A 57,671-nucleotide genomic window follows, 5' to 3' on the forward strand; every position below is an offset into this window, starting at 1 on the left:
ACAATGACACTATTCACATGATTGCTTGCATCCATATATTGTTGATATTGCGTGTTGAAATTCCTCATCATGAAGGCATAAACGATAAATGCAATCGGAACTGTCACAAGTGAGGCAAGGGCTAGACGATAGTCAATTGTAAGCATATAGATGAAGACACCAATTGGCAATAATAGGTTTGAAATACCTTCAGGGATAATATGAGCTAGTGGCAACTCCAATGTTTCAACCCGATCAATGATGACATTTTTAATCTTTCCAACTGGTTGGTTAAGAATATGACCGAGTGGTGCGCGTATTAATCTTTCAGCTAGCTGCAGACGTATTACCTCAAGGATATTATAAGCAGCTCGATGTGAGAAATAACTGGATATTGAATGAAATAATGTTTGAGCTAAGTAACCAATCATGGCAATCGCAATCCAAAAAATAATGTCTTGCATATTCTGTGTACCATCAACTAAATTAGTGATTATTTGATATATAGCTACATAGGGAACCATGCCACCAATCACACTAATAATGGCTAACAGCACGGATAAGGTAAGGGGCACTTTAGAGCTCCCTGCAAAGTGAATGATTGACTTGATCCAATGTTCTTTTTTTTCGATATGTTCCAAGGTTTCACATCCTTTATTCGTTAAATATTGTTAATTTTTTTATAGTACCTTGCGCTAATTCAATAGTTCCATCACAACAAAGCGATATCATCTCAGGATCATGGGTAATAATGAACACTTGCTTGTTTTGCTGGCGTAGAACATTCATGCAGTAAGCAAATTGCTTCATATGATGATAGTCAAGTCCGCTTGTCGGTTCATCCATAATAATCAGTTGTTTATCTGCGGCAATAGCTGAAAGTATGGCTACACGTTGCTTTTCACCACCAGATAACGACATAGGATGCGCATCTTTAAATTGAATGGCATCCAATAGAGAAAGCAGCTTAAGTGCTTCGTTTTCATTAGGTTCTGGCATGGAAAGAAGAATTTCTGATAAAACGCTTTCTGTAAATAATTGATGGTGTACATCCTGCATCACAATACTACTTGCTTTAAGGCACTGCTTTTTCTTAAACGTCACATTGTTTATGTGAAACGTAGGTGAAGATTTTTTGTTGAGACCTGTCAAGGATTTAGCAAACGTTGATTTACCTGCACCGTTGTGGCCAGTGATTGCGATTATTGCTGGAGAGGGGAGGTCAAACCCGTCTATTCTAAGTTGAAAATCATGCTTTACATAAGTGAGTGTATCAGCTTGAAAACGTGAACCCTGATCCACAAGAAAAGTTTGCATAGGTATTAATTCCTCTAGGTGAATCGCTCGAAGGCCTAACTGATAAAGTGCCTCATTAGGCATGTTGAGCATCTCTTTTTGTGTAAAAATATGACTGACTTTCCCCTGCTCCAACACAACAAACCGATCAGCAAGCGTTTGTAAGTAATGAAGCCGATGTTCTGAAATAATAATGGTTTTACCCTGACTTTTCCAAAGAGCAATCATCTCTGCTAGTTGTGCTGTTGCTTCCTGGTCCAAATTAGCAGATGGTTCATCAAGGATTATAATGGGCGGATCATGAATGGCAACAGAGGCACATGCGATCCTTTGTTTTTCACCACCTGAAAGATGAAACAAATTCCGTTTTAAAAGAGGGTGTAACCTAAGCTGTTTTACGATAGAAGCTTTTCTATTTAGTATTTCCACTGCAGGCAACCCCAAGTTTTCCACTGTAAAAACAAGCTCACTATCTGTATCAATGTTATAAAATTGAGTTTTAGGATTTTGAAAGACTGAACCAGTAAGCCGCGAAATTTCGTGTATCTCCAAAGATTGAATGTCCTGATTATCCAACCTAACTGAACCTTCCAGTTGTCCCTCAATATAGTGGGGGATAAGTCCATTCAATAATCTTGTAATCGTTGTTTTTCCGCAACCAGACTTACCACATAGGACGACTACCTCACCCTGTGAAATAGTTAAATTAATATTTTGTAAGGACATTTTTGTTTGATTGTTATATAGAAATGAAACATTTTCGAGTTGAATCATAAAAGTACCTCCCAAATAAATACTAACCATACCAAAATACTTATGAAGATCAACAAAAAATCCTGCGGGTAAAAACGAAGCTGACATACATTTGTTCTAATTACTGGAGCCGATAAACCACGTGTTAATGATGTCATCGTTAACTCATTGCCAATCGTTGAGGCTGATACAATGAGCGGAATAAGGCGATATTCCATTGCCTTGAAAGGATGTAACAGCATAGAGAATCCAGTGAGCCCACGGAATGCCATTGCCTGCTGAATATATAAATATTCATAGCTAAGTGTAGGGAAAAAGCGAAACATGACAGAGAGTGAAATAATGAGACCTTTTGGAAAATGTAATTTTTCCATCGCTGCAATGAGTTTGCTTATAGATGTAGTGGACACAAGAAAATAGCCCATCATGATACCAGGAAGTAATCGTAGGGAAATGGAGATTATTCCTAGTGATAGATAGAAAATAAAACCGTGTAAATAAGGAGCAACAGTAAACTGAAAGATAGAAAGAAACAACAACAACATCAAATAATAAGATGCTATCTTGTATTTTTGATAAATGAACAATAAAATGACTGGAATAAACCATAGAATGGGCAGTATGTATAGGAACCAACCGCTTTGAGGAACACTCACTGTGATGATATTTATAGTAAGTGTCAGCAATAGTTTGGTTCTTGGGTCTATCTGTATCTTTTGAGACTTGCTTAGTTTCATTTATACAATCCCCGATTTCACAAAATGCTTTGATAACAGTCTATTTCCAATCATACCTCCTATAAGACTTGCAACAAATGTCATGAAAATGAATAGAAAAAGTGTCCAATCAGGAATATAACTATTTAATGCATGGGCATAATCAGCCCCGTATAAAGCAGTAATATTAGAAAAATAAGATGTTCTATGGATGTAAATAGGAAGGTACATGCCAATTGTCCATAAACTAAACACAGCATATGATAGAGACATAGAGAATGAACTTGATTTAAGATTTATATAAAGAACGTCTGCAATCAAGCCACAGATCAGCCCAGCAAGAAGAGGATAAAAGCCACTTCCACCCATTAACGTCATAATCAAGCCACATATTATACCACTCAAGGTAATCATGCCGAACCTTTCGGATTTTACCAAAAACAAAATAAATGGAACTCCACCAAAAACGCCAATCAGAATAGGTAAGATTGCATTAAAAATAGGCATGTAACCTAACAATGAGATAGCAAATAGAACGGTGAAGTAAATACTCGTATAAATTCCCACTGTCATAAAATCTTCTGTACGTAATGCTCGTTTTTTTGCCATAATAATAGCTCCTTTCGAAATGAAGAAATAAACTTTAACAGGTTATTTTCTTTTTTTTTGGAATAATTAGGGTTATACTCATGTCGAGTATATTGATAATGATAATCATTGTCAATTGTTATTTGTGACAAAATAAAATTTTTAAAAATAACTAGTAATGACTATTGTATTTAATTTTAGAATATTTTAGAATTTAATAAAGTACATGATAATGATAATCATTATCAATTAAAAGATTATCTCAACAACATTTTTAAAAGGATTCTAAAATATCTTAGAAGGTTGGAATTTACTTGTTAAAAATCAGTCATATCCAATGTAGAGTAAACAATATTAAAAAGGCTGTTAGCGATTTTGAAAAAGCGGGATTTCATGTTGAGTGGGGAAGGAATCCAAAAAATTCTCTTAATGCGTTTATATGGTTTGAACAGGGTCCCTTTCTCGAATTATTTGAAATGAAACGGTTTATGTCAGCTATAAGTTTTCCATTAGGAATCATTTATGGAAAATCGATGCGAGAACGCTGGCAGAAATGGATGGTTCAACGTGAAGGCTTAATTGATTTTGCTTTAGAAGGTTATGAGGAAGACATTGCAAAGCAAGAAAATTTAAATTTAGTAAAAAGGAAAATAAATAATTTAGGAATAGGCACTTCTAAAGTACTGAATGGTCGCAGGAAGAAGCCGTCAGGAGAGGTTGTAACATACGGTTTTTTCTCTCTATCACCTAGTGAATTGCCTTTTGTTGTTTCCGCTTATAGTACACCCCAAAGGCCAAAGCATATTGAGCATTCAAACGGATCTAAATACATCCACTCGGTGTCCGTTAGCTGCACAAAAGAAACGAAGGGTATACTGAATACCATTTTGATAAATAAGGCAATGTTAGCTATCAATGAGTCTAATAAATTTCAAATAGACGGCATCACAATTGAGGGTTTATCAGACAAAATCGACGCTAATTTACTGCATGGAGCAAATTTGATGCGCAAAGAATACATATTACAAGAAAAAGGTGAGGATCGTATTGAACAAAACTTTGAAGCACTTTAAAAATGAAATATACAAATTAAAAGCACAAGGAATAGAACTATGGACTAGCGATGGTAAATTGAATTTTAAGGCTGGGAAGCATCAAATATCTGAAGAAATCATGACATTTCTTAAAACGTATAAAGATGAGCTAATGGATGTATTAGAACAGGAGGGACAAGACAATACATTCCCTTTAACTCCTATTCAATCTGCTTATTTATTAGGAAGTATGGATAGTTTCGAATACGGAGGAGTATCTAGTCATATTTATATGGAGCTCGAATACCTCCATCTAGATAAAGAAAAAGTTGAACATGTGTGGATGTCATTAATAGATCGACATGAGATGTTAAGAACAACAATTAATCATAATGGATACCAAGGTGAATTGGAACAAATGCCGAAATTGGAAATATATTATGAAGACTTGACAACTAATGGTGTCGATGACTGGAATCGCCTTGATGCCATTAGACAACAGTTGGGAAGTAAAAGATATTCACCGGATTGTTGGCCGTTGTTTGATATTGCATTGAGTAAAAGAATGCATGGGACAACAATGCATATTTCTTTTGATTTTTTAATAGTTGATTGGGCAAGTATTTGGATACTAATAAAAGAGTTCGAAGTACTGTATTTTAATGAAAATGCAACATTACCGAACAATGATTTTACCTTTAAAGAGTATGTAAAGTTGGAAGAAGAAAGGAGTTATCAAGAGAAATATAAAGAAGATAAAGCTTATTGGTATCACAGAGTATTGGATCTCCCGACTTCACCCACACTACCTAAATTGCCATTATCACAAGATGAAAAATCCTTTGAACGATATTTTATCCAATTAGAAAAAAACGATTGGGATAAATTAAAACTTGCTATCGCCAATAAAGGTATAACCGCTACAAGTGTTTTATTCACCTTATATAGTCAATGTCTAGCTAAATGGAGCGTAAATAAGCACTTTATCATCAATCTTATACTTTTGAATAGATTACCTGTTCATCCCGATGTTAACCATATAGTTGGTGATTTTACATCCATTAATTTAACAGAAGCTGACTTTAGAAATGCACAAGCACCCTTTATTAACAATGTGAATACGATTCAACAACAAATGTTTCGTGATTTAGATCATAGCAGTTTTTCGGGAGTAGAGGTGTTGAGGGAAATTACAAGACAAAAAGGCCAAACGCATGCTTTTATGCCATTTGTGTTCACGAGTGCCATTAACCTAATTGATTCACATGGTTTAATAGGAAAAATGAATGAATATGGTATTAGTCAAACACCACAAGTATTTATCGATTGCCAAGTCATGGATGATGATAATGGCTTGCGAGTGAACTGGGATGTAAGAAAAGGCGTTTTTCCTGCCAATTTAATACAAGATATGTTTTTGTCATTTGAAACAGCCTTAAAAAGGTTGGTGCATGATGATAAAGCGTGGGAATCAACGGCATTAGTTACACTGCCAAAACAACAAATAAAACAAAGAGAGAGTGTGAATTTCACTAAAAATACTAACGAACGAAAACGTTTGTTACACCAAGGATTTTTTGATCAAGCATGGAAGCAACCGAATAAAATAGCAATGATAGAGGGGAACCATCATCATTCATATCAAGATTTGCGTGTCATGGTATTTAAATTAGGGACCTTACTTCAGAAGCATCAGGTAAAAGAAGGCGATAAGGTAGCGATCATTTCCGACAAACCAGTATACCAGGTTACGAGTGTGTTAGCGATATTATCATTGGGAGCGGTTTATGTGCCAATTGACAAAGCACAGCCGATTAGTCGAATAAAAAAAATAATCGACCAAAGTCAAGTGACTGCTATTCTAATTGACGAGCGTAATTCCATGTATGACTGCTTAGATTGGCGATTAATTATATGTAGTCAATTAGAAGAAGTAAAAACAACATCAGCATACGACGTTTATAAAGGTGATCCCGATACGCTGGCATACATTATTTTTACGTCGGGTTCAACGGGAGAACCAAAAGGTGTAGCCATGTCCCATGCTGGAGCAATGAATACGATTCAAGATATCAACAGACGATTTTGTATGACGAGTAACGATCGAGTCCTGGCATTATCAAAACTTCATTTTGACCTCTCTGTCTATGACATCTTTGGTTTGTTAAGTGTTGGTGGGACGATTGTTTATCCTGAACAAGAACACCTATATGATGCTAGTTACTGGTTAGAATGTATTAGAACGAAGAACATAACACTGTGGAATACGGTGCCAGCACTTATGAAAATGCTGCTAAGTAGCGTGGACGAAATAGAACAAATAAATATTAAAACGATGAAAACGATTTTATTATCTGGAGATTGGATACCGCCTAAAATGGTGAAACATTGTTCAACGGTTTTCCCAGAAAGTTCGATTGTTGCCTTAGGTGGTGCCACAGAGGCAGGTATTTGGTCAAACTATCACCTATGCTGTGAAGAAGACTTTGTTAGAGAGACAATTCCATATGGATATCCTTTAGCAAACCAACGCTTTTATGTTTTGGATGAAAAAGATGAAGATTGTCCGAATTGGGTTCGTGGAGAATTATATATTGGTGGTGAAAGTCTTGCGCTAGGATACTATAACAATCCTCAACTAACGAAAGAGCGATTTATTACAAATATTAAACAAGAGAGAATATATAAAACGGGCGACTTTGTAAGGTATATGGATAATGGCGAAATCGAATTTATAGGGCGTCTCGATAATCAAGTGAAGTTAAGAGGGAATCTCGTAAATTTAGGAGAAATCGAATCATTATTAAACAAATATGAACGAATTGATACTTCATGTGTTGTCGTACTTGATGATACACATCTTTATGCAGTAGTTAAATTAGTGAACCACGATAGCCAAAGCATTATCCATAGTAACGATTTAATAGACTATCTTGCCAATTTATTACCTCAATATATGGTGCCAGTAAAAATATTTATTGTAGCAGAGCTGAAACTGAATGCTAATGATAAATTAGACCGTCAGTTTATAAAAAATCATGTACAACAGTTGGTTGCAGAATGTACAAAAGATGATGAAATAGGCGTTAAGCAGACAGGGATGGAAAATCAATTACAACAAACACTCATTCATTTTGCAACAGAAGTGCTGAATGTAGAACATATTCAAGTAAGTAAAAATCTATACGATTATGGCGCAGATTCCTTAACATTATCGCAATTAGCAGGAAAAATAAAAAAAACCATTGAGAATGATAATCAATATCAAGATATAACTTTTGATTTCATTCTTCGACAACTATTAAATGAGCCCATTATTGAATCGATTGCACAGAAATTAAATCAAAGTGCAGCTAGAGAAACAAACGGTTCAGAGCAAATTGGCGAACTAAACTCTTCCCAATCGATAGGCTTATTAAAAGAAGAATCATTTTCGTATGGGGATCCTCTACGTATTGTCGTACATGCAGGATTAGGGACGATGAATGCCTTTCAATATTTGAATAAACATTTAGCGAAACAAGGTGTTGGTACAGTTGTCAGTATCTCCGTTCAAGACATTAATAAATATTTAGCTATTGATTCTTCCGTATTAATTGACTGTTTAGCGGATGATTATGTCTTGCAAATAATGGATAGGGAACCAAGTCAAGTTCAATTGATTGGTTATTGTATGGGTGGGCTTATAGCTCTTGAAATAGCCAGAAGATTAATGGAAAGAGGAGTTGAAATCATAGATTTTACATTAATTGATAGTGCTCCCGTCTTGTATGAAATTGAAGATTCCATTCCATTAGAATTAATTTTTATTACTAATTTCTATATTACGGTTGAAGATGTATACGAAGGCGCTTCAAATAATGAATTAATGGATGCGATTATGTATGTTTTTTATCAAAACAATGAGAGTTTAAGTGCATCAAATCTTGAGGAATTAAAAAATGAACCAAAATACGAAACAATCTATCGATTCTTAAAGAAACTATCGCAATTAAGTAGAAAGCAACGATTTAAAGATTATAAAGCAGTAATTGAACAAAAAACGGGTCAGATCATTGCGGATGAAATGTTGGAAGGATACTACAACATTTATTTGCAAAGTTTTAAAGGTTCAAATATACGTCCAATGGCTTACTTTGGTGATATTCGTTATTTAGTGGCAAAAGAAGATATGGACTTCATCTTTACCAATAAACAGGATACGTTGAAGTTTTGGAAAGAACTATGTATTGGGGATTTTGAGGAAACATCAATCGAAGGAAATCATATAACCTGTATAGAAGATGACGAGAATGCATGCAAAGTTGCTGAAAAGCTACTAGAACCAATTAATAAACTAATGGGGAGTATCAATCGCCATGAATAAAAAATCGATAGGAATTGTTGGTGCAACAGGACAAGTAGGTACAGGAGTTGTCGAAACACTATTAAAAAACAATCAATATCAATTATTACTAGGAAGCAGAAAGATAGACAAGCTAATTGGGAAGTATGGTGAAGAATCGGAAACCATGCAATATAAAGTTGTCGATGTCTTTGATGAAGTTAACATTATTTCCTTTTGTGATAGCTGTGATGTAGTTATTAATGCCGTTGGTCCTTCTTCCATTGTCCTTGATCGAGTCGCCAAGGCTTGTATGTTTACGAACACACACTATATTGATGTATCTGGCGATAAAACGATGAAAGAGGCGATAGAAGAGGCTCTTGCGAAGCATGATAGTTCCATCTCTCTAGCAATTTCCGCTGGTGTCTACCCAGGTTTGACCGAAATGTTTCTATCTTTTTTGTTACAAAAAAACAAGGAATCCATTGATCATGTAAGCTGTTATTTTGCTGGTAAAGGTAATTTTTCTGAAGCAGGGGCATATGACATTGTATCTAGCTTGGAAAAGGATGAAGGACATGGGATGGCCTATTACTGTAACGGCGATATTAAGAAATTAACATCAGGAATAGGTAGCCAAATCATATTACCGTCACCGTTTAATCAAGTATACGCTTTACCAATTATCAGCAAAGAATTTATGCGGTGTTTAGAAGTTTTTGATATTACAAATGCCTATTTTTATAATACATTCGCTACGCAGAAAATGTTAACTGATTTCATTATGATTAAGGCAATGCAGCAATTCAAGACACATGAGGAAAAGAGAGCTTCTGCTAATCGTTTGATTGAAACCTATACTACTCAAGATGAAAGTCAAGGATTCATCATCTATGTAACATGGGGTGTAGACAGCAAGAAAAGAACGAGTTGGTTACAAAGTAACGCTAACTGGAATTATTGCTCTGGTGTCGTGGCTGCTTGCGTAGCCATGCAAATGCTAGAAATGGACTTAACACAAGAAAAAGGATGCTACTTTGCTCAATCAATCGTGGATATGGAAGAATTATTTAATCAACTACTAAGAACAGGATATATCTCCATTAGTGGATGATCTATCGGCAGGGGAGAATTCGTGTGGATGTAGAGAAAATAAAAATCATTAACATGATACAAGGTTATTCACAGTCGTATATCGTTTACAGCTCTGTGGAATTAGGAATATTCAATACATTATTCACACAAAGCATGACGAATCAGCAACTTGCAAAAGAACTACATCTCTCTGCTTCATTATTAGAACGTTTTATGAAGGTTCTCATGGCAATGGATTTAGTTCATAAAGAGGATGATTGCTATCAATTAACTTCTTTAGGGAAGAAATTATCGGGTAATAGCGAAGAAACAATGGAGCCAATCATTTTGTTTAATGGAAGAATATGCATGAAGGCGTGGGGTTTTTTTCATGAGGGTCTGTCAATGAACAAATCGCCAATTGAACTAATGGAGGGAGAAGCTTTCTTTGACAGTAACGTAGACAGCGACCATAGGCTAACTACGTTTAATCAAATGATGCGTCAATCGAGTATGCACCTGAATTTAGATATATTGTTCCAAACAAGAAATGTAGAGGAGATCAAGCAAATAGTGGATATAGGAGGTGGTGCGGGAGATGTTATTGTCCAACTTTTAACAGGTTTTCGTTTTGCTGAAGGAATCATCCTTGACAAGGACTATATAAGAGAAGAAGCTGAGCGAACAATTCGTACGCATGATTTAGAAAGTCGTTGTCGATTCGAGGAAGGAGACTTCTTTTTACCAATTGAACAAAAATCGGATGCTTATATATTATCTAGGATTCTTCATGACTGGGATGATGATCATGTACGGGCAATATTAAGGAACATTGCGGAAGTTATGACGGATAAAAACGTATTGTTTATTATTGAAAAATTATTACCTGAAAAAGTGACCAAACAAACACTTCCCGCTTTTTTAGGCGATATGCATATTTGGGCATTATGTAATGGCAAGGAGAGGACTGAAAGAGAATTTGAAGAACTACTCCAGCAAGAAAATTTATATATTGCCAGGAAGCATTTACTAGATACAGATACTGTCATACTGGAGGTTAGAAAAAATGTACAGCATACAGACAGAAGATATGATTACGAAGTTTGTGGAGCACTATGAAAATACGGGCTATCTCGAACCATTTTCTTTAGCGGATGCATTAAAAAATTGGGCAGATGAGTACAAAGGCAAAGTAGCACTAGTAGATCAAAATGGATCATTAACTTATGAGGCATTATATCGATCAGCCAACTTTTTGGCCCAAGGATTAAGCGTTAAGGGTATTCAAAAAGGAGACAATGTACTCGTTCAATTACCGAATAATATGTATTTTGTGAAGGTATGTTTTGCTTTATTTATTATGGGCGCGAGGCCAATTTTACTATTGCCAACACATCGAGAAAAAGATATTAGCAATATAGCTAAATTAACAGAGCCAGTAGCAATGATCGTTCCATCATCATTTCATGGTTATGATTATACATTAATGGCTTTAAAAGTAGCCAAAGAACAGCAGAGTATTAAGCTAATTTTGACAGATGAACACAATGATAACTTTATTTCTTTACAGGATATTGAATCTGAGTCGTGCACTCACAATGATCGTTTCATGAAACATCAGTCCTCTTATAAGGATGTAGCTCTATTTTTACTTTCAGGCGGCACTACAGGTATACCGAAAGTAATTCCCAAACTTCACACTGCGTACTTGTACAATGCTAAAGCTGCAGCTGACCATTGCCATGTGACTGAAGATAGTACGTATCTTGCAGTGTTATCGATTGCTCATGATTATCCTCTTTGTTCTCCTGGAGTAATGGGGACTTTAAGTAAAGGAGGGAAAGTTGTACTAAGTTCAACGAGTACATTTGATGAAGTACTTGAATGGATTGAAAAAGAGCGCGTCACTTTTACGTCTATCGTACCTGTTATTGCAAATTTGTGGGTAGAGTCATTAGCTTTGGAAGAACAAGCAGATATATCTTCCATTGACTATATTTTATTAGGGGCAGCCAAGTTAGAGAGGCAATTAGCACATCAATTGATGACACAATTTCAGTGTCAGTTAATTCAAGGTTATGGGCTTGGAGAAGGCATAACGTGTTTTACTTCGCCAAATGATGATATGGAGACGATTATCTCATGTCAAGGTCGGCCAATTTCACAGGGCGATCAATTCAAAATAGTTGATGAGGATGGCAATGAGGTACTTCCAGGTGAACCTGGTGAGCTTATCCAAAAAGGTCCTTATACGTTTCTAGGTTACTATAATTCACCTGACATCAATAGAAAGAGCTTTACAGAAGATGGCTTTTTCAAGACGGGAGATAAAGCACGCGTAACAAATGAAGGAAATATTCAAATACTTGGGCGAGTAAAGGAACAGATTAATCGGGCTGGAGAAAATATAATACCGAGTGAAGTTGAAACCTATATTCTTGAACATGATGAAATAAAGGATGTTTCTGTTGTCGGTGTTCCAGATGTAGAGCTAGGTGAACGAATATGTGCATTTGTTGTGAAAAAAGGTCATGAATTAGCCTTGACTGAACTATGTAAATTTTTGATAGAAATCGGTGTTGCACATTATAAACTCCCTAATCAGTTGGTTTATGTAGATGCCATACCCTATATCAATGTAGGGAAGTCGAACAAGAAAAAATTAGTTGAAGACTATATAGAGTAGGAGGAAAGGAAATGCATCAAGAAGATAGCTATCTACAATGGCAAGCATTTGAAGAAGCGGTATGTAATATGTTGAATCATGGAGAAATAATGGCAGAAGATGAAAATTTGCTCAATATGGGATTATCGTCCATTCAGATGATGAAGCTGATAAACATAAGTAAAAGACTAGGATCCCGCCTGACGTTTGAGGAAATAGTGAAAAATCCCTGTTTAAAAGATTGGAAACGATTATTTATAGAGAAATCAATAGCGGCAGAAACTATACATCGTAAAGTTGAAATAGATAATGTGGACATGTATCAACCTTTCTCATTAACAGAAGTTCAGCATGCTTATTGGGTAGGGCGTTATGATGGTCAGTACCTTGGTAATGTAGGCTGTCATGGGTACTTAGAGATTAATGTTCAACAGATAGATACAGCTAAACTAGATGCTTCTTGGAGGAAATTACAAGAGCATCATCCTATGCTAAGATCAATTTTCACAGTGGATGGGCAACAATGTATCTTGAAAAAATCGCAGGTAAGGCCGTTAATTATTCACGATTACCAAATGGCGGACGAGCATCAGATTAAACACCATTTACAGGAGATGCGAAATCAAACATCCCATAGACTACTAAAGATTGAAGAAGGTCAAGTAGCAGAATTACAAATCACGTTATTACCTGAAAATAAAGGCCGATTGTTTTTCGATATCGATCTGTTAGTAGCGGATGTTCAAAGTTATCAAATTATATTAAGAGATTTAGTGGCGTTATATAATAGAAATATGCAGCCTAATGCGCCTCTTGAATGGAATTTTGCTACATATTTGTCAGAAAAAAACGAAGAAAATAAAGAAGAAATACAAAAGGCCAAGGCTTATTGGACAAAAAGGTTAGAGACATTACCGACCAAGCCATTATTACCTGTTTCAAATAAGTCAGAAATAAATTCTAAATTTCATCGGCGTTCTTTCTTTTTAACTGCTGATTTATGGAAGAAATTACAGCGTATTTCTGCTAAATCTGGTGTAACACCGGCTATGGCCTTGTTAACTATTTATAGTTTAATTCTCAATAAGTGGAGTGAAAATAATCATTTTTTAATAAATATTCCGTTATTCAATCGACAACTATCTGATAAATATAATATCGAAGAAGTAGTAGCTGACTTTACAACTTTGCTGTTATTAGAAGTCGATTTAAAGGAGCAAAGGTCATTTTTACAGGACGTTCAAACGATTCAAGCACAATTTCATACAGATATGCAATATACCGCTTATTCGGGTGTTGATGTGCAAAGAGATTTTGTGCGGCAGCATGTTAGTGAACAACAAATTGCACCAGTCGTTTTTTCATGCAATATCGGTTCCCCTTTATTGAATGAAGAGTTTGTCGAAGTTTTTGGTGATATCCACTATATGATTTCACAAACGCCTCAAGTTTGGTTGGATTTCCAAGTGTTTGAGCAAGGTGGTGGCTTACTATTAATTTGGGATAGTATAGATGACGTATTTAGACCTCATGTATTGGATGAGATGTTTACAAGCTTCAAACAGACGGTAGAACGCGTAGCCAATACTGAGGATTGGTCAACACCTTTACTAATTCCAATATTAGAGCAACTAAACGTAAGAAAAAATGTGTTAACGGAAATGGAAATTGAACCGACTTGTCTGCATGCCCCATTTTTTGAACAAGCGCAGCGATTTCCTGATGTAATAGCATTAATTTCTCCTTCTACTAACAGGTCATTAACCTATGGTGCTTTAAAAGAAAAGGCACTCATTATCGCAAATTATTTAAAAAATAACGGTATTAAAAAAGGAGATACGGTTGGGATAGTAATGGAACGAGGCATCAATCAAATAGCTACTATCTTAGGCATTTTAGCAGCTGGGGCGGTATATGTTCCAATTGGTCTAAAGCAGCCGTTGTCTCGTAGAAACAAAATTTATCAAGCCGCGGATATACGTGTTGTTGTAACGGATCAACCTCAATTGGACGATAACGGTAGCATTTCGGTTTTATCTTTTGCAGATGCAGAAAAAGGTTGTCAAAGCGCTGAAATCATCTACGATGCATCATCCACCGCATACATCATTTTTACTTCAGGCTCAACTGGTGTGCCAAAAGGTGTAGAAATGACCCATGAAGCTGTATGGAATACAATTCATGCTGTAAATCAATTACAACAAATTGATTCTTCAGATAGCGTGTTAGCCGTTTCGGCGACTGAATTTGATTTATCTGTATATGATATGTTTGGATTACTTGCTGTCGGCGGTAAAGTCATTTTACTTAGTGAAGATGAGGTTCGGAGTGCAGATAAGTGGGGTGCCTACATTGAAAAATTTAATATAACATTGTGGAATTCTGTGCCGATTTTGTTTGAAATGTTATGCACCGAATTGGAAAATAAAGAGAAAATTATTTCATCAATTAGACTCGTTTACCTATCAGGTGATTGGATTAAACCGGATTTAGTAAAGCACATCCACGTGAAAATGCCGAATGTCACACTGATAGCGATGGGTGGAGCTACTGAAGGGGGGATATGGTCCAATTACTATAGAGTAACAACTGATGAATCGTGTGAGCTTTCTAGTATTCCGTATGGATATCCATTACCGAACCAGCAATATCGAGTTGTCAACGAAAGAGGCGAAGATTGCCCAAATCAAGTAGCAGGTGAATTATGGATTGCTGGCAAAAGTATTGCAACAGGCTATAAAGGGAATGAGCAGCAAACAAACAAGCATTTTATAAATATCGATGGCGAAAGATGGTATCGCACTGGAGACTATGGCAAGTACTTAGACAACGGTATTTTAGCGTTTTTAGGTCGTCAAGATGAACAAATCAAAGTGAATGGACATCGTATTGAATTAGGTGAGATAGAAAGAAGCTTGAAAAGTAACAAAAGTATTAAAGATGCAGTTGTCTTGGCAGCTAGACAAAATAATGGTAACAGCCTTCATGCTTTTATCACTGCTGAAGGTTATGGTGATATTTTTGATATCCATTCAACTTCATCAGATGTTCCAAAGCTTGTACGAAAGGCGTTAGAATCTGTCTCCGAAAGATTTAGTGCCAATGACATTCATCAGACGGAAGCAATGCAATCATTTAGTAAAGAGATGGATCAGCTAACCTGTTATGGGATCACGTTCATCTTACAACAAACAGGGTTTCCTATGAAAAAAGGCGATACTTATTATTTAAAACAAATAGTAGCACAACAAAATATCGATACTAAATATGAAGAGCTTATCAATCAATGGTTTAGGTTTCTACATAAATTCCATTTAGTATCTACAACTGACAATCTATTATATGAAAATATATGTGATTTATCTGATTGCATGATGCCATCTGTCATCAATTACCCAAATATTAAGAAATTCAGCACGTCTTTTATTGAGAGTGGTCAAGCCATTGTTCAAGGACAATTGGCACCAACAGCATTATTATTTTCAGAAGATACATTAACACCAATGGAAGTAATCTGTGAAGAACCAGGTGCTATGGAAAGTACTCAAGAAATAGCAACATTAATAAACATGATTAGCCTGGCTAAAACGAATTGGAAACGACCGTTGCGAATTTTGGAGTTAGGGGCAAGGAGTAGTGCATTTACAGAAGCAATAATCAATCAATTGGCAGAGGTTGATTATCACTATACCATTACGGATGCTTCTATTTACTTTAAAAACAAATTTGAAAAAATTATTTCTGACAATATTAAATTTACTATTTTAGATGTCGACGTGGACCCCATTTTACAAGGGTATCAACGCCAAAAATATGACATCATTATTGCCAACAATGCATTACACAGTATGAAGAATTTGCCACAGGCAATGCGGTTTATTGAACAGCTATTAGATGTGGATGGTTTGATCATTTCTGCAGAAAACACGTTGAATAATAGTTTGCAACTTATTACGACAGGATTTGAAGAACGCGGTTTTACTCAATTTGAAGATGTAAGAAAAGATGTTTGCCAACCGTTATTATGTGATGAACAATGGATAAAAGTTTTTAGCGAAGCGGGCTATTCGAACGTAAAAGTCATTAATCATCCGCAACTTTATGCGCATCATATTTTCATAGCGCAATCATCGCCTGTGAAGATTCAATTAAATCAAAGGAAGCTAGAGGACTACTTAAGCGAGCATATACCAGACTATATGATACCCAAAAATGTAACAATGGTGCAGAAAATGCCCGTTACAAATAATGGTAAAATGAATCGCAAACTGTTAAAAATAAGCGTCGATCTAGGTGTGAATGAGCAGGCCGAGCCTACACGTCCAATGAATGATGTAGAGAAAGGAATAGCTAACATTTGGAAAGTGGTATTAGATAAGCATCAGATTTCATTAGAAGATAATTTCTATCAACTGGGCGGTGATTCATTAATTGCCACACAACTTAATAGTCAATTACAGAAAAAACTAAATTTGCCCACTTCATTGGAATCCATTTTTAAATATCCTAAGTTTAGTGATTTCGTAAATTATATATCGAAGCTGAAAATTGTAGAAAAAGAAGAAAGTGAGCTAACGCATTTACCTAGCATCCAAAGCAATACCAGCCATCTTTATGAGCCGTTTCCATTAACGGACATCCAGCAGTCCTATTGGTTAGGAAGAAGTGGTGTATATGACTTAAGTGATGTGTCAGCTCATTGTTATTTTGAACTTGAGTGTGACGAACTAGACATGGAGGCAGTTAATGCTGCATGGAATCAATTAATTCGTCGTCATGACGTTATGCGAGTGGTTGTTCTAGATAATGGACTTTCTCAGCAAATACTAAAGGAAGTACCTGATTATCAAATTAGGATAAATGATTACAGATATCAAGATAAAGTAGCTTTTGAAAAAGGTGTACTATCTACAAGAAATAACATGTCACATCGTCAATTCAATGTTAGCAAATGGCCTTTGTTTGAAATTGAAGGTAGCTTGAGTCAAGACCAGAAGACACGATTGCACGTTAGCTTCGATAATACAGTTTTTGATGGAAATAGCATTTTTCTATTGTTTGATGAGTGGTACCGATTATACAATACACCGATGTTGAAACTACCGAAAATTAACATCAGCTTTAGAGACTATGCGATTGCACTCGCTGATTTGAAAAAGTCCCTTCAGTATGAAAAGGACATGAACTATTGGGCAACACGTATTCTAAAGTTACCGTCTGCACCTGAGTTACCATTAGAAAAACAACCGAATGAAATCGTAGAACAAAAGTTCACTAGATATCAAGCTGTTTTAACGAAAGATAAATGGAAAGTTATAAAGCAAATGGCACATCAACTTAACTTGACACCATCAAGCGTCATTATGACAGCCTATGCAGAAGTATTAGGACGATATAGTAGACATCAGCATTTTACCCTAAACTTAACCCATTTTAATCGACTACCTTTACATGAAGACGTAGATAAATTAGTCGGTGACTTTACATCGTTGGTATTGATTGAAATGGATCATCGACATGACAGCAACTTTATTATGCGTTGTCGGGATACACAAAAACAATTATTACAAGACCTAGAACACACACTTGTTAGCGGTGTAGAAGTAGAAAGAATGATGAGGAAAGAAAGAAATCATGTTAATGACACGATCATGCCAATTGTCTTTACAAGTGGCATCGGTGTAAACAAAGATCATTTAGAAGATATTCGTTATTTAGGAAAAATTGCTTATGGAGCTTCTCAAACACCTCAGGTTTGGTTAGATCATCAAGTTTTCGAACAAGATGGTGAGCTCATACTTTCATGGGACGGTATTGAAGAATTATTCCCTAAAGGTATGCTTAACGAAATGTTTGATGTTTATATTCAGCTATTAGATAAGCTAAGCCAGGGCATTAGTGCGTGGCAACAATTATCTTCATTAATCGTATTGCCGGACGCAAAACAAAGAGCGGCGATTCATCAAGCAGCTATAATACCGTCTTCAGAAGAAACATTAGTTAGTCTGATAGAAAAACAGTGTCTTGAAAATGGCACGAATACAGCCATTATCGATTCAACTGTTACAGTTTCCTATAAAGAGTTGGACGTACTATCAAAAAATATAGCTTATGCAGTAAATCGAGCACAACCACAAATTGTCCTTGTATTGATGGAGAAAGGTTGGAAGCAGATTGTTGCGGCACTAGGCATTATGCGAACAGGTGCAGCTTACTTGCCAGTAGATGTGGATACACCAATTGAACGATTACGTCAAATCATGCAGCAAGCACATATCAACAGTATGATCACAACGCAGTCTTTGTCTAGTCGATATGGTGATTTAGGTATTAACGTTTATATGGTTGAAGAGCTTATAGTTACGGGAGAAGAACAAACATTACCACTTAGAAAAGTAAAGCCAGATCATTTAGCATATATTATTTTCACTTCAGGCTCTACAGGCAAACCTAAAGGGGTTGAAATCACTCATCGTAGTGTCGTGAATACGATTCAAGATATCAATCGACGTTTTCATGTCACTACCTCAGACCGAAGTATTGCCTTATCGAATTTCACTTTTGACTTAGCTGTTTATGATGTATTTGGATTACTGTCCGCTGGCGGGGCGGTAGTCATACCAAAAGTTGAAAAGCTAAAAGATCCAGAACATTGGATAGAGTTATTGCATAAACATCGCATTACGATATGGAATACGGTGCCAACCTTTATGGAAATGTTAGTGAATTACCATAAAACGGCTAATACGATGACCAATCAAGGCCATTATTTAAAATGGGTACTATTAAGCGGTGATTGGATTCCATTAACTTTACCAGAAAACATAACAAAAACTTTTAGAGGAGTCAGTGTTATTAGTTTAGGTGGAGCAACGGAATGCTCCATTTGGTCTAACTATTTTATGGTAGATGTAGTGCAAGACAATTGGAAGAGCATCCCTTATGGTAAATCGCTGTCACATCAGCAATTGTATGTGTTGAATAAAAACTATGAAGAGAGCCCTATCTGGGTAAAAGGGGACTTATATATTGGGGGTATAGGCTTATCAACAGGGTATTGTCATGACGTTGAAAGAACGAAAGCACATTATATAAACCATCCTGTGACAGGGAAACGTATATACAAAACAGGGGACCTGGCTAGATATCTTCCAGATGGCACTATTGAATTTTTAGGTCGTGAAGATCAACAAATTAAAATAAACGGTCATAGAGTAGAGTTAGGAGATATAGAAGCTAACTTATGTCAATTCCCTATTGTGCAACAAGCTGTTGTAACGATGCAAGACAATAAGCTCATTGGCCATCTTAAGCTACATGAACATATCCATAGTGATCTGATTCAAACCATTACAACAAATACGAAGTTCACCCAAAGCATCGAAACAATTAACAATGAGCTAGAGGATACTGTGCCAACATTTAATACAAAGGAGCTCATAGATTATTCAGAGTCTATTGACTGGCTGAGTGTCGGGATTATGTTTTCAGACTTGTATGCTTTACAAATTTTTAAAGCCCAAGGACAAGTATTCATGAAAGAGGATGTCATGAAATCCGTTGTGAATGTCTACGAATCTTTGATGGAGCATTGGCTAGGCTACCTTGTAGAGTATGGCTTTGTAGACAAAAAGGATGCTAGTTATATTGTTAATTTTAGCGAAGATGGCGCTTGGAATTATATGAGTCTTAAGTTAAACGCATTCAATCTCGGTGAAACAGAGACAACCTTCTATCAGCTGAAGGAGCAGCTGATTGCTTCTCAATGTGCCCGACTAGCAATCTTAAAAGGGGAGCAATTAGCGAAAGCCTATTTACTAGATTCACAGGGATTTTTAACGCCTGAACAATTAGGTCAGTATAATTTATGGAGTCAATATACAGAAGAATTAGTCGTGAATATATTAAAAACATTATCGTCCGAGCAAAATCGAGCTTTAAATGTGATGGAACTTGGTACAAGAACCGGACATGGTACTGACAGTTTTGCTAAGGTATTCGAGAGCTTTGGACAGTACACTTATTGTGATGAATCAACAGACTTTATAAATAGAAAAAAGGCAACCACAACTCAAGAACATATAAAGTTCAAACATTTTGATGTCAATATGCCACCAGATAATCAAGATTTCGTGCTTCATGATTTCGATATCCTCCTTGCTGAGAACACGCTGCATAGAAGTCATCATTTAAAGGACACTATGTCGTATTTAAAACGTTTATTAAAGCCTGGTGGTCTGATCATATTAACGGAGAATGTAAAAAATAATGCACTATTATTAATCACTGTGGCATTTTTTGAAGACGGTTATCAGCAACTTAAAGATTTTAGACGTTTAGAGAAATTGCCATTACTAAATCGGGAAGCGTGGCAAAATTTATGGAACGAAGTAGGCTATACATGTCTATTGGAATGGCCCCGAAGTAACATGAAGTGGTTGGGCGAACACATCATGATATTGGAAGGACCAACACAGATTAAATCTTTAGCACTTAATCATTTTTCACAAGAAGTGAAGAATACCATTCCTAAGTATATGTGTCCAGATCATTATTTCGTTCATGAAACCTTCCCAATAACGGCTAACGGTAAGGTTGACCGGAAGCAACTAACACAATATAAAATGCTTTATCAACCAGATGTTGCGGAGCAAGGCAGACGAGCAGTTACATTAGAGGAACAGGTTGTTGTTAAGGTTTGGGAAGAAATACTAGATACGAAATATAGCAGTGTGAAAGATAATTTCTTTGAACAAGGTGGCGATTCACTAAAAGCCATTCGTTTGATTAATCAACTTGATGAACAGGGCTATGTTTTATCATTGGAAAATTTATTTTTACATCCTACCATTGAGCAGCTGTCTGAGAATATTTTAGAAAAGAATAACGACCGAGATGGAGAAGAGGCACAAGTCATAGGGTCTCTTTAGTAAAGACAAGGGTACTTTGCCAAACAGTTTTAAAGAAGTAGTTATGAAGGGAGTAGCGGGCATGATCGTTCTACTTGGCACACCCAACCAAGGACAGAATGAGTTTCTGCTAAATGTCATGTTCGCTAAAAGCTCCATTTTAAGCTGAAGACTAACGAATTCGATATTTACTAATTTTGTAGAACCAAGTGAAAGGATGATAAGGGATTGACCCGAAAATTACGTGTGCTTGTGTGTGGTACAAGGTTTGGCCAATTTTATTTAGAAGCCATACAGAAATCTAATTTATTTGAACTATCTGGTATTTTAGCGCAAGGAAGTCAAAGGTCGCGTAGTTGTGCTAGCGTTTATAAAACGGACTTATATACGGATATAGAGGATGTACCTAAAGATATTGATATTGCTTGCATTGTTGTACCTACTAGTATTATGGGGGGCTCTGGTACAGAGCTCGCTATACAGTTCATGAAAAAGGGAATTCATGTCTTATTAGAACAGCCAGTCCATTATCAAAATTTACTAGAATGTTACCGTGTGGCCAAACAATATAATGTTAAGTTTATCGTGGGAGATCTATATGTAAATTTGCCTTATGTAACAAAATTTATTGGAATGGCTCAAAAAATTATGGAGAAAGAAGATCTTGTATACCTTAATGTTGATATGGCAACCCAAGTTTCATTTCCATTAGCCCATATATTAGCAAAGCTCTTTGGAAATTTACAACCTTGGGGAGTGAAAGATTTTATTTCAGACAATATGCCGTTTCAAATGCTCTCCATAATGATAAAAGGTGTTCCGACAACGATTAGAGCACAAAATCAAGTAGATGTAGTGGTCTCTGATAGTTACATGCATTTAATGCATCAGATAACATTAGGGTTCGATAGTGGTAAATTAACTCTTTTTGATACCAATGGGCCGGTCGTTTGGACACCCAGGATGCAAATACCTGATATTGCTCTTATTCCTAGAGAGTTGAAGCAACAATCTTCATATTCACTAACTACGCCAGTTTTTGAGGGCTTTGAACCAAATTACAATTCGACGTATCAAGAGATTCTGACAACGACTTGGCCATCAGCTATTTTAAAAGATGTCGAGAGATTATATAACTTGATAACGAAGGACATGAATTCGATAGAGATGAGGAAAGAGGGACAACAGATTATTCAAACAGCACAGCTGTGGAGTGATATAACGAGTGCATTGGGTTATCCCAATGATTATAGGAAAACGGAAAAACCATTCTTAAATATCGAGGAGATAAAAACACAGTTTCGTAAAGAAGCGACTATGGACTATCGATATGAACAATTAACAGTGGATAGTGTTCAACAAGCTGTAGCGAAATTTAACGAGGTTTGTTTAAAAACCATTTTACTAGAACTCCAAAAGAACAATACATTAAATACGAAAGGTAAAGTATATCGATTTGACGATATTAACAGTTCAATCAAAATAGCCGAGAACTTTCAATTTGTCCTCAAAAGATGGTTAACATCACTTGCAAAGCATGATTATCTTATTTGTGTTCATACAGGTTATGTATTGAACTATCCAGTCCTGACTTCTGATGAAGTGCAACGTGATTGGCTAGGACTCAAATCACGCTGGTCAGAGCAATTAATGCCGGAGAAAGTCATGGACTATTTTTATCGTCACGCACTACTACTAGGTGATTTATTGACGGGGAAACAGTCTGCTGTACAACTACTATTCCAAGATGGTGAGATGGATATAGCAACAGCCTTATACAAGGAAACAATGATCGCTTATTATCTCAATAACGAAGTATCCAATATTGTCAAAGCACGAATTGCTCTGAAAAACGAGGTGCAATTATTAGAAATTGGTGCTGGAACAGGTGCCACCTCTACAGTGGTCATAGATGCCATTATTAACAATCAACTACAAAAAAATATAAAACGTTATATGTTTAGTGATGTTTCTAGTTATTTTCTCAATGAAGCCAAAAAAACGTTCCAAGACATTAACTGGATGGACTATATGAAATTAGATATAGAAAACGAGACAGATATGTCATTAATTGAGAATGATTCTCAAAACATTATTCTAGCAGCGGGTGTTTTAAATAATGTCAAAAATACAAAAGAGGTTTTATTAAGACTGAAATTGTTATTAAAAAATGATGGCATGGTCTTACTAACAGAAGCAGATGGTGAATCGTTACAAATATTAATTTCACAAGTATTTATGATGGAGCCTGCTGATGATAAAAGAAAAGGGACATCCTCTACTTTTTTAACGACTTCACAGTGGTTGGAAATATTTAATGAAGTGGGATTCAAATGTATGTCTATTCAACCGGATAAAGGACATAAATTATATCCGCTAGGGCAGCGATTATTTGTGCTAGAAAAAATAGAAGGAGGAAGCTGTAATGGATAGGAAAGTATGGTTTCCATTCTCACGTGATAATCTGCGTGAAGTTAATTTATTTTGCTTTCATCATGCTGGTGGATCAGCCTCCAATTTTAAAGGTTGGGTGTCAGAATGTAAGCAAGTAAATGTTTATGGTGTAGAACTACCAGGGAAAGGAACACGAAGAATTGAAGAACCCATTTTAAACATTACTGAATTAGGTGTGAAAATGGCAAAAGCCATTGAAAGTATTTCAAAAAATAGAAAAGTAGTCTTACTCGGACATAGCATGGGTGCCGCAATGGCATTTGAAGTCGCTCACTATCTTGAAAATTTTACAGACATAGAACTTCAACTTTTAGTCGTGGTAAGTCGCCAAGCACCTCATTGTGAAGGCAAGGATCGATATCATTCAACGATGGCAGATCATTATTTAATACAGGAGTTACATCGACAAGGTGGTACGCCACAACAATTATTAGAAAATCAAGAATTTATTAATTTTGTTATCCCCTCTATAAAAAATGATTATATCTTGCATGAGTCTTTTTCCTATAATGGACAGAAATTGAACACGCCGATTATTGCTCATTACGGAGAGCATGATATGGATTTAACTGAGACAGATATACTACAGTGGCAAGAGATGACGCATAATGAATTTTCTATTCAAAAATTTCAGGGTGGTCACTTTTTCTTTTATGAATTAGGTAACAAGTATTTAAAAATAATTGAAGACAGCATCATTCATCATAGCGTCAACGCATTATGACCAACTTACTTCAATCCATAAATGTCTATTTATATAGAACAAGTGATAGCAGTAATCATGATTCTGATTTTTTTAAGCGCTATATTCTCTTTAAGGAAACGGGATGCAAGGAAATTCAATTTGAATTTGGCCCCTATGGAAAGCCGTATGTAAAATTACCAGGCTATGCTGACCTTCATTTTAATATATCACACACGGGTCATTATCTTGTAGGTGCTGTTTCAGTAGGGAGTTTTATTGGTATAGATATTGAATGTTTAAGGCCAATTGAGTTTGACTGTATTGACTATTTTATGAGTGAACAAGAAATAGCACAATTCAATAAATTCACATTAGAAGAAGAAAAGCTAGATTATTTTTATACCATTTGGACATTAAAAGAAGCTTATGCCAAAATGCTGGGTGTGGGCTTAAATATGAACCTGGCAGAAGTAAGTTTTTCTCTCAAAAATCAGCAAATTAAAACAGCGGTAGGGGATGTATGTTGTCATTCAATGATCGTTGATAATCTATACCGTCTGTCTCTCGTTAGTAATATACAGATGAAAATAAATGTAGTGAATATCAGACAGAACCTATTAATAGAAGAAGCAGATAATAACTATTTCAAATAAGTGAGTTGAAAACTATGGAAAAAATAAAACTTTCTGAAATCCTTCAGAATTTTCAAAATCAGGATACCTTATTTAAGACACCTGAAAAACTGTTGTTGTGTAAAGTGGGACACAAAAGATTGACTATAGAATATAAAGATCCTTCAAAGTTCAAAGAAGAAATAAGAGGCTTACAAAAGCAATATAACAATCAAATGATTATTGGGGCGATTCCATTTGATGGACGTTCTAAAGCAACAATTATTGTTCCAAAAAAACTTGCGTATTATCATAAGTCTGATTTCATAGATGACTTACAAATAGCTTCTCAGCCCTTGACTGTAGAACATAGTAAAGTTATGCCTGATAGACAGCAATTTAACGCCATGGTGTCAAATGCAATTCATTGTATTAATGATAAGCAATTTAAAAAAGTAGTTCTGGCAAGAACATTAAACTTCCATTTAGAAACTGAGCCGCAAATCTCTTCATGGTTAAAAAACTTAATATATAAAAATAAACAAGGCTATATTTTTTCAATTGGTATGGATGACTTCCAAAACCTTATTGGGGCAAGTCCAGAGTTGCTCGTTAAAAAGGAAGGAAATAGTGTCACGATTAATCCATTAGCTGGTTCACGCAAACAAACGTTTAATAAGGTAAAAGATACCGATTTAGAAAAAGAATTGCTTAACTCAGAAAAGGATTTGCATGAACATAAAATCGTTGTGGATTATATGTGTGAGACATTACGCCCTTATTTAAGTGATATGGAATTCAATGACAAGCCAGCAATCCTTTATACAGATACAATGATTCATTTATCTACTGTTATCAAAGGCAAAGTTAAAAATGATACGATGGATGCATTGGATTTGGCTCAATTGTTACACCCCACACCTGCAATATGTGGAGCGCCACAAAAACAATCTTTAGACTTTATACAGAAAACAGAGCCATTTAACCGAGGTTTTTATACAGGTATAGTTGGGTATATGGACAGTAAAGGTGACGGGGAATGGGTAATTACCATTCGTTGTGCTGAAATAAATAATAAGGATATTACATTATTTGCGGGAGCTGGCATTGTTAATAGCTCAGAGCAGGATAGTGAATACAATGAGATTTCGGCAAAATTCACAACCATGTTAGATGCAATGGGGATAACAGAGTAATTACAAGTGTTCAGTTTTAGTAATTTGACTTAAAGAGGGCAATCCAATTAACAAGTTTTCGGGTATGGTCAGCATGCCCGAAAACTTTTGTCTACAATCTGGCATGTCTAACTGATGTAGACAAATTCAAAAAATAGAGTTTGTATGAACCCGTTGATTGCCGCTACGGCGGCCGCTTTTCGCGGGCATGGCTTGCAGGCGATGCTTACTTTTACTGCTATGAATTTTAAGAAGCAGCTAATTAGACATGGCCAAATCCAATAGTAAAAATAGTTGCTCGTAGCTTACTTCTGTCGTTAATAGGGGCTATTTGGTATTACTATTTGTGATAAAATATCAAAAGGTATTCGGAATAATCACATTCCGAATACCTTTTATCGTCAGTATGGGCTACATGTTTTTTTATTAATATTTAATCCACCTATTCATCAAACTTTAGTCCTTTTAATAAATCTGCAAAGGCGTTATTAATTGGCTCTTCCGCTTTATTCTGCTGTTTCATATAGTTTTGTACAGCACGTTTGTCTACTTTACCGCCGCCTTCTTTTTTACGGCGGGCTTCGAATGCAGATAACTTTTCACGATGACCACATTTACATACGAAAATTTGACCATCGCCCTCACCACGAAGTTCTAACTTTTTCTTACATTGTGGACAGCGAGCATTTGTGACACGAGCTACGTTTTTACGATGACCACATTCGCGATCCTGGCACACAAGCATTTTGCCTTTTTTGCCATTCACTTCAAGCATTGGTTTACCGCAATCTGGGCACGATTTTGTTGAGATGTTGTCATGTTTATATTTTTTATCACTAGATTTGATAGTAGAAACGATTTCTTTTGTATGATTTTTCATTTCATTGATAAAGGTTTCTTTTTTTAGTTTACCGTTCGCGATTTGCTCTAGCTTTTGCTCCCACTGGGCTGTCGTAGCAGGGGACTTTAATTCTTCTGGTACTAAATCAAGCAGCTGACGACCTTTTGATGTAATATGAATGTCTTTACCACGCTTTTCAATCACGAATGAATTAAATAGCTTTTCAATAATATCTGCACGAGTGGCAACCGTACCAAGTCCGCCAGTAGATTTTAACGTGTCTGCAAGCTGTTTATCGCTTGTTTCCATGTATTTCGCAGGGTTTTCCATTGCAGATAGTAAGGTCGCCTCATTGAAGCGTGCAGGTGGCTTTGTTTGCCCTGACGTTTGTGCAATTAGTCTTGTTTTTAATGTTTGTCCTTTTTCTAGACGAGGAAGGATTTGTTCTTTAACATCTTCACCTTGGTCGTCATCATCAAATCGATTTTCGTACACTTCTTTCCAACCAGCGTTGATAATTGTTTTGCCACGCGCAACAAATTTCTCATCGCCAATTGTTGCATTCAATGTAAGCTGTTCGTATTCAAAAGCAGGGAAAAGAACGGCTAAGAACCGTTTGATAACAAGGTCATAGATTTTTCGCTCCTTATCGGTCATCGCAGAGAAATTCACGTAACCCTCGGTTGGAATGATGGCATGGTGGTCTGATACCTTACTATCATCTACAAACGATTTAGAAGCCTTTATTTGTTTGTTTAAGACTTTGTTTGTTAAAGAACGATATTCGCCAATTCCACACGCTTTTAAACGCTCAGGAAGGGTACTAACGATGTCGGATGAGATATAACGTGAATCTGTACGAGGGTACGTTAATACTTTATGCTGCTCATACAGCTTTTGCATAATGTTCAGCGTTTCTTTTGCAGAATATCCAAAGATTTTATTCGCATCACGTTGTAGCTCTGTTAAGTCATAAAGTCCTGGAGAAAACATCTTTTTAGGTTTACGATCAATATCAGTTACAAGAGCATCCTTGCTGCCAAGCTTTTTAACGATTGCATCGACCTTTTCTTTATCGAAGCTACGACTATTACCGTTTTTATCTTGCCAAGTTAGTTTTAGCTTATCAGCTGTTTGTGCTTCAATACCGTAATATGTTTGTGGCTTGAAGTGCTTAATTTCATCTTCACGTTTCGCGATAATTGCCACGACAGGCGTTTGCACACGTCCTGTATTTAATTGAGAATTATATTTTGTACTGAGCGCTCTTGTTGCATTCAGCCCCAAATACCAATCTGCCTCAGAACGTGCTACTGCTGCATGATATAAATTTTCGTATGCTTTACCAGGCTTTAAATTAGCAAAACCATCTTTAATCGCTTTATCTGTTACAGATGATATCCACAGTCGCTTAATTGGTTTATTTACCTTCGCTTTTTCGATAATCCAGCGTGCCACAAGCTCACCTTCACGCCCAGCATCAGTCGCAATGATGATTTCATTTACATCACCACGTGTTAATTGAACTTTTGCAGCGTTGAATTGTTTACCTGATTGTTTAATAACCGTCAATTTAAGACGTTCTGGTAACATTGGCAAATCTTCTAAGTTCCATGTTTTATATTTCACATCATAGCTTTCTGGATCAGCTAACGTTACAAGATGACCTAGAGCCCATGTAACAATGTATTTATCTCCTTCAAGATAACCATTTCCTTTTTTATTGCAATTCAACACACGCGCGATATCGCGAGCTACTGAGGGTTTTTCAGCTAGTACTACACTTTTAGCCATAAATAACATCCTTTCATAAATCCTTGTGTTTAATATAGCATATCGAAATCATAATAATAATTATTATGCTGAAGACACGATTTAGAATGGAATCTAAAATTCCTATACATATCATGAAAATTACTATCGTATTGTTTGAATAGAGATAGAAAATACGAGGTTATTGAATTATGATGACGAGCGATTTTATCTCCAATATATTTTGATTCTTCAGGAGACTATTCAGTAGCTGAATTGATCTAATTGTAGGGAAGTTTTCAAATATTGCTGTCATTTGACCAGAACGTTTCTTACGTCATTACGTAATCGTAGTTGGCGCTATCTTATATTCAGTTAGAAAAAAACTTAAAAACAGAAATTTCAGAAAAAATATTGAAGCGTGAAAATTACTATGCTAGGCCATGTAACATGGAAAAATATGTATATTCTTCGGAAAATCAAATGAAAAAAGGGTGCACTTCAATTTGGTGGATAATAGGTCAATATTACATATCATGCAAGAAATATTTCATACAATTTCAAAAAGCCAACAAAAAGTAGCAACCTTTATTTTTACAATTAGCAGTTTGTTGGTAGGCACTCAGCTACAAATGTTGGGGGCAAGCAGGGGTAAGCGAAACGACAGTTATTCGATTTGCTATGCAATTGGATTATCGGGATATACACAATTGCAGCGAGAGGTTACGATGCACATATAGGCAACAGTAGTAGTTTGCAAAATTAGTTGAAATTAAAGCAAGAACTTTTTGAAAAGCCCGTTTTTATGAAATCGATGGAGTTGAATAAAATGAATAAGGTTTTACAAAGTTTACAGCCAAGAATGGCTGAAATTTTTTCACATTTACATGCGCATGCAGAAATTAGTTGGCAGGAACAGCAAACGACACAATACATTGCAAATTTACTGAAGGAAGCCAATTTGGATCCACAAATGTTCGACGATATGACGGGGCTTTATGTTGATATTGGTAAAGGAACGCCAAAGGTAGGCTTTCGAACAGATATAGACGCGCTTTGGCAAGAAGTAGACGGTGTTTTTAAGGCAAATCATTCTTGTGGACACGATGGCCATATGACGATGGCTATTGGGACGGCATTACTTTTAAAGGGCATGGAGCCAGCACTTCCTGGTGCAGTGCGTATCCTTTTTCAACCGGCAGAAGAGAAGGCAGAGGGTGCTCGTGCATTAGTCGAAAAAGGTATTATTGATGACTTGGACTACTTGTTCGGGGTTCATGTTCGTCCACTTAAAGAATTACAGGATGGAACGTATGCACCAGCACTGTATCATGGAGCGGCGAAGCTTTTTACGGGTACCATTTTCGGAGAACAGGCACACGGTGCATGGCCTGAACTTGGCATTAATGCGATTGAGGTAGGGGCAGCAATTGTAGAAGGGCTACAAAAAATTTGGACAGATCCGAATGTATCGGCTTCGGCTAAAATGACACAATTTAATGCAGGAGGCACTTCCGCTAATATTATTCCTGGAAAAGCAACATTTAGTATTGATGCGCGAGCACAAACGAATGAAGTGATGCATGCGTTAACAGAAGGTATTGAACGTGTAAAGGCATCTGTAGAGGTAATGTATAGTGCAAAGATCGACCTGCAAGTAGCTGCTCATATTGTCGCTGCACTAGTGCATGATGAGGCATTGGAACATATGCGTGCAGCGATTATTGATGTGGTTGGGCATACAGCGTGCGCATCACCAGTTGTTACACCAGGCGGGGAAGACTTTCATTTTTATACGTATGAAAAACCAGAGCTCAAAGCTACGATGCTTGGACTAGGCTGTGGAGTTACACCAGGATTACATCATCCAAACATGACATTTAATAGAGAACGTCTTGTAACAGGTGTAGATATTATTACAAAAGCTATTTTACGTGCGTTATCAGATGTAACTTCGCATGGAGGTAGCAAGCCGTAACAGAGTGCACTAGTGCAGCATTCATTCAACGACCTGAATGTAGTGACACAAAGAGACTAATACACAATGCGCTTAATCTCTTGTTTGTAGAAAGGGCTTAAGCGCCTGTAATACGGAACTTACTAGATGGAATGTTTACCATCAGCCGATTATTGAGGAACGTAGACTAAGAGAGCCACGTCCTATGGCGTCGCCTAAGTGACCAACATCATATTGACCTAAATGAACAAGAAAGAGGCAAATCCGATGGTCGGTAGTGTTATATGGTGAATCTTACTATTTTAACATTGTAATTAAATGTAAAAAATATTATTTATATAATAGTAATGGTAATACCTTATTTAAGGAGATTATTCTCATTATACTGGTCTATTCAATTTTTACGATGGATTTGCCGATTGCTGAGCAGGAAGACGAACGGTTGATGGGTGCCCTTCTTTATGGCTAGAAAATTTAATGGTGTCCTAAGTAGTTGTAGGTCTATTAAATCGAAATTGTGTATCAAAAATTCAATAACACATGCTAGACCCAAGAAAATAGACTTTAAGAAGCCTCTTTTTTTATTGCGAAAATGGGTGCATGAAAGCTTAATGGAATTCATACATATAATGTATATGAGTAATAATTGACACAAAGTAAATTTCTATAGCTAAAAAGAGAAATTATATTGAGCTATTGAAAGATATTATATAAAGATAAGTATCATACGGAATTTAAGTGATGTAATTATTTCTACATTAAGTAAAGTAAATTCTCGTAATTACTTTTAATTCCTTTGTTAATGCTAGACACCTTTTTTTGAGAATGCTATATTAATGGTGTCATAGTATTTTTATAATTAGGTAAAATAAGTAAAAAGTTATTTCCTGATTATAGGGGATGATGGAGTAGAGTCATAAAGAGGATGATGGATGCCTATGGTAAAGAAAACATTAAAACAACGAATTGTAGACGCTTCTGTAGTACTGTTTCAGCAAGATGGCTACCACAGTGTAACTGTCGACCGAATTGTCGAATATATTGGTGCATCAAAAGGTGGGTTTTATCATAATTTCAAATCAAAGGATGAATTGTTGTATGAAATTCATGATGTGTTTATTTCCTATGTTATAAAGAAATCACAGGAAGCTTACGATCAATACAACACACCGATTACACGTTTATGTGCAATGGTTCATACGCTGTCACAAGTGTTTGATGTGTATCAGGCACATATAATTGTATTTTATGAAGAAAGTCGTTCGCTACCAGAAGAGTACAGCGAGCTTATTCATAAAAAACGTGACCAATATCGGGATATTTTACAGAAAGTTATTGCTGAAGGTCAGGCGACAAATGATTTTCGTTCGGAATTGCCGTGTACGATTGTAACAATGGCCATTGTTGGGATGATTAACTGGACATATAAATGGTTTAAACAAACAGGGCCATTGACTATGGATGAAATTACGGAAGTCTTTACGGATATGATATTACGTGCAATCGTCACTGAACAAGCTATGGAAGAAGCAATTCAATTTATGGTAGAGGTGAAGCCAGCTACAGGGACTGGTTTTATTAATTAGTAATACAAACCGACTAGTCGGTACAGATTTAAGCAATTGTAATCTTAACAAAATCTGCTATGGCGAATTTAAAACTAGGGGGAACTTGGAATGAATTTTGAACTAACAAAAGAGCAAGTGATGATTCGAGACATGGTTCGTGATTTTGCAGAAAAAGAAATTAAACCTTATGCGCGTGAAGTAGATGAAACTTCCACAATGAGAATAGAAAGCTTTGAAAAAATGGCAGAACTAGGCTTATTGGGTATCCCGTTTCCTGAAGAATACGGTGGTTCAGGTGGAGATACGGTATCTTATGCAATTGCTGTTGAAGAAATTGGTCGCGCGTGTGGGGGAACAGGGTTAAGTTATGCAGCTGCAGTTAGCTTAGGTGCTTCGCCAATTTATAATTTTGGAACAGAGGAGCAAAAACGTGAATGGCTTGTTCCTTTAGCGAAGGGTGAAACACTGGGGGCATTTGGTTTAACAGAGCCCAATGCAGGCTCTGATGCTGGAGGCACACGCACAACAGCGGTGGTTGATGGTGATGATTATGTCATTAATGGTGAAAAATGTTGGATTACGAATGCAGGTCATGCCCGTCAAATTATCGTGACTGCAGTAACAGGTAAACGCGAAGATGGTAAAAAAATTATCTCGTCTATTATCGTACCGACTAATACACCTGGTGTAACAATCAACTGTAATTATGACAAAATGGGTGTGCGTGGCTCAAATACATGTGAGATTGTATTACAAAACGTCCGTGTACCAAGGACTAATCTATTAGGTGATGAAAAACGTGGATTTAGCCAATTTTTAAATACTTTAGATGGGGGACGAATTTCTATCGCAGCGTTATCAGTGGGAATCGCGCAGGCAGCCTATGAAAAAGCATTGCAATTCGCAAAAGAACGCGAACAATTTGGGGCACCTATCTCCAAATTACAAGCAATACAGTTTAAATTAGCTGACATGGCAATGGAAATAGAGCTTGCTCGTACGTTAGTACATAAGGCAGCATGGTTAAAGGATCAAAAGAAACCATTTGGCAAAGAAGCAGCGATGGCAAAATTATTTGCTTCAGAAATGGGTTTCCGTACTTGCAATCAAGCAATTCAAATTCATGGTGGTTCAGGATATATGAAGGAATATGACGTAGAGCGTCATTTGCGTGACATTAAATTAATGGAAATTGGTGAAGGTACATCAGAGATTCAAAGACTTGTTATTTCTCGTCTAATAGGCTGTTAATAAGTAAATAGCACATATAAGGGGGATTTTCATGGCACAACTGGTGTATCAAACAATTGGTCAGTTGCTAGATGAACAAACTGAAAAGTATCCGAAACGTGAAGCACTTGTGTATGCAGATAGAGATTTGCGAATGACTTATGAGGAGCTAAATCACCAAAGTCGCTTAGTTGCTAGAGCATTAATGTCCCTTGGCATTGAAAAGGGAGACCATATTGCTGTGTGGACAACAAATGTACCTGAATGGGTGCAGCTACAGTTTGGTACAGGAAAAATGGGTGCCCCAATTGTCACTGTAAACACAAATTATCGTGCACATGAATTGGAATATTTATTAAAGCAATCAGATGCAAAAACGATTATTTTAATTGAAAATTTTCGAGACCATTCTTTTATCAATACACTGCAAGAGTTATGTCCGGAGCTAGAACATTGTGAACCAGGTAATTTACAATCGAAGCGACTACCTTTATTGAAAAATGTTATTTTAATTGGCAATACGAAATACCCTGGTGTGCTCAATTGGTCAGATGTATTAACTGCTGCTGAACAAGTGACAGAAGAACAATTACATCAAAGACAGCAAACGCTACATTATGATGACGTCATTAATATTCAATATACATCAGGGACAACTGGATTTCCAAAGGGCGTAATGTTAACGCATTATAACTTAGTGAATAATGCATTAAATATTGCTGAATGCATGCGATTAACCTACGAAGATCGCTTATGTATACCTGTTCCATTTTTCCATTGCTTTGGCTGCGTCATTGGTACATTAGCGATTACAACAAGCGGGGGGACGATGGTGCCAGTACAGGAGTTCTCACCTACGGAAGTGTTACGAACAGTAGCGAAAGAAAAATGTACAGCGTTACATGGCGTACCGACGATGTTTATCAGTGAATTGAATTTACCGAATTTTTCGTCATATGAGTTATCATCATTACGCACAGGTGTAATGGCCGGCTCTAACTGTCCAATCGAAGTCATGAAAGCTGTTATTGACAAAATGGGGATGACAGATGTGACAATCTGCTATGGGCAAACCGAAGCTTCACCCGTTATTACACAAACGAGAGCAGATGACCCATTCGATTTAAAAGTCGAGACAGTTGGTCGTGCATTACCAAGTCTAGAAGTGAAAATCATGGTTCCTGGCACAGATGAGGAAGCAGCTCCAAATGAGCAAGGTGAGCTCTGTACTAGAGGCTATCACGTAATGAAGGGCTACTACAAAAATCTTGAGGAAACAAAACTTGCTATCGATCAGAAAGGTTGGCTTCACACAGGTGATTTGGCAACGAAGGATGAAGCAGGTTATGTCCGAGTAACTGGTCGTTTGAAGGACATGATTATCCGTGGTGGTGAAAATTTATATCCACGTGAAATTGAGGAATTTCTTTACACTCATCCGAAAATTTCTGATGTACAGGTGGCAGGCGTACCTGATCCAGTTTATGGGGAGGAAGCGGCTGCATGGATAATTTTACGTGAAGGTGAACAGGTAACAGAAGATGAAATTCGAGATTTTTGTAGAGATAAAATTTCGAAACATAAAATTCCAAAGTATATATTCTTTATTGAGCACTATCCAATGACAGCGTCAGGAAAAGTACAAAAATTTAAATTACGTGAGGGCTTTGCTGCAACGGTGAAGTAAAAGGGGGCAGAAAAATGTTTGAGAAAATTTTAATTGCCAATCGTGGTGAAATAGCTAGACGTATTATTAGAACATGTAAACGACTGAATATTCAGACTGTTGCTGTTTATTCAGAAGCGGATGCTGAAAGTTTACATGTTAGGGAGGCAGACCAAGCATTTTGTATTGGAAAGCCACCTGTAGCACAAAGCTATTTAAATATGGAACGTATTCTTGAAGTAGCAAGGGAAAGTGGTGCTGAAGCCATCCATCCTGGTTATGGCTTATTATCGGAAAACGCTAAATTTGCTCAACGCTGTACAGAAGAAGGCCTAGTCTTTATTGGACCGAGTGCCGATGTTATTGCGTCAATGGGCAGTAAATTAGAAGCTAGAAAGACGATGAAAGCGGCAGGTGTACCCATTGTAGAAGGTGTAGAAACAGCAGTGCAAGATAGTGCTGAAGCTATTGAAATTGCTTCCCGTCTAGGATATCCCATTATGTTGAAAGCTTCTGCTGGTGGCGGTGGTATCGGTATGCAACTCGTGGAAAATGACGACGAGTTAGCGAAAGCCTTCGAAGGTAATCAAAAACGCGCACAATCGTTTTTTGGTGATGGCACGATGTATATGGAACGATTTATTGCGAATCCCCATCATGTGGAAGTGCAAATTATCGCTGATCATGCGGGTAATGTTGTGCCGTTATTTGAACGGGAGTGCTCTATTCAAAGGCGCAATCAAAAAGTAGTGGAGGAGGCACCATCTCCATTCATCTCAGAAGAAACACGGCTGCGTATGTTAGAAGCTTCTATACAGGCAGTCAAACATATAGGCTATGTCAATGCCGGTACGATTGAATACTTGGTAGATGCTGAGCAAAATTTTTATTTTTTAGAGATGAATACACGCCTACAAGTTGAACATCCAGTGACCGAAGAGATCACGAAGTTGGATTTAGTAGAGGAACAATTAAAAGTTGCAGCTAAGCAGCCATTAACCATTACGCGTGACAGCATTGAAAAAAAGGGGCATGCAATAGAAGTACGAATTTATGCAGAGAATCCAACGACTTTCTTCCCATCCCCAGGTAAGATTACAGCACTTGAGTTGCCAACTGGGGAAGGCATTCGTCATGAATGCGGAGTAGAAACTGGCTCAATGGTGACGCCGTTTTATGATCCAATGATTAGTAAATTAGTCGTCTGGGGTGAAACACGCATGATTGCGTGTGAGCGACTTATTCAAGCACTTAAAGAGTATAAAATAGAAGGCATCCAAACTAATATTTCGATGCTCTTGAAAACTGTAACCCATGAGCAGTTTTTACAAGGAAATACAACGACTAAGTTCGTAGAGGAATATTATTTACCGCAACTAACGGAAACAAAATAACGATACTTGAATGAAGGGCTTCTCTACAGCATTTGCGCCTCATGCCGTATGGCGTTAAAGGTAAATAAGAACGATTTATATGCAGAGCGGAGAATCGTACGCTGTGTACGGCGGCGCAAATGCATACAAAGTTTAAACAAGAGGATGGGGAACATTCCAGGTTGATTCTAGGAGTAGCCTGTTCACTATCAATTATTTGGAGGGATTATGATGGCAATGGTTAAAGCAAGTATGGCAGGAACAGTATGGAAGATCGTAGTAGCAGAAGGCGAGAAAGTAACAGCAGGGCAAGATGTAGCAATCTTAGAATCAATGAAAATGGAGATTCCGATTGCTGCAGAAGAAGACGGCGTTGTGTCAAAAATTGTAGCCAATGAGGGAGATTTCATTAACGTAGATGACGATATTTTAGAAATCGAATAAGGAGGCTTCTGTATGCAGCTACCGAAGCATGTAACGTTAAAGGAAGTTGGTCCCCGTGACGGTTTGCAAAATGAAAAAATACACATTGCTACTGCAGATAAAATACAGCTAGTGAATTTACTTAGTCAGACGGGATTAAATTATATTGAGGTAACGTCATTTGTCCATCCAAAATGGATTCCTCAATTGGCGGATGCGGTAGAGGTATTGCAAGCCATCAAGCGAGAAAAAGATATAACATATGCGGCACTTGTACCCAATATGCGTGGCTTAGAACGTGCATTGCAGGCTGATATTGATGAAGTGAACGTCTTTATGTCTGCAAGTGAAAGCCATAATCAAAATAATATCAATAAAACAATCGCTGAAACATTTCCTATACTACAGGAAGTAGTAACAGCAGCGAAAGCTGAGCATAAAAGCGTACGTGGTTACATCTCAACGGTAATCGGATGCCCATATGAAGGCTACATACAGCCAGAAAAGGTTTTACGAGTAACAGATAAATTATTAGAAATGGGCGTTGATGAAATTTCGCTAGGCGATACAATCGGCGTTGGTGTACCGACACAAGTAGAGTCACTTTTAGAAGAGCTATTCAAAAGGTATCCAGCACAAAAATTTGCCATGCATTTTCACGATACGCGTGGTACAGCACTTGTAAATATCATGAAATCCTTAGAAATGGGGATTACAAAATTTGATAGTGCACTAGGTGGACTTGGTGGATGTCCTTACGCAAAAGGGGCATCAGGCAATATTGCCACAGAGGATGTATTGTATTTATTAGATGGAATGGATATAAAAACGGGAGTGGACATGAGTTTGTTGTTAAAAGCGGCATATTTCATTGAACAAAAGCTAGGGAAATCAGTTGCGTCTAAACAAATGGCAATTGTCCGTAATGAAGGGAGTGCTAATGTGCTATGACACAACTTGTTCGTTTTGAATTATTAGCAGGTAACATAGGACTCATCACGCTATCAAGACCTGAAGCAGCAAATGCAATGTCCGTACAGTTATTGAATGAACTTGGAACTATGCTGGATCAAGTGAACGGAGACCCGGCAGTGCGTGTTGTATTGCTAACCGGCGCAGGAGAAAAGGCATTTTGTGCAGGGGCAGATTTAAAAGAGCGTAAAGGCATGACTGACCGCCAAGTAAAACAAATTGTACACTTAATTGGTGCGACAGTTGCGAAAGTAGAAGCTTTGGCACAACCAGTAATTGCTGTGTTAAATGGTGTTGCATTTGGTGGTGGACTTGAGTTGGCCCTTGCTTGTGATTTACGTATGGCAGCCGCACACACAAAATTAGGTCTTACTGAGACATCACTAGGTATTATCCCGGGAGCAGGAGGCACACAACGTTTACCGCGCCTCATTGGCATCGGAAAAGCGAAGGAATTAATATATACAGCACGTCGATTAAACGCATTGGAAGCAAAGGACTACGGCATAGTAGAGTATGTATTTGACGGCCATGAGCTACAGGAAAAGGCACAGCAACTTGCGCTCGAAATGACGAAAAATGCGCCGTTATCTCTTATGCAGGCGAAAATTGCTATTAATCAAGGTATTGAAGTAGATTTAGCAACTGGCTTGAAAATTGAATCTCTTGCATATAGTGCGCTTATTCCAACGGAGGACCGTTTGGAAGGCTTGCTTGCTTTCCAGGAAAAGCGAGCGCCACAATATTTGGGACAGTAATGTACTTTGATTCATTAATGTCTCGCATTTCGATTGTGGTGAGCATAGGTGTAATGAATTGGGCAAAAGGAGGAATTGGACATGAGCAACGTATCGACAGAAAATACGACAAATACAATGAAAGAACAAATTTTAGCAGGGGGATTGCCGAAATATCACGAAAAAAATGCACAACAAGGTAAGTTATTCGTACGTGAGCGACTCGAGTTATTATTAGATGATGGTCTCCAATCAGAGGATGGCTTGTATGCTAACTGTTTAGCAGGTGATTTACCAGCAGATGGTGTAGTTACAGGTATTGGTAAAATTCACGGTCGCACAGTATGTATTTTGGCAAACGATTCCACAATTAAAGCAGGCTCTTGGGGGAAACGAACTGTAGAAAAAATGATTCGTATACAAGAAACGGCTGAGAAGCTAAACTGCCCATTATTATATTTAGTCGATTCAGCAGGTGCGCGCATTACAGATCAGTTAGAAATGTTCCCAGGGCGTCGCGGGGCAGGGCGTATTTTCTATAATCAGGTAAAGCTCTCGGGCAAAGTACCGCAAATTTGCCTATTGTTCGGTCCTTCTGCAGCTGGAGGGGCTTATATTCCGGCATTTTGTGACATTGTAGTGATGGTTGAGGGCAATGCTTCGATGTACTTGGGCTCGCCACGCATGGCGGAAATGGTCATTGGAGAAAAAGTAGATTTAGAAACAATGGGCGGTGCTAAGATGCATTGTTCTGTATCTGGTTGTGGAGATGTACTGGCAAAATCAGAGCAGGAAGCCATCGCATATGCACGCAAATATTTGAGCTATTTCCCGAATAACTATGCAGAGCGCAGTAAAGTGGCGGAACCGAAACCACCGGCATCTTTTGACAAGTCGATTGAAGAATTAATTCCAAAAAATCAAAACGCTCCTTTTGATATGTATCAGTTAATTGAGCGACTAATTGATGAAGATTCTTTCTGTGAAGTAAAGAAGTTGTTTGCTGCAGAATTAATTACTGGGCTTGGACGCATTAATGGTCAATCTGTTGGGATTATAGCTAACCAACCTCGTGTAAAGGGCGGAGTACTGTTCCACGATTCGGCTGACAAAGCAGCGAAATTTATTTCATTATGCGATGCGTTTAACATTCCACTAATTTTTTTAGCAGACGTACCAGGCTTTATGATTGGTACACAAGTAGAAAAGGCTGGTATTATTCGTCATGGTGCGAAAATGATTTTTGCTATGAGCGAAGCAACTGTGCCTAAACTAACAGTTATTGTACGCAAGGCATATGGGGCGGGGTTATATGCGATGGCGGGACCAGCATTTGAACCTGATTGCTGTATTGCTCTATCAAACGCACAAATTGCCGTAATGGGTCCAGAAGCAGCTGTAAATGCCGTCTATGCAAATAAAATTGCAGAACTTCCAAAAGAAGAGCAGGCAAACTTTATTGCAGAAAAACGTAAAGAATACCAAGAGGAAATTGACATATATCGTTTAGCGTCAGAGCTTATTATTGATGATGTCATTGAGCCGAATGATTTACGTAAGGCATTAGAAACACGTTTAGAATTATATATGTCGAAATATTTGCTGTTCTCACAACGAAAGCACGGTGTAAATCCCGTATAAAGGCATAAAGAAAGAGGACAACGAGGCTACTAGGTGTCGAACAACTGACTGGCAAAGCCTAATTGAAGTTTCACTTTATGACCGTTATTTTTCTTAAGCTATAGGAAAGCACTCCAGATATACGCTGGGGTGCATTTTTTGCTATATTTACCCCCTTGCATGGGCCGAGCGAACATATTAAAATATGGTATGGATAAGAGAAAGTGGGTGGTGAAGGCATGACAAAAAATAATATATCGAATGTTCAAGGTGATGCCAAACTACCATTACCTTATCGAGCTTGGATTGATACATACTATATGCAAGTAAAGATTATAGGCTGGGTGATTTTTAGTGTCTACTCCTTTATTGCGTTTTATAAATTAGTGATTGATCGTTTAGTGAATGTTGTTGTCGTTTTTTTTCATGGCGACTATTCTTTAGGCGAATTAGGCTTATTTGATTATAGTAGTTGGCGAGTAACGACAAATTTTGTGCCTTTTGAAACAATTTTGCGTTATATAAACTACTCACAGTACTTTAATTTAGATTTGATAATAATCAACTTACTTGGAAATTTATTGATATTTACACCGATGGGCTTTTTATTGCCATTACTGTCGAAGAAATTTCGAAAAGCATGGCTAATAATTATTTTAGGCTTTTTCTCCAGTCTTGCGGTAGAGACTGTGCAGTTTATTTTTACAGTTGGCTCTGCCGATATTGACGATTTAATATTAAATACAGTCGGCGCATGGGTTGGCTACTTTGCCTATAAATGCCTTCTAATTATACCTAGGAACAAAAACTAACTTTAAATTGTTAAGACAGTCCGTTTATCAATGGACTGTTTTTTTAGAGGGAAGTAAACACTATTTTACAAGTGTTTAGCATGATAAATATCAATGATAATAAACAATAAAGTAATAGATGAGGTAGGAAATTAGAAAATAATTTAGTTAAACATAAGTCTTTAGGTTTATTTTTTTGAAATTGATTTATTTCTTTAGGATGTTAGTAGTATCTTACTCTTGATTTTAATTAAGAAAATTCCGATAATTAGTGTACAGAAACTGTTCAGCTGGTATATGTATAGTAATAGAATGTTTAGTCATATCTACTATTTAACTTGCATATTAAGATAAAAAGTTGAGGTGAACCATATGAAATTATCGAATTTAATTAGACAAGAAAGTATTGCAAATAACCATACTCGTAAAAAGATATTACAGCGAAAAGAGGCCGGGGATGCTTATCGAAAAAATGCACAGTATTTCCAACCAAAGAAAAATCCTATATTGCTGGAGCTTGAAAGTCTCTTATTAGGACGTAAAGACCAAGATTTATATGAGCAACATAAAGAAGAGGCGAAGGAAGTAACGCCACAACAGCGAGCGCTAATTAGTGACTTACAGCAAACAGAAAAAAATGTACGTGCGCATGAACAGGTATATAAAGCTGTGGGCGGTGATAAGACCGAAACGTTTTCTTACACACAATCGACCGAACTAGCGGGGAAGCTTAATAGTTCAGATGAGGAAGTGGCTATAACTGACGATGCTGGCATTGCTCCAGATGAAACGCTACAGATTTTAGAGCAAGTTAGAAGTGCTGCACTAGCACCGGTTAATCCATCATCCCAAGATTTACGCCTGGCAGCGTTTGCAGACGCTCAAATACAGCAAATGCAAACGAAAGTAAATGATTTTAAAGGTGATAATCATGAGCTGATTGAGGAAGAACCTGTTTTTGTACAAGAGATTATTGAAGTAAAGGTACCAGAACGTTTCTCGAATGAATTGAAATTGGACCCATTTGCAGATACAATTTTCGGTAAGAGTTATGAGGAGGCATTCAAGGCACGCTCATTTAAAAATGCGGCGGCTAAGTATGCTACTCATATTCAAATGGCGAAAAATGGCTATCAACCTGGGAATGATTCAATGTTTTCAATGACTGCCTAATGCTGTAGATGGGGGATTTTAAATGTGGCAAAGGCAAAGCATACTAAAACAAATGCTGTAAGATTATTAGAACAGCGAAAAATACCTTTTGATGTTATGGAGTATGAAACGGGAGACGGTCTTGTGGACGGGGTGTCAGTAGCTGAAAAAATTGGTCACCCAGTTTCACATGTTTTTAAAACATTAGTGGCAAAGGCAAGTGCACAAAAGCTCTTTGTTTTTGTTATACCAGTTGCGGAAGAATTGGATTTAAAAGCAGCTGCAAAAGTTGTTGGTGAGAAAAAAATCGAAATGCTTGCTGTGAAAGAGTTACTTGGCTACACAGGCTATGTACGCGGTGGGTGCTCGCCAGTAGGCATGAAAAAACTTTACCCGACAGTCATTGATGCATGTGCACGTGAGCAAGGAAATATTATTGTCAGTGCAGGTAAAATAGGCATGCAAATACATGTGCAACTTGATGATTTGATTGCCGTGACACAGGCACAGATTGCTCCAATCACAACTATCCACGAATAATAATGTGGATAGTTTTTTTATGAAAAGAAACGCTAGGTTGCATTCTTTGCTCATGATCCCAAGTAAACGGAACCTATCGCTCGGATGACTGAAGTAGCTGCTCTGGAAGAGTCAGCCTCCTCGCCTAGTTCTCAATCAAACACGGAGTGCAATCAATCTTTACTCAGGAAACTGCAACAATTTCAAATACTTTGGAGTTCCAAACAGTATTCTTTTATAATCTGGAAAATATGATACAGTTAGAGCAATATCATACATAGAGAGTAGGATTACGAAATGCGAAAAGTTACTGGATGGCGCTGGACGTTCTTTATCGGTGGCATGATGATTATGGCGCTTGGTATTACGATGTCTATAAAGGGGAAAATTATCGGAACGAGCCCATGGGATGTTTTGCATGTCGGCTTGTTTCAAAACTTCGGTTTGACAATTGGGACATGGTCTATTTTAACGGGGTTACTGATTGTTGCTTCGACTTCGTTGGTGTTACGAGAATGGCCAAAAATTGGCACGTGGCTAAATATGCTACTTATTGGTTCTTTTATTGATGTGTTTAATTGGCTACTGCCGTCAACGGATATCTATGGATTGCAGATAACTTATTTTGTGATGGGATTGTTTGTTTTAAGTTTTGGCTGTGGGATGTATATCGCGCCAAATATGGGGGCTGGACCGAGGGACACTTTAATGATGATTCTCGTTGAAAAATTTGGCGGGACTATTAAAACAGCGCGTATGGGGATTGAGGTACTTGTTACGATTCTTGGGTGGCTACTTGGTGGTCCTGTCGGTGTTGGTACAGTATTAATTGCCTTAACGTCCGGCTATATTGTGCAATATTCATTGCCGTATTGCCGAAAGGTTTTAATGAAATGCATCGGCAGTATGGACGGCATGAAGCCGTTTTATTGAAAATTAGCTACTTTTATCGCGATGAAGATAAAAGTAGTTTTTTCATTTTTTAAAGAGATATTTCATATAATGCAGTGCATAAGGCAAAGGGGGAACGACACTGAACGGAAATGTAACCTACTATTTTGGACACGCATTGACAGGGCAAGGGAGAAAACATGTATATAAAGAAATGATGGAAGAAGCAGAGCTAGTTTATGTTCTACAAGGTGCGCCGACTTTTAAAGGATCAGAATTGATGAAAGAACTTGGTTACTTTTATGTGAAGCAGGGGTTTGAAGTGGAGTGGTTTAAACATGCATTATTAGAAGATACCGTAGAGGCTGTTTATGTTAGAGGTTGTAATCGTCTATATGTATGGTCATCGGAGTGGGGGATTGAGCCAACTTTACTCGGCACGAAGCATCGCGTGCTATCCTTTTACGATTGTTTAGAAGAAGAGCAGCTTGAGGGGGTTGGTGAAAAACTTGCTAATGCAATGAGGGACCGGGAGTTATGGCGTGAAAAGTGTATTACAATGCTTGAAATCGCTAAAAAACTCCATGACGATTGGGAGGTTGTGACACAAAGCTATATGGACTGGCAAGCTTTAAATGATCAAGTTGAAAATTTAAAAGCAGCTGTTTTTCAGTCAATAACTCTCAATAAAACCGGTATACGTACACACCGATTACTAGGTACATTAACGCCTCAAGGTGCACAAAATACAGTAGAAAGCATCACGAAAAATTTGGCTAGAAGGTTGATGATTAAAGGCAAGCCTGGCACAGGGAAATCTTCGCTAATGAAAGGATTAGCAGACGAAGCAAACGCAAGAGGGCTGGATGCACAAATTGTGTGGTGTGGTTTGGATGCAGGATCAGTCGATATGGTGATAATTCCAGAATTAAATTTCTGTATTTTTGATAGTACAGAGCCACATGTATATGAGCCACAGGACGGAAGACTAGGTGATGAGATTTTTGATATGGCTAAGCATTGCGCCCTTTCAGAGGAAGCGGAAATGAAAATTGAAGAAATTCGTGTGAAGTACAAAGCTGCATTACAGGATGCGATGGGTTATGCAACACGTTACGAAGAGGCGGAAAACACGATACGCCAGTTAATGGATCGCTGTTTATCGACTGCCATGTGGCGTGAAAAAACGGCACCTTTATTTGAAAGATTAACAAAGTGATTTATTATAATTGTGCGCTTATGCTACACTAGGAGCTAGAATAGATGATTTTCATTCAACAGCCCTCACTTCTGTAGGTAAGGAGATAAATAAGCCTTTTTTACAGGATGTCAAAGCCAACTGAATGTATATCAAACCTCCGGCGGATATCACGGATTTTGGAAGGTTACTGTAAGCTGTTAGCCTTACTTCGTCGAACGGCTAACTGACCTGCATCGGTAAAAACGTCATGTTCTATGACATTACCGACTCCGTGTCAGCTTTGGTGCAGGCCTAACTACGGTTACAATACCACAAATTCGGACATATTTACGTCGAGACGTAATTGATCTTAGAAAGGATGATACACTTGTCTAAAGTATTAAACGCATTTTTAGATGAAAACCTAAAAGCCTTACGTGATCAAGGCTTATATAATGAAATCGATGCAGTAGAAGGTGCAAACGGACCAGTTATTCAGGTGCGTGGTCAGAATCTTATTAATTTATCCTCAAATAACTATCTAGGCTTAGCGACGAATGAAGAATTAAAGCGCATTGCAAAAGCAGCAACGGATAAATATGGTGTAGGTGCTGGGGCTGTACGTACGATTAATGGTACACTCGACCTTCATGTGAAACTAGAGGAAAAGCTAGCTGAATTCAAAGGAACAGAAGCGGCTATTTCATATCAATCTGGTTTCAATTGCAATATGGCGGCCATTTCAGGTGTTATGGATAAAAACGATGCCATTCTTTCTGATCAATTAAACCATGCATCTATTATTGATGGTTGTCGTTTATCACGTGCCAAAATCATTGCTTACAATCACTCTGATATGGAGGATTTACGCGCAAAGGCGAAAGCAGCCACAGAGTCAGGTTTATACAATAAAGTGATGGTCATTACAGATGGCGTATTCTCGATGGACGGTGATATTGCCAAACTACCAGAAATCGTTGAAATTGCTAAAGAGTTTGATTTGATTACGTATGTAGATGATGCTCATGGATCAGGCGTAACTGGTAAAGGCAAAGGGACAGTGAAGCATTTCGGCTTAGAAAAAGAAATTGATTTCCAAATCGGCACGCTTTCAAAAGCAATCGGTGTCGTTGGTGGCTATGTAGCAGGTAAGAAAAACCTAATTGACTGGCTGAAAGTACGTTCTCGTCCATTCCTATTCTCAACAGCGTTACCACCAGGTGATGTAGCTGCAATTACAGCAGCAGTTCAAATGCTGATTGACTCTACAGAACTACATGATAAGCTATGGGAAAATGGCCATTACTTAAAAGCGGGTCTTGCGAAGTTAGGCTTTAATATCGGGGATTCTGAAACACCGATTACGCCATGTATAATTGGTGAGGAAAAGCTTACTCAGGAATTTTCGCGTCGTCTATTTGAAGAAGGCGTTTATGCGAAATCAATCGTGTTCCCAACAGTTCCAAAGGGCACTGGGCGTGTTCGTAATATGCCAACAGCGGCCCATACAAAAGAAATGTTAGATGATGCACTAGCGATTTACGAAAAAGTAGGTCGTGAATTAGGGGTTATTCAATAAAAAAGCGGGGCTCCTCAGCTATGAGTAGCCCCGTTTTCATATAATTTTTTGAAGTGGCGGATAAAATCGTGAAAGTGACGGATAACCTGGTCGAAGTGACGGATAGAACCGCGACACGACGGATAGCACTTCAAAATCGACATTAGGAATGGATAGCGTTCGCTGATTTTAGCTGTTGAATGCGCTCATCTGTCATATTTAATGTCTGTAATATCTCCTCATTATGTTGACCTAATGTAGGTGCGGCACTTGTCAACTGACCTGGTGTTTTAGAGAATTTTGCAGGAAAGCCGAGTGTACGCATTGGACCTGCGATTGGGTGATCATAAGACAGTACCATACCACGTTGTAAAAGATGTGGGTCATACAAAGTTTGATGATATGAATAAATAGGGCTAGAAGGTACGCCATGTTCATCTAAAAGCTCTAACCAATGTGTTGCGCTATGTTTGAAGAGTTCGCTTTCAATTTCAGCTTCTAATGTTTTAACATTTTGCGCACGTAAGTAATTCGTGGCAAATTGCGAATTGTCTAACCAATCTGGTCGATTTACTACGTTGTTTGCGAAAATTTCCCATAGCTTTTGATTGCCAGCACCGATTAAAATATAGTCATCCTTTGTTTTAAAGCCTTGATAGGGTGCAGATACACGGTGTGCGGTACCTGTACGTTCAGGCAATTGCCCTTCACCGAAATAAGCAGCAGCTTCCCAGACTGTCCAAGCAAGACCCGATTCTACAAGTGATACATCCACATATTGTCCTTCACCTGTTCGAAGCTTATAAATATAGGCCATTAATATAGATTGTAGAGCTGTTTGTGCGGCGGCAATATCATTCACGGCAAAACCAACTTTGACAGGTCTGCCATCAGGTTCACCTGTCATGTGCATTAAACCGCTAAGTCCCTGTGCCATAATGTCATAGCCACCTTTTTGACTATAAGGCCCTGTTTGTCCATAGCCAGAAATGGAGCAGTAGATGAGCCCAGGATTAATGGCTTTTAATGTATCATAATCAATACCTAGTTTTTTTGTCACACCGGGACGATAATTTTCTACAAGAACATCTACAGACTGAATGAGTTCTTTGAATAATTCTAATCCTTCAGGCGTTTTTAAATTAATACAAACCCCTTTTTTATTACGGTTGACCATCATATACATATGACTTTCTTCATTAATGAAGGGACCCATTGACCGTGTGTCATCACCATGTGGATATTTTTCAATCTTAATGACTTCAGCGCCCATATCCGCTAACACCATTGTGCAATAGGGACCTGCAAGGACTTGTGATAAATCAACAACTTTTAAGCCTTCTAATGCTTGTTTCATATGCCATCAACCCCGTTATTTTTCACTAAAGTGACATTGCGTAAATCCTTCACAGATGTAGCGCCCGCTAATGCAATTGAAACTTTTAATTCATCATATAAATTCGTCATAACTTTTTCGACGCCTTGTTGTCCGTCAAGTGCTAGGCCATAAACGAAAGGACGTCCAATCGCTACTGCATCAGCACCTAAAGCCAGTGCTTTGAGCGCATCCATACCGCGATAAACACCACTATCTAAAATTACAGGGACTTGTCCTTTCACCACTTCAATAATTGCAGGAAGTGCATCAAGCGAACCAATGACACCGTCTAATTGGCGACCGCCATGGTTGGAAACGATAATGCCATCTATGCCATTGTCTACTGCCAATTTGGCATCTTCAGGATGTAAAATACCTTTTAGCAAAATGGGTAATTTTGTACGGCGCTTTAATTCACGCACATGTTCCCAATTCAATGTAGGATGGAAAACATTTTGTAACACACCTTGCACATACGATTCAAAAGAATCATCTGGTAAAGAGGCCATAAAAACAGGATCATTGACATAATTGCCGCGTGCGTAGCCAAGCTTTAAAGGCGAGAATTGATTACGTACATCTTCTTCACGCCAACCGAGCATCACTGTATCCACAGTCAAGACAATGGCTTCAAAGCCAGCAGCCTCTGCGCGAGCAGCCATACTGTAAGCAATTTCTTCATTAGTAGACCAATATAATTGGAACCATTTCGTCGCATTCGGAGCTGCTTGCGCAACATCTTCAAGTGCGTAACTGGAAACCGTACTTTGAATATAGGGAATTTTTAAACGATTGGCTGCGCGCACAACGGCTAGCTCACCATCCTCATGTGCCATTTTATTCATGCCAACGGGTGCAAATAACAACGGTGTTGGATGTATTTTTCCAAATAATTCAATCGTCGTATCGATGGTTGAAACATTATTTAAAAAGCGTGGGATAATAGAATATTTTTCGAAGGCAGCGCGGTTATTACGTAATGTCTGTTCGCCACCTGCACCAGAGCGCACATAGCCATAAGGACCAGCATCTATTTTATCAGCAACAGCCTTCTCTAAATCAGCAAAGGAAATAGGGAAGGGGGCTTGTGCATTAATATTTTTTAATAGTAAATCGCCATTTGTTGTGTTTGTCATCTTTACTACCTCGCTTATTTATTGAAAATGGGCTTTCTTTTATTTATAAATGCTTGAATGCCTTCGTTATAATCATCAGAGCTAAACGAATCAAGAATTATTTGCGCTAGTTCTTCGCTTTCTTCGGTCTCGCCATCTACAATTGCTTGGATAATTTTTTTACTACCCGCATTGGCAACAGATGATTTACTTAATAAATGATGGGCAAACTGTAATGTTGCATCTTCAATTTGTGCTGGTTCATGTAATGCCGTTATTAAGCCAATGTTTTTACCTTCATCAGCTGTAAAGATATTCGCTGTATATAAAATCTCTTTTGCTTTGGCAACACCAACAATATTAATCAGTCGTTTGGTACTTTCAAGGTTATAGACAATACCAATATTCGCAGCTGTAATACCAAGCTTACTTTTTGGCGTCGCTAATCTGAAGTCACAAGCATTGGCTAGTTCTAAGCCGCCACCAATTGCTAAGCCTTGGATCATCGCAATTGTAGGCTGGGGGAATTTATAAAGTGCATCAATGGCTTTCAAAGCTAAATCGTTGTAGGCTTTCGCATTTTCAGCCGCATAACGAATATCTAAAAATTCACTAATATCAGCGCCAGAGCAAAAGGCAATGTCATTTACTCCGCGCACGGTTAATACTTTTACAGAAGAATCCTTACGTAAAATTTCTAGGTTATCTACAATGGCTTGGAACATCGCTTTCGACAAGGAATTACGTTTATCAGGACGATTTAACACTAATGTAGCAATATAGCCAGCTCTCTCTACATATAATTCAGTTGTCATGCGAATCCTCCTATTAGTCTTTTTTTAGTTTTGCAGCAAAGCGGTTACCAAGAGATTGGATACTTTGGACAAGAATTATTAAAATAAAGACAGTTGCATACATCACATCAACTTCATAGCGTAAGTGACCATAACGATATGCTAAGTCACCTAGACCACCAGCTCCGACCATTCCCGCCATTGCAGTTGCTCCGATAAGGCCAACAGTGGCGATAGTTAGTCCTAAAATAATGGATGGACGAGCTTCACGTAGTAATACATGCCAAATTATATGACGACGTTTAATACCCATTGCCGTATAAGCTTCCACGACCCCAGCATCCACCTCTAATAGCGCTGTTTCCATTAAACGAGCAATATAAGGGGCTGTATAAATGACAAGTGGAACAATGACACCCTTTACGCCAATCGTTGTCCCAACGATTATCTTCGTAAATGGTAAGATGAAGAACAGTAAAATGATAAATGGTACAGAGCGAACGATATTAATGAGTAAATTGACAAGTTGATACAAAAATTTATTTTCAAAGGATTGTCCAGGGCGAGTTAAAACAATTAAAAGCCCTAAAGGAATACCGATTAAGATCGAGAAGAATAGGGAAATACCAACCATTTGGAAGGTTTCAATCATAGATTTTCCAATAATGTCAGACCAATTTGTAAAAAAGTTTTGAATGCTATCCATGTAGTTCGCCTCCCAAATCCTCAATGGCTACGCCGTTTTCTGTAAAAAACGTAAGTGCTTTTTGTACGATATGTACTTCACCATGTAAATGAACGACAATATTACCGACAATGCCATTTTTTAATTCAATAATATTGGCTGTTAAAATGTTAGGCTGTACATCGTAAATTTTGCTTACTTCGGCTAGTAAAGGTTTCCCTGTACTTTCGCCTAGAAAAGTTAAACGAATGACACTACCTGAAACATTTAACTGTTCGATTAACGTAGGGGATAAATTCCGTTGTGAAATAGTATTTAAAAATTTTCGAGTCGTTGGATGTTGGGGTCTAGCAAATAGCTCAATAGCGTTCCCAAATTCTACGACTTTACCAGCTTCAAGAACCGATACATCATCGCAAATTTTTTGTATAACATTCATTTCATGCGTAATTAGCAAAATCGTAATGCCAAGCTCACGATTAATTTTTAGCAATAGCTCTAAAATGGCTTCCGTTGTTTCGGGATCGAGTGCACTTGTTGCTTCATCACTTAGTAAAATTTCTGGCTCTTGTGCAAGTGCACGAGCAATCGCAACACGTTGTTTTTGACCACCTGATAATTGACTTGGATAGCTATCTAATTTCTCTGTCAGACCAACAATTTCAGCGTACTTGGCCACACGATTTTTCACTGCCGTATCGTTATAGCCAAGTAGCTTTAACGGTACGGCAATGTTGTTATAGACCGTTGCCGTTTTTAAGAGATTAAAATGTTGGAAAATCATGCCGATCTTTTGGCGTGTTTGGCGAAGATCATTTAATGACAGGGTTGTAATATCTACGTTATTAATGAAGACTTTGCCTGCTGTTGGACGTTCTAACAAATTCACGCATCGAATAAGTGTACTTTTTCCGGCACCACTGTAGCCAATAACCCCATGAATTTCACCTTTTTTCACATGAAGATTAATGCCATCGACTGCTTTGACAGTACCTGTTTTTGTTTTGAATTCTTTTGATATATTTTGTAGTTGAATCATATGTTACTTCTCCTTCCTAAAGGAAAAAGTTACCGTTTAGACGGTAACTTTTGTCGTGTTGTATTACCAGCTTGGAATTACAGAACCATCGAATTCTTCCTCAATAAATTTACGTACTTCGTCAGATTGATAAGCATCTATGAATTTTTTAATCGTTGGGTCTTCTTTGTTTTCAGCACGCACAACAATGTAGTTTACATATGGAGAGTCAGTAGATTCTAAAAGAATGGAATCTGCTTTAGGATTAATGCCAGCTTCAAGTGCGAAGTTCGTATTAATAGCCGCTACATCTACTTCACTTAATTGCTTTGGAATTTGTGCAGCTTCTAATTCAATGAATTTGAAGTTCTTTTTGTTTTCTTCCACATCGTGAATGGATGCTGTCAGGCCAGTGCCTTCTTTTAATTTAATATAGCCTGCTTCTTGCAGAACAAATAAGGCACGGGCACCGTTTGTCGGATCATTTGGCAAACCAAATGTTGCACCGTCAGGAATTTCATCTAATGATTTATATTTTTCAGAGTATACACCCATTGGATTTAAAATTGTTTTTCCAACAGGCACTAAATCTGTATCATGGTCTTTGTTAAAAGTATCTAGAAACGGTTCATGTTGATAGCTGTTGGCATCTAAATCACCTTGTGATAATGCAGTATTCGGTAAAACGTAATCAGAGAAAGATTTTAGTTCAACCTCTAAGCCATTTTCTTTTGCTACTTTCGCAGCAACCTCAGCAATTTGTTCGTGTGGGCCAGATGTTACGCCAACTACGATTTTATTTTCATTAATAGCCTCGCCATTACCTTTGCTGTCTTCCTTACTACCGCAGCCGACTAATGCCACTGCTAATGTGAGACTTGCTAAACCTACTAAAAATTTGCTTTTCTTTTTCATGAAAAATTACCTCCAAAATTGTTTTATCGGTTTTTGAAAATAAAAAAAACTCTCTTACAAACTTAAGAGAGGCTCATGAAAAGATGTCCTCTCTTATCTTTCAAACGGATATCGTTTGCAGGATTTAGCACCTTCCCTAAAAGGGGGGTTGCCGAGCTTCATAGGGCCAGTCCCTCAGCTACTCTTGATAAGAGATTTATAGTATTTTTGTAAATCCGATAGAACTAATATAATTTATAGGTTATATTAAGTCAATGAATATTTTTAATATTTTATAAAATTAAATTATAATCAATGAGGTTTTTGGAGGATAGAAATTGCTGTGAAGACGATGGTGCTGGGCGTGAAGTCTCCTCAGTGATATGTGAATATAATTATTCAGGGAAAGAGGTTTTTTTATGTCTGTAAGGGTTAATTATGGAGTAGGGTCATTTGGTAGAGTTATTAGTGCACGCATTTTAATGGGGACAGATATTGTTGAGGGAATTGAGGCTGTATGTGAAGAGAATGGAATTGAATCAGCAACAATTGTTAGCTGTATCGGTAGTTTTCTAAAAAGTAGCTTTGTTTATTTAGTACCAGATGAAACAGCTAAAATTAACGTACGCTTTAGTGAAATAATTGAAAAGGAAGGGCCGCTTGAATTTATACAAGGTTCTGGCGTTGTCTGTAAGCGTGACGGCATCTATGAAACGCATTTTCATGGATCGATGAGTGATCAATGGGGGTGTGTGTCTGGCGGCCATTTGATTAAAGGTGGCAGTCCAGTTATTACCGCAGATGTTGTTTTAGCAGAGGTGCAGGGCGTACAGCATTTTAGACGTTTGGATGAAGAGACAGGACATGTTCAATTTTATCCGCTAGAAGAAGGATTAAAGAGTCCTCGACAAATAAATAAATAAATAAGAAAAACTGTCCAATCAGTATAAACACGTTGATTGGACAGTTCGTCGTCTAATGAAATAACTTTAATTTCTCAATTCTCATAATGGCTTCACGTAAGCGTTCCTCACTAACAAGTAAGCCAACACGGACAAAGCCTTCACCATAGTCACCAAAGCCATTTCCTGCAGCGACCGCAATATCTGCTTTATCGAGTAACAAATCGGCAAATTGCTCACTTGTATAACCGAATGGAACAGGAAGCCATGCAAAGAATGAACCTTTTGGTGCTGTTACCTGCCAGCCAATTCGTTGGGCTTCTTCAACGAGAACGTTTCGACGCCGCTCATAGGTTGCTCTTAGCTCTATCGTACAATCCTGTGAGGAAGTAAGGGCTATAGCGGCTGCCTGTTGAACGGCAGGGAATTGGCTACAAAATAGATGATCCTGAATAACATTAATCGCTTCAATAATTTTGGGGTTTCCAACGGCAAAACCAATACGCCAGCCGGCCATATTAAACGTCTTAGATAACGTATACATTTCAATGCCGACATCTTTTGCGCCCTCAGCTTGCAGGAAGCTGATAGGCTTATTGCCATCAAAGCCAATTGCGCCATAAGCAAAATCATGTGATACGATAATATTGTGCTCTTTTGCAAAACGAACTGTTTCTTCAAAAAACTCAAGTGTCGCTGTACCACCAGTGGGATTATTCGGATAGTTTAAGTAAAGTAACTTGGCACGGGCTTTTACTTCGTCTGACAAAGCATTATAATCAGGCAAGAAGTCGTTTTCCGCAAAAAGCGGCATGACATCAAAATTAACATCACCTAGTACAACGCCTGATAAGTAATCAGGATAGCCTGGATCAGGTAACAGCATATAGTCGCTAGGATTTAAAACAGCCAGTGGTAGTTCAACAAGGCCGATTTTTGTACCTCCGAGAATGACCACCTCTGTTTGAGCATCAATGTCGACATTGTATTCACGTTTGTAAAAATCAGCTGCAGCTTGACGCAATTCTGCTATACCACGAAATGGAGAGTATTTATGATGTTGCGGGTTTTCAGCTGCTTGTTGTAAGGCTTCGATAATATGTGGAGGTGTAGGCTGATCGGGATTGCCTTGTCCAAGATTAATAACATCTCGTCCTTCTGCAAGGGCCGAGTTGACTTTGTGCACAAGTGCCGCGAAAAATTGAGTTGGCAGTTGCTGTAGTTTTTTAGAGAATTCCATGTACTTTCACCTTTTTCAGAATATAATAATTATTGTAGATATGTTGCAAATAGTATTACTTTTTTTACATATTGTCTAGAGGGGGAATGAAAAATGAAAATCGGTTGTATTCAATTAAACGTAGGTTTTGGCAAAGTAGAAGAAAATTTTGCTCGAGCAGAGGAAAAGATTCGTGAGGTCGCAAGCCTTGGTGCAGAGATGATTGTACTACCAGAGATGTGGAATACAGGTTATGCGCTTGAAAAATTACCAGAGCTTGCGGACGTCGATGGCGAGCGTACAAAATTATTTTTACAAAATTTAGCGAAAGAGCTAGGTGTACATATTGTTGGAGGCTCAGTATCAACGAAGAAGGGCGATAAGTTTTACAACACAATGTATACGTTCGATAACAATGGGGTGCAGGTCGGAGAATATAACAAGGCTCATCTATTCCGCTTAATGGACGAGCATTTATATTTAGAAGCAGGAGACGAAATGAATCGCTTCGCACTTGGTGATATTGAGGCAGCAGGTGTAATTTGTTATGATATCCGCTTCCCAGAATGGTTACGTGCCCATGCATTAGATGGCGCGAAGGTCTTATTTGTACCAGCACAATGGCCAACGCCACGCATCGATCACTGGAAAACGCTATTACAAGCACGTGCCATCGAAAATCAATGCTTCGTCATTGCGGTCAATCGTATAGCGAAAAAGGTAGAAAACTTCAATGGACAATCCATGATTATTCAGCCGTGGGGAGAGGTACTGTGGGTTGGTGCAGAGGACGAAGAAGTGGCTGTTATTGATGTAGACTTCTCAATCGTCGATGAAGTACGAGGTAGAATTCCTGTTTATGATGACCGTAGACCTGGATTATATAGTGGCGTTGTCATGAAATGAAATTAAAGAAGGTTCACCATAGAAAGCTGCCTCTTAAAGCCAAAAAACGGTTTAAGGGCAGCTTTTTCTTTTAATAGGGGAAATGTACAGGTAATTACAGCATAAGAAAGGCTAGACGAAGTATCAGTATAAGCAAAACTACTCCAGTTAATAGTAGTAATAATAAAATGCGCTTTTTTAAAGTACTGTCCATATTTTCCTCCTATTTCCTATAAGTAAACATGTAACCGTTATAGGATTTATGTATCACCATTACAATGCCCATTAACATAAAGTTTGATAGAAGAGAGCTACCTCCATAACTTAAAAATGGCAGTGTTACACCTGTTACTGGCAAAAGTCCGAGTGTCATACCAATATTTTGTGTAATTTGGAATGCTAATAAACTGGAAATACCAGCCCCCATTAATGTCATAAATGGATCTCTGGCTTGGACGGTGATAAGTACAATACGATAAATTACAAAAAATAACAATGCGATTACAAAGGCACCACCTGCAAAGCCTAATTCCTCAGCAATAGCAGAAAAAATGAAATCCGTATGCTTTTCTGGAACGTAGACATTGTTGTTTAAGTACCCCTTCCCAGTAGTTTCTCCTGATCCAATTGCCAAAAATCCTTGTCGTACTTGAAAAGAGGAGTCGGGATATTCATAAGGTTGCAGCCAACCATAAATACGAGATACCTGATGTCCAGATAATTTTCCTAGTAGTTTTTCTGTAAAAAAATCATTAAATTTTACATAAAGAATAACTACGGTACTGACAATGACCAATGGGATAGTCGTAAAGGCTACCAGTAATTTTGTTTGTATGCCAGAAAAGAAAATCATCGGTAAAATCATCGCCATATATAACATAACCATGCCTGTATCTGGTTGCTTATAAACAACAAGTGTCGGTGGAATAACAATAAGTGCAATTTTAAGTAGTAGACCTAAATCTGTTAAATAAGAAGGACGTACATACTTTTCCTGATGAGCCACAATGACCTTACCGACAACTATTAAAAAAGCAAATTTCAAAAATTCTGATGGCTGCAGAGAACCTAAAAGTGGAATCTGATACCAAGACTTAGCTTCATTCACTGTACGTGCAATACTCTCTGGTGCCACAATTAACCCAACTGTCAACAAAACCATTAATCCGTAAAATGGCCAACCGATTTTCTTTAATTGTTCAACATCAAGTGTAGCCACACCAATCATCATTGAAAAACCGATAAGGTAAAAGATACTTTGTTTTATAATGAAAGAACTTGTGTATTGTTCGAATACTACACTTCCAGAATGTACAAAGAGACAACTAATTACACCGAGCAACAATAGACTAACAACTAAACTCCCATCCAATTTCTTAAGTTGCATCATGCAAACACCCCCTTCTGTGTAAAAATGTGTATATACATACAAAACGCTGGAAATGTGTGGAAGGTTGCTTGTTAAGAAGATAGCAAAATTCTTCGAGTAATTTTTACAAAAACATAACACTGGCTTTATATCTTCATACTATGATTATTGGTAAGAGTTGGAGAAGGAGCCAAAGATGATGCAATTTTTTCGTTACATTAAGGTAAAGGATAAACTACTGGTTCTAATGATTGTTTGTGTACTATCAAATGTGCTTCTAGGAGTATTTAGTGTAGATTACTTGCGAAAAATGTCATGGCATGCGAGTGAAAGTTATTCGCAGGGACTTGTACCTATTGGATGGTTGAACGGCTTAGAGGAGGCACAGAGACAATTAGATTTTTTAGTTAGTTCTAATGGTACTAATCAAGAGTTGGCTGCAATCTTTAAAAAAATTGAACAGCCTATAGGTCAATTGGAGAATATAGATATCGATAAAAAGATGAATCACCAAGTGAAAAAGTATAAAGCATTACTAGCACAGCAAGTGGAAATGATCGAAAACTATCAGCAGTTAGATAGCGATGAACGGGAACAATTTTATGAGCAGACATTTTTGTCAGTTAGCCAAGAAAGCCATACACTATTAGAAGAAACACAAAGTTATTTAGTGCAGAGAGCAGAGGAACAGCAGCAAGCCTACCAAAAAGATATGAAATTTGGTTATTGGTTACTCGGCGGCGTATGCCTATTCGTAGTGCTTTTAGTAATTTTCATCGGTTTTATAGCTACAAAGGCGGTTAATGTGCCAACGCGTCAGTTAAAGTCATTATTAAAACGTGCTGAGCAGGGGGATTTCACGGCAAATGCAAGCTATGTGGCACATGATGAGCTCGGGGAAGTTGTGTTGTCCTAC

Annotated in this window: 41 protein-coding genes and 1 riboswitch (2 of these 42 cut by a window edge); of the genes, 28 read left to right on the plus strand and 13 right to left on the minus strand. The window is 37.6% G+C overall.

Features of this window, described 5'->3' with window-relative positions:
- The 4 genes in view from ACOMCU_RS06845 to ACOMCU_RS06860 are tightly spaced (at most 13 nt apart) and all read right to left on the minus strand, a layout consistent with a single transcriptional unit that may run on beyond the window.
- Positions 1-620 carry the 5' portion of an ABC transporter ATP-binding protein gene (locus tag ACOMCU_RS06845; RefSeq protein ID WP_421049740.1) on the minus strand. It extends 1,174 nt beyond the left edge of the window, so 620 of the gene's 1,794 nt are visible here — the first part of the coding sequence; the start codon lies at positions 618-620; its stop codon lies off the left edge, out of view.
- A 13-nt stretch (positions 621-633) separates the two neighbouring features.
- Positions 634-2,049 (minus strand): ABC transporter ATP-binding protein, encoded by a 1,416-nt coding sequence (locus ACOMCU_RS06850; protein WP_421049741.1) that lies wholly within the window; start codon positions 2,047-2,049, stop codon positions 634-636.
- Positions 2,046-2,765 (minus strand): energy-coupling factor transporter transmembrane component T, encoded by a 720-nt coding sequence (locus tag ACOMCU_RS06855; protein ID WP_421049742.1) that lies wholly within the window; start codon positions 2,763-2,765, stop codon positions 2,046-2,048. Before ACOMCU_RS06855 ends, ACOMCU_RS06850 begins: the two co-directional genes overlap by 4 nt.
- Complete coding sequence (locus ACOMCU_RS06860) at positions 2,766-3,353, minus strand: MptD family putative ECF transporter S component (protein WP_010857844.1); 588 nt, start codon at positions 3,351-3,353, stop codon at positions 2,766-2,768.
- A gap of 293 nt (positions 3,354-3,646) precedes the next feature.
- On the opposite strand from ACOMCU_RS06860, the gene ACOMCU_RS06865 reads away from it, so the two are divergent.
- From ACOMCU_RS06865 to ACOMCU_RS06910, 10 genes are all read left to right on the plus strand, one after another.
- Entirely contained in the window at positions 3,647-4,405 is a 759-nt protein-coding gene (locus ACOMCU_RS06865; protein ID WP_421049743.1) for a VOC family protein, read from the plus strand.
- Positions 4,380-8,732, plus strand: a complete 4,353-nt coding sequence (locus ACOMCU_RS06870; protein ID WP_010857847.1) for a non-ribosomal peptide synthetase — start codon at positions 4,380-4,382, stop codon at positions 8,730-8,732. Before ACOMCU_RS06865 ends, ACOMCU_RS06870 begins: the two co-directional genes overlap by 26 nt.
- The gene (locus tag ACOMCU_RS06875; RefSeq protein ID WP_421049744.1) at positions 8,725-9,807 is read left to right on the plus strand and encodes a saccharopine dehydrogenase NADP-binding domain-containing protein; all 1,083 of its coding nucleotides are present in this window, start codon (positions 8,725-8,727) and stop codon (positions 9,805-9,807) included. The genes ACOMCU_RS06870 and ACOMCU_RS06875 overlap by 8 nt, the downstream gene beginning before the upstream one ends.
- A 23-nt stretch (positions 9,808-9,830) precedes the next feature.
- Positions 9,831-10,886: a methyltransferase gene (locus ACOMCU_RS06880; RefSeq protein ID WP_010857849.1), complete on the plus strand. Its 1,056-nt coding sequence runs from the start codon at positions 9,831-9,833 to the stop codon at positions 10,884-10,886.
- Positions 10,834-12,453, plus strand: coding sequence for a (2,3-dihydroxybenzoyl)adenylate synthase (locus tag ACOMCU_RS06885; protein ID WP_010857850.1), 1,620 nt, complete (start codon positions 10,834-10,836; stop codon positions 12,451-12,453). The genes ACOMCU_RS06880 and ACOMCU_RS06885 overlap by 53 nt, the downstream gene beginning before the upstream one ends.
- Positions 12,454-12,464: 11 nt before the next feature.
- Entirely contained in the window at positions 12,465-21,362 is an 8,898-nt protein-coding gene (locus ACOMCU_RS06890; RefSeq protein WP_421049745.1) for an amino acid adenylation domain-containing protein, read from the plus strand.
- A gap of 207 nt (positions 21,363-21,569) precedes the next feature.
- On the plus strand, positions 21,570-23,774 hold the full coding sequence (locus ACOMCU_RS06895) for a Gfo/Idh/MocA family oxidoreductase (RefSeq protein WP_421049746.1): 2,205 nt from the start codon (positions 21,570-21,572) through the stop codon (positions 23,772-23,774).
- Complete coding sequence (locus ACOMCU_RS06900) at positions 23,767-24,519, plus strand: thioesterase II family protein (RefSeq protein ID WP_421049747.1); 753 nt, start codon at positions 23,767-23,769, stop codon at positions 24,517-24,519. Before ACOMCU_RS06895 ends, ACOMCU_RS06900 begins: the two co-directional genes overlap by 8 nt.
- A complete protein-coding gene (locus ACOMCU_RS06905) occupies positions 24,516-25,133 on the plus strand; it encodes a 4'-phosphopantetheinyl transferase family protein (protein ID WP_010857855.1) in 618 nt (205 codons plus the stop codon). The genes ACOMCU_RS06900 and ACOMCU_RS06905 overlap by 4 nt, the downstream gene beginning before the upstream one ends.
- A 14-nt stretch (positions 25,134-25,147) precedes the next feature.
- Complete coding sequence (locus ACOMCU_RS06910; RefSeq protein WP_421049748.1) at positions 25,148-26,287, plus strand: isochorismate synthase; 1,140 nt, start codon at positions 25,148-25,150, stop codon at positions 26,285-26,287.
- Between the two features lie 421 nt (positions 26,288-26,708).
- On the opposite strand, the gene ACOMCU_RS06915 is transcribed toward ACOMCU_RS06910, so the two are convergent.
- Entirely contained in the window at positions 26,709-28,901 is a 2,193-nt protein-coding gene (locus ACOMCU_RS06915) for a DNA topoisomerase III (protein ID WP_421049749.1), read from the minus strand.
- Between the two features lie 787 nt (positions 28,902-29,688).
- Between ACOMCU_RS06915 and ACOMCU_RS06920 the strand changes: the two genes are divergently transcribed.
- The 15 genes from ACOMCU_RS06920 (at position 29,689) to ACOMCU_RS06990 (ending at position 46,517) form a co-directional block, all read left to right on the plus strand.
- Positions 29,689-30,837 (plus strand): M20 peptidase aminoacylase family protein, encoded by a 1,149-nt coding sequence (locus ACOMCU_RS06920; RefSeq protein ID WP_421049750.1) that lies wholly within the window; start codon positions 29,689-29,691, stop codon positions 30,835-30,837.
- 917 nt (positions 30,838-31,754) lie between these two features.
- On the plus strand, positions 31,755-32,402 hold the full coding sequence (locus ACOMCU_RS06925) for a TetR/AcrR family transcriptional regulator (protein WP_421049769.1): 648 nt from the start codon (positions 31,755-31,757) through the stop codon (positions 32,400-32,402).
- A gap of 90 nt (positions 32,403-32,492) precedes the next feature.
- Positions 32,493-33,635, plus strand: a complete 1,143-nt coding sequence (locus ACOMCU_RS06930; protein ID WP_010857861.1) for an acyl-CoA dehydrogenase — start codon at positions 32,493-32,495, stop codon at positions 33,633-33,635.
- A 31-nt stretch (positions 33,636-33,666) separates the two neighbouring features.
- Complete coding sequence (locus ACOMCU_RS06935; RefSeq protein WP_010857862.1) at positions 33,667-35,301, plus strand: AMP-binding protein; 1,635 nt, start codon at positions 33,667-33,669, stop codon at positions 35,299-35,301.
- Positions 35,302-35,315: 14 nt separating this feature from the next.
- Positions 35,316-36,674 carry an acetyl-CoA carboxylase biotin carboxylase subunit gene (locus tag ACOMCU_RS06940; protein ID WP_421049751.1) on the plus strand — a complete coding sequence of 453 codons (1,359 nt, stop codon included), beginning with the start codon at positions 35,316-35,318 and terminating at the stop codon, positions 36,672-36,674.
- Between the two features lie 210 nt (positions 36,675-36,884).
- The gene (locus ACOMCU_RS06945) at positions 36,885-37,097 is read left to right on the plus strand and encodes an acetyl-CoA carboxylase biotin carboxyl carrier protein subunit (protein WP_010857864.1); all 213 of its coding nucleotides are present in this window, start codon (positions 36,885-36,887) and stop codon (positions 37,095-37,097) included.
- Between the two features lie 12 nt (positions 37,098-37,109).
- Positions 37,110-38,027, plus strand: coding sequence for a hydroxymethylglutaryl-CoA lyase (locus tag ACOMCU_RS06950; RefSeq protein WP_421049752.1), 918 nt, complete (start codon positions 37,110-37,112; stop codon positions 38,025-38,027).
- The gene (locus ACOMCU_RS06955) at positions 38,024-38,806 is read left to right on the plus strand and encodes an enoyl-CoA hydratase (RefSeq protein ID WP_010857866.1); all 783 of its coding nucleotides are present in this window, start codon (positions 38,024-38,026) and stop codon (positions 38,804-38,806) included. The genes ACOMCU_RS06950 and ACOMCU_RS06955 overlap by 4 nt, the downstream gene beginning before the upstream one ends.
- A gap of 81 nt (positions 38,807-38,887) precedes the next feature.
- Positions 38,888-40,426, plus strand: coding sequence for an acyl-CoA carboxylase subunit beta (locus ACOMCU_RS06960; RefSeq protein ID WP_010857867.1), 1,539 nt, complete (start codon positions 38,888-38,890; stop codon positions 40,424-40,426).
- Between the two features lie 218 nt (positions 40,427-40,644).
- Positions 40,645-41,217 carry a VanZ family protein gene (locus ACOMCU_RS06965; RefSeq protein WP_036131061.1) on the plus strand — a complete coding sequence of 191 codons (573 nt, stop codon included), beginning with the start codon at positions 40,645-40,647 and terminating at the stop codon, positions 41,215-41,217.
- Between the two features lie 351 nt (positions 41,218-41,568).
- Positions 41,569-42,369 (plus strand): putative metalloprotease CJM1_0395 family protein, encoded by an 801-nt coding sequence (locus tag ACOMCU_RS06970; protein ID WP_421049753.1) that lies wholly within the window; start codon positions 41,569-41,571, stop codon positions 42,367-42,369.
- A gap of 24 nt (positions 42,370-42,393) precedes the next feature.
- The gene (ybaK, locus tag ACOMCU_RS06975; protein WP_010857870.1) at positions 42,394-42,888 is read left to right on the plus strand and encodes a Cys-tRNA(Pro) deacylase; all 495 of its coding nucleotides are present in this window, start codon (positions 42,394-42,396) and stop codon (positions 42,886-42,888) included.
- Positions 42,889-43,164: 276 nt separating this feature from the next.
- Complete coding sequence (locus tag ACOMCU_RS06980) at positions 43,165-43,800, plus strand: YczE/YyaS/YitT family protein (RefSeq protein ID WP_010857871.1); 636 nt, start codon at positions 43,165-43,167, stop codon at positions 43,798-43,800.
- Between the two features lie 172 nt (positions 43,801-43,972).
- The gene (locus tag ACOMCU_RS06985) at positions 43,973-44,977 is read left to right on the plus strand and encodes a nucleotide kinase (RefSeq protein ID WP_230491820.1); all 1,005 of its coding nucleotides are present in this window, start codon (positions 43,973-43,975) and stop codon (positions 44,975-44,977) included.
- 340 nt (positions 44,978-45,317) lie between these two features.
- A complete protein-coding gene (locus tag ACOMCU_RS06990) occupies positions 45,318-46,517 on the plus strand; it encodes a glycine C-acetyltransferase (protein WP_421049754.1) in 1,200 nt (399 codons plus the stop codon).
- Positions 46,518-46,659: 142 nt separating this feature from the next.
- Here ACOMCU_RS06990 and ACOMCU_RS06995 read toward each other — a convergent pair whose 3' ends face one another.
- From ACOMCU_RS06995 to ACOMCU_RS07020, 6 genes are all read right to left on the minus strand, one after another.
- Positions 46,660-47,853, minus strand: coding sequence for a CaiB/BaiF CoA transferase family protein (locus tag ACOMCU_RS06995; RefSeq protein WP_421049755.1), 1,194 nt, complete (start codon positions 47,851-47,853; stop codon positions 46,660-46,662).
- Positions 47,850-49,010 carry an alpha-hydroxy acid oxidase gene (locus ACOMCU_RS07000; RefSeq protein ID WP_010857875.1) on the minus strand — a complete coding sequence of 387 codons (1,161 nt, stop codon included), beginning with the start codon at positions 49,008-49,010 and terminating at the stop codon, positions 47,850-47,852. The genes ACOMCU_RS06995 and ACOMCU_RS07000 overlap by 4 nt, the downstream gene beginning before the upstream one ends.
- 14 nt (positions 49,011-49,024) lie before the next feature.
- A complete protein-coding gene (locus ACOMCU_RS07005; protein ID WP_421049756.1) occupies positions 49,025-49,804 on the minus strand; it encodes an enoyl-CoA hydratase/isomerase family protein in 780 nt (259 codons plus the stop codon).
- Between the two features lie 13 nt (positions 49,805-49,817).
- Positions 49,818-50,489, minus strand: coding sequence for a methionine ABC transporter permease (locus ACOMCU_RS07010; protein WP_010857877.1), 672 nt, complete (start codon positions 50,487-50,489; stop codon positions 49,818-49,820).
- Positions 50,482-51,507 carry a methionine ABC transporter ATP-binding protein gene (locus ACOMCU_RS07015; protein ID WP_010857878.1) on the minus strand — a complete coding sequence of 342 codons (1,026 nt, stop codon included), beginning with the start codon at positions 51,505-51,507 and terminating at the stop codon, positions 50,482-50,484. The genes ACOMCU_RS07010 and ACOMCU_RS07015 overlap by 8 nt, the downstream gene beginning before the upstream one ends.
- A gap of 63 nt (positions 51,508-51,570) precedes the next feature.
- On the minus strand, positions 51,571-52,401 hold the full coding sequence (locus ACOMCU_RS07020; RefSeq protein WP_010857879.1) for a MetQ/NlpA family ABC transporter substrate-binding protein: 831 nt from the start codon (positions 52,399-52,401) through the stop codon (positions 51,571-51,573).
- 90 nt (positions 52,402-52,491) lie between these two features.
- Positions 52,492-52,595, minus strand: a riboswitch (SAM riboswitch).
- Positions 52,596-52,799: 204 nt separating this feature from the next.
- Here ACOMCU_RS07020 and ACOMCU_RS07025 point away from each other — a divergent pair.
- Positions 52,800-53,303 carry a PPC domain-containing DNA-binding protein gene (locus ACOMCU_RS07025; protein WP_010857880.1) on the plus strand — a complete coding sequence of 168 codons (504 nt, stop codon included), beginning with the start codon at positions 52,800-52,802 and terminating at the stop codon, positions 53,301-53,303.
- A gap of 52 nt (positions 53,304-53,355) precedes the next feature.
- Here the strand turns inward: ACOMCU_RS07025 and ACOMCU_RS07030 are convergent, their stop codons facing one another.
- Complete coding sequence (locus tag ACOMCU_RS07030) at positions 53,356-54,522, minus strand: pyridoxal phosphate-dependent aminotransferase (RefSeq protein ID WP_421049757.1); 1,167 nt, start codon at positions 54,520-54,522, stop codon at positions 53,356-53,358.
- 93 nt (positions 54,523-54,615) lie between these two features.
- Between ACOMCU_RS07030 and ACOMCU_RS07035 the strand changes: the two genes are divergently transcribed.
- A complete protein-coding gene (locus ACOMCU_RS07035) occupies positions 54,616-55,407 on the plus strand; it encodes a carbon-nitrogen family hydrolase (RefSeq protein ID WP_421049758.1) in 792 nt (263 codons plus the stop codon).
- Positions 55,408-55,609: 202 nt separating this feature from the next.
- On the opposite strand, the gene ACOMCU_RS07040 is transcribed toward ACOMCU_RS07035, so the two are convergent.
- Entirely contained in the window at positions 55,610-56,776 is a 1,167-nt protein-coding gene (locus ACOMCU_RS07040) for an FtsW/RodA/SpoVE family cell cycle protein (protein WP_421049759.1), read from the minus strand.
- A gap of 175 nt (positions 56,777-56,951) precedes the next feature.
- Here ACOMCU_RS07040 and ACOMCU_RS07045 point away from each other — a divergent pair, with 175 nt between their 5' ends.
- Positions 56,952-57,671, plus strand: partial view of a methyl-accepting chemotaxis protein gene (locus ACOMCU_RS07045; protein WP_421049760.1) — the beginning only. It continues 954 nt past the right edge of the window; the window shows 720 of its 1,674 coding nt (coding positions 1-720); its start codon is at positions 56,952-56,954; its stop codon lies beyond the right edge, outside the window.

It is taken from the genome of Lysinibacillus sp. UGB7 (genome assembly GCF_049058285.1).
GTDB lineage: Bacteria > Bacillota > Bacilli > Bacillales_A > Planococcaceae > Lysinibacillus > Lysinibacillus sphaericus_B.

Bases quoted from the DNA above. Each gene is read 5' to 3' on its own strand.
- ACOMCU_RS06915 (WP_421049749.1), bottom strand. From the start codon at position 28,901: ATGGCTAAAAGTGTAGTACTAGCTGAAAAACCCTCAGTAGCTCGCGAT.
- ACOMCU_RS07000 (WP_010857875.1), bottom strand. From the start codon at position 49,010: ATGACAAACACAACAAATGGCGATTTACTATTAAAAAATATTAATGCA.
- ACOMCU_RS07040 (WP_421049759.1), bottom strand. From the start codon at position 56,776: ATGATGCAACTTAAGAAATTGGATGGGAGTTTAGTTGTTAGTCTATTG.
- ACOMCU_RS07005 (WP_421049756.1), bottom strand. From the start codon at position 49,804: ATGACAACTGAATTATATGTAGAGAGAGCTGGCTATATTGCTACATTA.
- ACOMCU_RS07015 (WP_010857878.1), bottom strand. From the start codon at position 51,507: ATGATTCAACTACAAAATATATCAAAAGAATTCAAAACAAAAACAGGT.
- ACOMCU_RS06900 (WP_421049747.1), top strand. From the start codon at position 23,767: ATGGATAGGAAAGTATGGTTTCCATTCTCACGTGATAATCTGCGTGAA.
- ACOMCU_RS06905 (WP_010857855.1), top strand. From the start codon at position 24,516: ATGACCAACTTACTTCAATCCATAAATGTCTATTTATATAGAACAAGT.
- ACOMCU_RS06965 (WP_036131061.1), top strand. From the start codon at position 40,645: ATGACAAAAAATAATATATCGAATGTTCAAGGTGATGCCAAACTACCA.
- ACOMCU_RS06960 (WP_010857867.1), top strand. From the start codon at position 38,888: ATGAGCAACGTATCGACAGAAAATACGACAAATACAATGAAAGAACAA.
- ACOMCU_RS06980 (WP_010857871.1), top strand. From the start codon at position 43,165: ATGCGAAAAGTTACTGGATGGCGCTGGACGTTCTTTATCGGTGGCATG.
- ACOMCU_RS06945 (WP_010857864.1), top strand. From the start codon at position 36,885: ATGGCAATGGTTAAAGCAAGTATGGCAGGAACAGTATGGAAGATCGTA.
- ACOMCU_RS06930 (WP_010857861.1), top strand. From the start codon at position 32,493: ATGAATTTTGAACTAACAAAAGAGCAAGTGATGATTCGAGACATGGTT.
- ACOMCU_RS07030 (WP_421049757.1), bottom strand. From the start codon at position 54,522: ATGGAATTCTCTAAAAAACTACAGCAACTGCCAACTCAATTTTTCGCG.
- ACOMCU_RS06955 (WP_010857866.1), top strand. From the start codon at position 38,024: ATGACACAACTTGTTCGTTTTGAATTATTAGCAGGTAACATAGGACTC.
- ACOMCU_RS06940 (WP_421049751.1), top strand. From the start codon at position 35,316: ATGTTTGAGAAAATTTTAATTGCCAATCGTGGTGAAATAGCTAGACGT.
- ACOMCU_RS06985 (WP_230491820.1), top strand. From the start codon at position 43,973: ATGATGGAAGAAGCAGAGCTAGTTTATGTTCTACAAGGTGCGCCGACT.
- ACOMCU_RS06850 (WP_421049741.1), bottom strand. From the start codon at position 2,049: ATGATTCAACTCGAAAATGTTTCATTTCTATATAACAATCAAACAAAA.
- ACOMCU_RS07020 (WP_010857879.1), bottom strand. From the start codon at position 52,401: ATGAAAAAGAAAAGCAAATTTTTAGTAGGTTTAGCAAGTCTCACATTA.
- ACOMCU_RS06950 (WP_421049752.1), top strand. From the start codon at position 37,110: ATGCAGCTACCGAAGCATGTAACGTTAAAGGAAGTTGGTCCCCGTGAC.
- ACOMCU_RS06875 (WP_421049744.1), top strand. From the start codon at position 8,725: ATGAATAAAAAATCGATAGGAATTGTTGGTGCAACAGGACAAGTAGGT.
- ACOMCU_RS06995 (WP_421049755.1), bottom strand. From the start codon at position 47,853: ATGAAACAAGCATTAGAAGGCTTAAAAGTTGTTGATTTATCACAAGTC.
- ACOMCU_RS06910 (WP_421049748.1), top strand. From the start codon at position 25,148: ATGGAAAAAATAAAACTTTCTGAAATCCTTCAGAATTTTCAAAATCAG.
- ACOMCU_RS06890 (WP_421049745.1), top strand. From the start codon at position 12,465: ATGCATCAAGAAGATAGCTATCTACAATGGCAAGCATTTGAAGAAGCG.
- ACOMCU_RS06990 (WP_421049754.1), top strand. From the start codon at position 45,318: ATGATACACTTGTCTAAAGTATTAAACGCATTTTTAGATGAAAACCTA.
- ACOMCU_RS07025 (WP_010857880.1), top strand. From the start codon at position 52,800: ATGTCTGTAAGGGTTAATTATGGAGTAGGGTCATTTGGTAGAGTTATT.
- ACOMCU_RS06920 (WP_421049750.1), top strand. From the start codon at position 29,689: ATGAATAAGGTTTTACAAAGTTTACAGCCAAGAATGGCTGAAATTTTT.
- ACOMCU_RS07010 (WP_010857877.1), bottom strand. From the start codon at position 50,489: ATGGATAGCATTCAAAACTTTTTTACAAATTGGTCTGACATTATTGGA.
- ACOMCU_RS06860 (WP_010857844.1), bottom strand. From the start codon at position 3,353: ATGGCAAAAAAACGAGCATTACGTACAGAAGATTTTATGACAGTGGGA.
- ACOMCU_RS06935 (WP_010857862.1), top strand. From the start codon at position 33,667: ATGGCACAACTGGTGTATCAAACAATTGGTCAGTTGCTAGATGAACAA.
- ACOMCU_RS06885 (WP_010857850.1), top strand. From the start codon at position 10,834: ATGTACAGCATACAGACAGAAGATATGATTACGAAGTTTGTGGAGCAC.
- ACOMCU_RS06855 (WP_421049742.1), bottom strand. From the start codon at position 2,765: ATGAAACTAAGCAAGTCTCAAAAGATACAGATAGACCCAAGAACCAAA.
- ACOMCU_RS06925 (WP_421049769.1), top strand. From the start codon at position 31,755: ATGGTAAAGAAAACATTAAAACAACGAATTGTAGACGCTTCTGTAGTA.
- ACOMCU_RS06970 (WP_421049753.1), top strand. From the start codon at position 41,569: ATGAAATTATCGAATTTAATTAGACAAGAAAGTATTGCAAATAACCAT.
- ACOMCU_RS07035 (WP_421049758.1), top strand. From the start codon at position 54,616: ATGAAAATCGGTTGTATTCAATTAAACGTAGGTTTTGGCAAAGTAGAA.